At 66.3% G+C, this 56822-nt stretch carries 49 protein-coding genes and 5 pseudogenes (1 of these 54 running past the window's edge); 21 read left to right on the top strand and 33 right to left on the bottom strand.

Annotated features, from left to right (window positions below; translation table 11 throughout):
- The 3 genes from osaR to LE197_RS28790 all read left to right on the top strand — a co-directional run.
- Positions 1-701 carry the 3' portion of an oxidative stress response transcriptional regulator OsaR gene (osaR, locus tag LE197_RS28800; RefSeq protein ID WP_003128174.1) on the top strand. It extends 220 nt beyond the left edge of the window, so only the last 701 of its 921 coding nucleotides appear in the window; its start codon lies beyond the left edge, outside the window; its stop codon occupies positions 699-701.
- 65 nt (positions 702-766) lie between these two features.
- The gene (locus LE197_RS28795) at positions 767-1273 is read left to right on the top strand and encodes a DUF1993 family protein (RefSeq protein ID WP_003083593.1); all 507 of its coding nucleotides are present in this window, start codon (positions 767-769) and stop codon (positions 1271-1273) included.
- A 38-nt stretch (positions 1274-1311) separates the two neighbouring features.
- Positions 1312-1860, top strand: a complete 549-nt coding sequence (locus LE197_RS28790) for an RNA 2'-phosphotransferase (protein WP_003111523.1) — start codon at positions 1312-1314, stop codon at positions 1858-1860.
- A 16-nt stretch (positions 1861-1876) separates the two neighbouring features.
- Here LE197_RS28790 and LE197_RS28785 read toward each other — a convergent pair whose 3' ends face one another.
- Together LE197_RS28785 and LE197_RS28780 are read right to left on the bottom strand one after the other, a co-directional pair.
- Positions 1877-2347, bottom strand: a complete 471-nt coding sequence (locus tag LE197_RS28785) for a type II toxin-antitoxin system death-on-curing family toxin (RefSeq protein ID WP_003111524.1) — start codon at positions 2345-2347, stop codon at positions 1877-1879.
- A gap of 2 nt (positions 2348-2349) precedes the next feature.
- A complete protein-coding gene (locus LE197_RS28780; RefSeq protein ID WP_003111525.1) occupies positions 2350-2520 on the bottom strand; it encodes a hypothetical protein in 171 nt (56 codons plus the stop codon).
- Between the two features lie 266 nt (positions 2521-2786).
- Here LE197_RS28780 and LE197_RS28775 point away from each other — a divergent pair, with 266 nt between their 5' ends.
- Positions 2787-3215: a cupin domain-containing protein gene (locus LE197_RS28775; RefSeq protein WP_226033777.1), complete on the top strand. Its 429-nt coding sequence runs from the start codon at positions 2787-2789 to the stop codon at positions 3213-3215.
- A gap of 52 nt (positions 3216-3267) precedes the next feature.
- On the opposite strand, the gene asnB is transcribed toward LE197_RS28775, so the two are convergent.
- The 3 genes and pseudogenes from asnB to LE197_RS28760 form a co-directional block, all read right to left on the bottom strand.
- Positions 3268-5100, bottom strand: coding sequence for an asparagine synthase (glutamine-hydrolyzing) (asnB, locus tag LE197_RS28770; protein ID WP_057386728.1), 1833 nt, complete (start codon positions 5098-5100; stop codon positions 3268-3270).
- A gap of 625 nt (positions 5101-5725) precedes the next feature.
- Positions 5726-5863: a PA0050 family protein gene (locus LE197_RS28765; RefSeq protein ID WP_003083584.1), complete on the bottom strand. Its 138-nt coding sequence runs from the start codon at positions 5861-5863 to the stop codon at positions 5726-5728.
- A 61-nt stretch (positions 5864-5924) separates the two neighbouring features.
- Positions 5925-6064, bottom strand: a pseudogene (locus LE197_RS28760) (PA0050 family protein).
- A 609-nt stretch (positions 6065-6673) separates the two neighbouring features.
- On the opposite strand from LE197_RS28760, the gene LE197_RS28755 reads away from it, so the two are divergent.
- A complete protein-coding gene (locus LE197_RS28755) occupies positions 6674-8335 on the top strand; it encodes a hypothetical protein (protein ID WP_003118561.1) in 1662 nt (553 codons plus the stop codon).
- A 281-nt stretch (positions 8336-8616) separates the two neighbouring features.
- The gene (locus LE197_RS28750) at positions 8617-9000 is read left to right on the top strand and encodes a helix-turn-helix domain-containing protein (RefSeq protein ID WP_003104304.1); all 384 of its coding nucleotides are present in this window, start codon (positions 8617-8619) and stop codon (positions 8998-9000) included.
- A 14-nt stretch (positions 9001-9014) separates the two neighbouring features.
- On the opposite strand, the gene LE197_RS28745 is transcribed toward LE197_RS28750, so the two are convergent.
- The 4 genes from LE197_RS28745 to exoT form a co-directional block, all read right to left on the bottom strand.
- Positions 9015-9680 carry a DUF799 domain-containing protein gene (locus LE197_RS28745; protein ID WP_003083573.1) on the bottom strand — a complete coding sequence of 222 codons (666 nt, stop codon included), beginning with the start codon at positions 9678-9680 and terminating at the stop codon, positions 9015-9017.
- Positions 9677-10030 (bottom strand): DUF4810 domain-containing protein, encoded by a 354-nt coding sequence (locus tag LE197_RS28740; RefSeq protein WP_003083569.1) that lies wholly within the window; start codon positions 10028-10030, stop codon positions 9677-9679. The genes LE197_RS28745 and LE197_RS28740 overlap by 4 nt, the downstream gene beginning before the upstream one ends.
- A gap of 30 nt (positions 10031-10060) precedes the next feature.
- Positions 10061-10747, bottom strand: a complete 687-nt coding sequence (locus LE197_RS28735; protein ID WP_003111706.1) for a CsgG/HfaB family protein — start codon at positions 10745-10747, stop codon at positions 10061-10063.
- A 495-nt stretch (positions 10748-11242) separates the two neighbouring features.
- A complete protein-coding gene (exoT, locus tag LE197_RS28730) occupies positions 11243-12616 on the bottom strand; it encodes a T3SS effector bifunctional cytotoxin exoenzyme T (protein WP_033937956.1) in 1374 nt (457 codons plus the stop codon).
- Positions 12617-12779: 163 nt separating this feature from the next.
- On the opposite strand from exoT, the gene LE197_RS28725 reads away from it, so the two are divergent.
- Positions 12780-14189 (top strand): MgtC/SapB family protein, encoded by a 1410-nt coding sequence (locus LE197_RS28725; RefSeq protein WP_413247417.1) that lies wholly within the window; start codon positions 12780-12782, stop codon positions 14187-14189.
- A gap of 264 nt (positions 14190-14453) precedes the next feature.
- Here LE197_RS28725 and LE197_RS28720 read toward each other — a convergent pair whose 3' ends face one another.
- The 11 genes and pseudogenes from LE197_RS28720 to trpI form a co-directional block, all read right to left on the bottom strand.
- Positions 14454-14849 (bottom strand): hypothetical protein, encoded by a 396-nt coding sequence (locus LE197_RS28720; RefSeq protein WP_003083536.1) that lies wholly within the window; start codon positions 14847-14849, stop codon positions 14454-14456.
- A gap of 179 nt (positions 14850-15028) precedes the next feature.
- Positions 15029-15226, bottom strand: a pseudogene (locus tag LE197_RS28715) (transposase); the annotation flags it as partial.
- Positions 15227-15337: 111 nt separating this feature from the next.
- Positions 15338-15595: a hypothetical protein gene (locus tag LE197_RS28710; protein ID WP_126624655.1), complete on the bottom strand. Its 258-nt coding sequence runs from the start codon at positions 15593-15595 to the stop codon at positions 15338-15340.
- 210 nt (positions 15596-15805) lie between these two features.
- On the bottom strand, positions 15806-16339 hold the full coding sequence (locus LE197_RS28705) for a hypothetical protein (RefSeq protein ID WP_169311240.1): 534 nt from the start codon (positions 16337-16339) through the stop codon (positions 15806-15808).
- A gap of 171 nt (positions 16340-16510) precedes the next feature.
- Positions 16511-16920 (bottom strand): annotated as a pseudogene (locus tag LE197_RS28700) (transposase); the annotation flags it as partial.
- Between the two features lie 230 nt (positions 16921-17150).
- Entirely contained in the window at positions 17151-17468 is a 318-nt protein-coding gene (locus LE197_RS28695; RefSeq protein WP_019485604.1) for a hypothetical protein, read from the bottom strand.
- A gap of 1238 nt (positions 17469-18706) precedes the next feature.
- A pseudogene (locus LE197_RS28690) lies at positions 18707-28029 on the bottom strand (DUF637 domain-containing protein); the annotation flags it as partial.
- 112 nt (positions 28030-28141) lie between these two features.
- Positions 28142-29784, bottom strand: a pseudogene (locus LE197_RS28685) (ShlB/FhaC/HecB family hemolysin secretion/activation protein).
- 341 nt (positions 29785-30125) lie between these two features.
- Positions 30126-30353, bottom strand: coding sequence for a DUF1161 domain-containing protein (locus tag LE197_RS28680; RefSeq protein WP_003097347.1), 228 nt, complete (start codon positions 30351-30353; stop codon positions 30126-30128).
- Positions 30354-30536: 183 nt separating this feature from the next.
- The gene (locus tag LE197_RS28675) at positions 30537-30752 is read right to left on the bottom strand and encodes a dodecin (RefSeq protein WP_003097345.1); all 216 of its coding nucleotides are present in this window, start codon (positions 30750-30752) and stop codon (positions 30537-30539) included.
- Positions 30753-30852: 100 nt separating this feature from the next.
- Complete coding sequence (gene trpI, locus LE197_RS28670; protein WP_003111191.1) at positions 30853-31740, bottom strand: trpBA operon transcriptional activator TrpI; 888 nt, start codon at positions 31738-31740, stop codon at positions 30853-30855.
- A 103-nt stretch (positions 31741-31843) separates the two neighbouring features.
- On the opposite strand from trpI, the gene trpB reads away from it, so the two are divergent.
- From trpB to LE197_RS28650, 4 genes are all read left to right on the top strand, one after another.
- The gene (trpB, locus tag LE197_RS28665) at positions 31844-33052 is read left to right on the top strand and encodes a tryptophan synthase subunit beta (protein WP_003097340.1); all 1209 of its coding nucleotides are present in this window, start codon (positions 31844-31846) and stop codon (positions 33050-33052) included.
- Entirely contained in the window at positions 33049-33855 is an 807-nt protein-coding gene (trpA, locus tag LE197_RS28660) for a tryptophan synthase subunit alpha (protein WP_009875638.1), read from the top strand. The genes trpB and trpA overlap by 4 nt, the downstream gene beginning before the upstream one ends.
- 185 nt (positions 33856-34040) lie before the next feature.
- Positions 34041-34664, top strand: a complete 624-nt coding sequence (locus tag LE197_RS28655; protein ID WP_226033775.1) for a response regulator transcription factor — start codon at positions 34041-34043, stop codon at positions 34662-34664.
- A gap of 7 nt (positions 34665-34671) precedes the next feature.
- Positions 34672-35037, top strand: a complete 366-nt coding sequence (locus tag LE197_RS28650; RefSeq protein ID WP_003097330.1) for an Hpt domain-containing protein — start codon at positions 34672-34674, stop codon at positions 35035-35037.
- On the opposite strand, the gene LE197_RS28645 is transcribed toward LE197_RS28650, so the two are convergent.
- The gene (locus LE197_RS28645; RefSeq protein ID WP_003114635.1) at positions 35016-35393 is read right to left on the bottom strand and encodes a DOPA 4,5-dioxygenase family protein; all 378 of its coding nucleotides are present in this window, start codon (positions 35391-35393) and stop codon (positions 35016-35018) included. The two genes, LE197_RS28650 and LE197_RS28645, sit on opposite strands and share 22 nt — an antisense overlap.
- A gap of 10 nt (positions 35394-35403) precedes the next feature.
- Entirely contained in the window at positions 35404-36318 is a 915-nt protein-coding gene (locus LE197_RS28640; RefSeq protein WP_004351933.1) for a choline sulfate utilization transcriptional regulator, read from the bottom strand.
- A 112-nt stretch (positions 36319-36430) separates the two neighbouring features.
- Between LE197_RS28640 and betC the strand changes: the two genes are divergently transcribed.
- The 3 genes from betC to LE197_RS28625 are packed head-to-tail and all read left to right on the top strand — an operon-like array spanning position 36431 to position 40440.
- Positions 36431-37942 (top strand): choline-sulfatase, encoded by a 1512-nt coding sequence (gene betC / locus LE197_RS28635; RefSeq protein WP_003161593.1) that lies wholly within the window; start codon positions 36431-36433, stop codon positions 37940-37942.
- Positions 37943-37958: 16 nt separating this feature from the next.
- Positions 37959-38882, top strand: coding sequence for a choline ABC transporter substrate-binding protein (locus LE197_RS28630; RefSeq protein WP_003118485.1), 924 nt, complete (start codon positions 37959-37961; stop codon positions 38880-38882).
- 4 nt (positions 38883-38886) lie between these two features.
- Positions 38887-40440: a SulP family inorganic anion transporter gene (locus LE197_RS28625; RefSeq protein ID WP_033937960.1), complete on the top strand. Its 1554-nt coding sequence runs from the start codon at positions 38887-38889 to the stop codon at positions 40438-40440.
- 3 nt (positions 40441-40443) lie between these two features.
- Here LE197_RS28625 and LE197_RS28620 read toward each other — a convergent pair whose 3' ends face one another.
- The 5 genes from LE197_RS28620 to hemF all read right to left on the bottom strand — a co-directional run bounded on the left by LE197_RS28620 (position 40444) and on the right by hemF (position 45206).
- Positions 40444-41046 carry a hypothetical protein gene (locus LE197_RS28620; RefSeq protein WP_033937962.1) on the bottom strand — a complete coding sequence of 201 codons (603 nt, stop codon included), beginning with the start codon at positions 41044-41046 and terminating at the stop codon, positions 40444-40446.
- Positions 41043-42329 carry a peptidylprolyl isomerase gene (locus LE197_RS28615; RefSeq protein ID WP_003114640.1) on the bottom strand — a complete coding sequence of 429 codons (1287 nt, stop codon included), beginning with the start codon at positions 42327-42329 and terminating at the stop codon, positions 41043-41045. Before LE197_RS28615 ends, LE197_RS28620 begins: the two co-directional genes overlap by 4 nt.
- Positions 42310-43296: a phospholipase C gene (locus LE197_RS28610; protein ID WP_003111200.1), complete on the bottom strand. Its 987-nt coding sequence runs from the start codon at positions 43294-43296 to the stop codon at positions 42310-42312. The genes LE197_RS28615 and LE197_RS28610 overlap by 20 nt, the downstream gene beginning before the upstream one ends.
- 110 nt (positions 43297-43406) lie before the next feature.
- Positions 43407-44231: a shikimate dehydrogenase gene (gene aroE, locus LE197_RS28605; protein ID WP_003111201.1), complete on the bottom strand. Its 825-nt coding sequence runs from the start codon at positions 44229-44231 to the stop codon at positions 43407-43409.
- 57 nt (positions 44232-44288) lie between these two features.
- Complete coding sequence (hemF, locus tag LE197_RS28600) at positions 44289-45206, bottom strand: oxygen-dependent coproporphyrinogen oxidase (protein ID WP_003097311.1); 918 nt, start codon at positions 45204-45206, stop codon at positions 44289-44291.
- A 190-nt stretch (positions 45207-45396) separates the two neighbouring features.
- On the opposite strand from hemF, the gene LE197_RS28595 reads away from it, so the two are divergent.
- Positions 45397-46374 (top strand): NADPH:quinone reductase, encoded by a 978-nt coding sequence (locus tag LE197_RS28595; RefSeq protein WP_003111202.1) that lies wholly within the window; start codon positions 45397-45399, stop codon positions 46372-46374.
- Between the two features lie 9 nt (positions 46375-46383).
- On the opposite strand, the gene LE197_RS28590 is transcribed toward LE197_RS28595, so the two are convergent.
- The 3 genes from LE197_RS28590 to LE197_RS28580 form a co-directional block, all read right to left on the bottom strand.
- Entirely contained in the window at positions 46384-46941 is a 558-nt protein-coding gene (locus tag LE197_RS28590) for an L-threonylcarbamoyladenylate synthase (protein WP_003097300.1), read from the bottom strand.
- Between the two features lie 40 nt (positions 46942-46981).
- Positions 46982-48070 (bottom strand): DNA-processing protein DprA, encoded by a 1089-nt coding sequence (gene dprA / locus LE197_RS28585; protein ID WP_226033774.1) that lies wholly within the window; start codon positions 48068-48070, stop codon positions 46982-46984.
- A gap of 134 nt (positions 48071-48204) precedes the next feature.
- Positions 48205-49230: a LysM peptidoglycan-binding domain-containing protein gene (locus tag LE197_RS28580; protein WP_003097294.1), complete on the bottom strand. Its 1026-nt coding sequence runs from the start codon at positions 49228-49230 to the stop codon at positions 48205-48207.
- A gap of 138 nt (positions 49231-49368) precedes the next feature.
- Here LE197_RS28580 and def point away from each other — a divergent pair, with 138 nt between their 5' ends.
- The 6 genes from def (at position 49369) to LE197_RS28550 (ending at position 54607) form a co-directional block, all read left to right on the top strand.
- Complete coding sequence (gene def, locus LE197_RS28575; RefSeq protein ID WP_003107059.1) at positions 49369-49875, top strand: peptide deformylase; 507 nt, start codon at positions 49369-49371, stop codon at positions 49873-49875.
- A 54-nt stretch (positions 49876-49929) separates the two neighbouring features.
- Positions 49930-50874, top strand: coding sequence for a methionyl-tRNA formyltransferase (gene fmt / locus LE197_RS28570; protein WP_017001989.1), 945 nt, complete (start codon positions 49930-49932; stop codon positions 50872-50874).
- On the top strand, positions 50871-52175 hold the full coding sequence (gene rsmB, locus LE197_RS28565; protein ID WP_003122291.1) for a 16S rRNA (cytosine(967)-C(5))-methyltransferase RsmB: 1305 nt from the start codon (positions 50871-50873) through the stop codon (positions 52173-52175). Before fmt ends, rsmB begins: the two co-directional genes overlap by 4 nt.
- A gap of 27 nt (positions 52176-52202) precedes the next feature.
- Positions 52203-53576, top strand: coding sequence for a Trk system potassium transporter TrkA (trkA, locus tag LE197_RS28560; RefSeq protein ID WP_003107053.1), 1374 nt, complete (start codon positions 52203-52205; stop codon positions 53574-53576).
- Between the two features lie 148 nt (positions 53577-53724).
- Entirely contained in the window at positions 53725-54042 is a 318-nt protein-coding gene (locus LE197_RS28555; RefSeq protein ID WP_003120685.1) for a tetratricopeptide repeat protein, read from the top strand.
- 292 nt (positions 54043-54334) lie between these two features.
- Entirely contained in the window at positions 54335-54607 is a 273-nt protein-coding gene (locus LE197_RS28550) for a hypothetical protein (protein WP_003107049.1), read from the top strand.
- A 61-nt stretch (positions 54608-54668) separates the two neighbouring features.
- Here LE197_RS28550 and LE197_RS28545 read toward each other — a convergent pair whose 3' ends face one another.
- The 3 genes from LE197_RS28545 to LE197_RS28535 form a co-directional block, all read right to left on the bottom strand.
- The gene (locus LE197_RS28545) at positions 54669-55322 is read right to left on the bottom strand and encodes a 7-cyano-7-deazaguanine/7-aminomethyl-7-deazaguanine transporter (RefSeq protein ID WP_057386909.1); all 654 of its coding nucleotides are present in this window, start codon (positions 55320-55322) and stop codon (positions 54669-54671) included.
- Between the two features lie 146 nt (positions 55323-55468).
- Positions 55469-55735 (bottom strand): PilZ domain-containing protein, encoded by a 267-nt coding sequence (locus LE197_RS28540; protein ID WP_003100272.1) that lies wholly within the window; start codon positions 55733-55735, stop codon positions 55469-55471.
- A gap of 84 nt (positions 55736-55819) precedes the next feature.
- On the bottom strand, positions 55820-56707 hold the full coding sequence (locus LE197_RS28535) for a lysophospholipid acyltransferase (protein WP_003097282.1): 888 nt from the start codon (positions 56705-56707) through the stop codon (positions 55820-55822).
- Positions 56708-56822: the final 115 nt, after the last annotated feature.

The following is a 56822-nucleotide window of genomic DNA, read 5'->3' as shown; positions in this document are numbered from 1 at the left end:
CCGTGGCCGACGCCATGCAGGCCACCGGCCAGACCCGCCGCGACAGCCCGCGCGGCACTCTGCGCATCACCAGCAGCCTGTCCTTCGCCCAGGCCTGGCTGACCCGTGCCGCCGCCGCCTTCGTCGAGCGCTACCCGGGCACCGCCATCGACCTGCAGGTCAACAGCCAGGTGGTCAACCTGGTGGAGGAGCGCATCGACCTGGCCCTGCGCATCGCCAACCAGCTCGACCCCAACCTGATCGCCCGCCGCCTCGGCGAATGCCGCTCGGTGATCTGCGCCGCGCCGGACTACCTGCGCGGCCACGGCACCCCGCGGCGCCCGGAGGACCTGGCGCTGCACAACTGCCTGACCTACTCCTACTTCGGCCGCAGTCTCTGGCAGTTCGAGCGCGACGGCGAGCCGACCAGCGTGCCGGTGGGTGGCAGTCTCAGCGCCAACGAATCCACCGTGCTGCTGGAGGCCGCCGCCGCCGGTGCCGGGATCAGCCAGCAGCCGCTGTACTCGGCAGCCCCGCTGATCCGTAGCGGACGCCTGGTGGCGCTGCTGCCGGAGTGGTCGCCGCAGGTGCTCGGCATCCACGCGGTGTACGCCTCGCGCCGGCAGATGCCGCCGGCGCTGCGGGCGCTGCTGGACTTCCTGGTCGAACGGATGGCGGCCGATCCGCACTGGGACGAGGCGGGCCCCCTGGCGCTGGCGTGAAAGCCGGGTAGACTGCTGGACGCGCCGCCTTCGACGCACCTTTATCCCCTGTCTGGAGCACGTCCATGTCCCTGTCGATCTACCAGGCTTCGATCCCGACCTTCCTGCGCACCCTCGGCAACCTCTCGGCGATCCTGAAGAAAGCCGCCGCCCACGCCGAAGCGAAGAACATCGATCCGCGCATCTTCATCGACGCCCGGCTGGCGCCGGACATGTTCCCCCTGGCGCGCCAGGTGCAGATCGCCAGCGACGCCGCCAAGGGCGCCGGCGCGCGGCTGGCCGGGCTGGAAGTGCCGAGCTACGCGGATACGGAAACCACCTTCGACGAACTCCAGGCACGCATCGCCCGCACCGTCGAGTTCCTCGAGGGCATCCGCGAGGAACAACTGGACGGCGCCGAAGAGCGCAACGTGACCCTCAAGGTGCGCGGCCAGGAGATCAGCTTCAACGGCCGCGACTTCCTCTTCGGCTTCGCCCTGCCCAACTTCTTCTTCCACGTCACCACCGCCTACGCCATCCTCCGCCACAACGGCGTCGAACTGGGCAAGATGGACTTCCTCGGCGGCGCCTGAGGTTCCCGCGCCGGGATGGCACGCACAAGGACCATGGAATGGATCGGAAAACCCTCGACGACACCAGCAAGTTCCTCAGCTATGTCCTTCGCCACCAGCCCGAGGCCATCGGCCTGACGCTGGACGGCGAAGGCTGGGCCGACATCGACGCCCTGATCGCCGGCGCGGCGCGGGACGGCCGCGCCCTCGACCGCATGCTGCTCGGCGCGGTGGTCGAGAACAACGACAAGAAGCGCTTCGCCCTCTCCGCCGATGGCCAGCGCATCCGCGCCGTGCAAGGCCACTCGCATGCCGCGGTGGCCATCGCCTACGCCCCCGCGGTCCCGCCCGCAGTGCTCTACCACGGCACCGCCAGCCGCTTCCTCGACTCCATCCGCGAGCGCGGCCTGGTTCCCGGCAGCCGCCACCACGTCCATCTCTCCGCCCGCCGCGCCACCGCCCTGGAAGTCGGCCGCCGCTACGGCAGCCCGGTTCTGCTGGAAATCGACGCGCGCGACATGCACCTGGCCGGGCACCTATTCCACCAGGCGGAGAACGGCGTCTGGCTGACCGAGCGGGTACCCGTGCGGTTCATCCGCGAGGCTTGAGAAGGCGTTCTACGGACTAACCAATGCCCAAGCGGGCGACCATTCGCTCGAAAGCGTCGCTGTCCGGCAGGTTGTAAGCGTCGAATGGTCTGTGCCAGTAGAACATCCAGTCTTCCAGGTCCTGAACGCTCGCTTCACGAGTCACGAGGGCGACCATGATGTCGACGAAGTCCTGAGCGGGCCCCGTCAGCTCTATGCCATTGAGCAGGAGGAAAACCGTAGCGGCCGCCGCCGCCGTGCGTTTGTTGCCATTGGCAAAGCAGTGGTTCATTGCCAAGCTTTCCGCAAAGACCGCAGCCAGCGTGATGATATCGTCGGTTCGAGCATAGTAACGATGGTTGGCTGGCCGTTGCTGTGCGGACTCCAACTCGTTCGGTTTGAGGACGCCTATCGGCTCGTCCGGAGTCTGGGCCAGGATGAGCAACTCATTGAGGCGAACGAGATCTGCAACGGAGAGATAGCGTATCCCTTGCTGGTCTTGCGACATGCTTAAACCTTGGCCAGCTCTTCGAAGGTTTTTTCGTAGCGTTCGAAGGCCAGGGCAAAGGCGTTCTCGACCTGCTTCTGATGTTCTCCCAAGGCCGGGCGCGCGCGCACGACCTCATCGCGAGGACGGGGAGGAATGACGAGTTTCTTCGATTTGCGCAGCGATCGCGACATATGTACCTCCAAGGATCCACTTCCCGGACCTGCCTGCCCCGGGCAGGGGACGAATATTCAGTGTTCAAGCATATACCAGTGCAGGCAGGGAACAGATGTCCTCTCGAAACCGGAAGCACTGGCAAGGCGCACCGCAACATGGCCTAGCAGCCTGCAGACGAGCCTCGAACGTTGATGGCCCGCTGCCGCCTAGCAGAAGCGGCAGTGGAGCAGGCGGTGAAAGCCGGCTTGACTGAGGAAAAATACCGACAAGCGCAGGACGCCCGATGGACCTTCGCCCCAGCCACGTGCATGTGTTCCCACCCAGCCGCGACCTCCCGGCCGCAACCAGTCCGCACCGCGAAACCCTGCTGCGCAGCGGCTGCGCCTGGAACGGCTCGCTCTACCTCGGCTATCCCCTTGGCCAGCCGCAGCTCACCGTGCAGCGCCTGAGCCTGGCCGCCCTCGAACGCCTGGACTGGCAGGTCCATCCGATGCCCAGCGCGCTTTACGTGCTCAAGGGCGAACTGCGCCTGGAGACCCGCGACGGAGCCCAGAGCACGCGGGTGCTGGAAGCCGAGGCGGCGGGTTGCCTGATGAACATCATCCATCGCCTGATAGCCGGGGCCGAACCGGTGGAAGCCCTGCTGTTCCATGCCGGCGTGGAAGGCATGCCGGTGGGGCTCGGCGAACGCGGCGAAATGCCCGACGCCTGAAGACGCCGGCGGGCCGGACAGCAGCCCGAACCCGCCACGCCCCGCGTCACGCTCAGGCGGAGAGCCCGTACAACCTGAGCCAGCCTTCCAGCGCCAGTGCGGTCTCCAGGTTGTGGCGGCTCACCTGGGTGTTGAAGTACCCCTCCGGATGCTCCAGTTCGGCGGCCAGGAACTCTCGCGAAACGATGCCGAACACCGGGTTCACCGCGTCCTCCAGCAGGCGCCGCACGCTCCCGCGCAGGAAACGCTCGTAGCCGAGGTTGGCAGAAGTCGGATAAGGGCTCTTGCGGCGCTTGAGCACGGCTTCCGGGACATAGTCGGCGCAGGCCCGCTTGAGCAGCCACTTCTCCTCGCCGTCCCGGCTCTTGATCGACCAGGGCACGTTGTAGACGTACTCCACCAGCTCATGGTCGGTGTAGGGCACCCGCACCTCCAGGCCGTTGCACATGCTCAGGCGATCCTTGCGTTCGAGCAGCAGCACCATCCAGCGCTTCAGATGCAGGTGGCTGAACTCGCGCATCCGCCGCTCCTCCGGGCTGTCGCCGGCCAGGTGTTCGACCTGGCGCAGCCCATCGTCGTAGCTGGCCTGCTGGTACTGGAGGAGATCGCAGCGGCGGTTGAAACCGGCGTCGATGAAGCCGGCCGGCAGGCGCACCCTGGAGGCCCAGGGGAAGCGCGCCGCAGCCACCGCCTGCGGATCGCGGAACCAGCCGTAGCCACCGAACAGCTCGTCGGCGCCTTCACCGGAGATGGCCACCGTGGAATGCCGGCGGATCTCGCAGAACATCAGGTGCAGCGAGGTATCCATGTCGCCGAAGGTGAAAGGTACGTCCTTGGCCCGGAATACCTCTTCGCGCGCTCGTTCGCAGACCAGTTCGGCATTGTCGATGAGCACGGTGCGATGACGGCTGCCGATGTACTGCGCGGCCAGCAGGGCGAACGGCTGGTCCTGGTCGGGACGCAGGTCGTCGCTGCGGAACTGCTCGGCCTGGCCGACGAAGTCCACCGAGAACGAATTGATGTCGCCGCCGTGCTCCGCCTTCGCGATGCGCTGGGCGATGCCGGTCAGGGCGGTCGAATCGAGCCCACCCGATAGCAGCGAACACACCGGAACGTCGGCGTGCAATTGCGCCCCCAGGGCGCGGGTGACCAGTTCGCGGGTGCGCTGCACGGTGCTCTGCAGGTCGTCGGCATGCTCCTGGCGGCGCACCTCCCAGTAGCGGCGCAACTTCGCCTGGGAATTGGGACGCCAGGACAGCAGGTGGCCGGGCAGCAGTTCCTGGACCTCGCGGAACGGCGTCTGCGAAGTGCCCCGGGACAGCGTCAGGAGGTCGACCAGGCCGACCGCGTCGAGCCTGGCGGCGAATTCCGGATGCGCCAGGATGGACTTGATCTCCGAGCCGAACAGCAGTCCCTCGCGGTGCCGCGCGTAATACAGCGGCTTGATGCCCAGGCGGTCGCGCACCAGCAGCAGGTGGCCGTCGCGGCCATCGAAGACGGCGAAGGCGAACATCCCGGTCAGGTACTCGCAACAACGCTCGCCCCATTGCAGATAGGCGTGCAGGACCACCTCGGTATCGCTGCGGGTGCGGAACTCATGTCCGGCCCGGCGCAACCGCTCGCGCAGGGCATCGTGGTTGTACACCTCGCCGGTGTAGACGAGGGTGACCTCCTGGCCGGTGGGGAAGCGATAGGACATCGGCTGCACGCCGCCGCTGAGGTCGATGACCGCCAGCCGCCGGTGAGCCAGCAGGGCGTTGCGGTGCTTCCAGATGCCCTCGGCATCCGGCCCGCGCAAGGCGAGCGTATCGGTCATGGCGAAGATCGCCGGAAATTCGTCGTCGAGCTTGCGCGTGTAATCCACCCAACCCGCGAGACCGCACATAGGGAAACTCCTCTAATTTATGTTTATCGGGAAACTCATCCAGAGAACATGCTGAAAACACCCGTGCGGCCGGACAGATTTCCGGCGTACGAATGCTTCGCCCAAGGCGGTCGATGTATGAACTTTTCGAGGACCTGAAGATAATCAGTTTCGGCAGGCCTGCGCCCAAGGAAGGCCAATGATAGAACAGGAAAAAACGTGGCCGAGTTAATTAATATCTATCTAAATCTGGTAGCTGTTTTTAAAAAAACAAAGGAAAAACAATAATCTACAAAATTAATGAAATATCCTGAAACATCATTACGCGGCTCTACAACCAGATATTACAGGGTCGTTCACGGCTCTTTCCAAAGACTTAGAAGGCCAATCCAATTAAACTTATAATTGCTTTACGGCAATCATATGAATAGCCAACTAAGCAAATGACTACAACAAACTCAGATCGTACAACTATTGAATATAAGAGTTGTCCATCGACGCTGATTTCGTGGCAACGTTCGACGCGACGATGGACGAGCGGGAAAAGTAGGGCGGCGCGGGGAATGGAGAATTAAAGAAGGCAACTTCGAGCGAGCGATCCATCCGGAAGCGGGCCCGCTGCACCGGGCCCGCCAGACGACCTACCTCAAGGGCATTCGCAGGTCGACGGACCGAACACCGGCCCGCTGCACGGGTCCTCGGACGGGCCGAAAACCGGGCACGCGGCCTGGGCGGTAAGAGAGAAGCCACAGAGCAGGAACACAGCCAACAGTACTTTCTTCATTTGCAACCTCCTGGTTGGTAATCGAACGCTCCCTGTCCCTGGTCGAGGGTACAGTCGGTCATCACGGGCACTCGCAGACGGTCGGTCCCAGCACCGGGCCCGCGCAGGGATCTTCCCCGGCCCGAGCACCGCGCAGTCCGCCTGCGCCGTCAGCGAGAACATCCACAGCAGCAGCGAAGCCGCCAGCATCTTCCTTTTCATCTGACCTCCTTGGTCGAAACAGCGATCAACGATCCGTGTCCTTCTCCGAAAACAAGGGCATTTGCCTGCAGAAGGACCGAACGCCCGTCCGCTCGCGGCGCACCGCAAGACTCGCCGGCGAGCCGCCGGACCCCGGAGAGCAAAGACCAGCCCGAGCGAACGCGCCAGTGCGGTGGATTGCCGCAGCGCCAGCGAAAGTACCGGGACAGGGGGCTTCGGCACCGGTTCGCCATCAACTTTTCCTATCCCCGGCGGCCACATAAATTCGTTGGACGCACCGCGCCGGCGCCTCCAAGAATGCCGCACGGGTGCGAAGTCCGGCCGTGCACCCACCGACGCCCCACAACAGCAAGAACAACGATCGGTGCATCCATGGCAAAGGACCTGACTTTCCCAGACGCCTCCGCGTCGTCCCGCAACCCTCCCTCCGCGCGCCTCCGTCTACCGGCGACACGCGCCCCCTAGCACCGCCCTCGCGTCCGCCACCGCAGCAACCCGCGACGCACCTTGCGTCGGTCCCGGCCCCCGCCGCCGGCGGGCGCCGCTCGCCCGCGCTCCGCCCGCCGCACCGATCGACCCATGAACCGAACAAGAACAGGAGTCCACCCGATGCGCTACGCCCCTCACGCAAGCCGATACTCCCTCTTCGCCCTGGCCGTCTCGGCAGCCCTGCTGCCCGGCGCCGGCTGGGCCGCCAACGGCGACCTCGCCGGCGCCCGCAAACCGCCCAGCGTCGCCTGCTCCTGGAACCGCGAGGCAGCGTTGTCCTACGAGGAGCGCCGGCTCGACACGCCGCTGCCGTTCAGCGGCGCCAACGTCGTCACCCATGACCAGACGCCGCTGGCCGAGCGCATCGTCAAGGGCGCCGGCTTCGACGGCTTCGAACCGGCCTTCGCCAAGCGCCTGTGCGCCGCCGACGGCCGCACCCCGGTCAGCAGCTACGCCAAGGCACTGAAGCTGGTCACCGAAGAGGGCCGCGCGCTGTGGCGCGCCGCCGTCGACCGGGCCCAGGGTCGCCGCGCCATTCCCGCCGGCGCGCTGCCGGCCAGCGATGACCGCATGCTCTACTGGACGCGCCTCTACATGACCCGCACCCTGCGCCAGTGGGCGCCATCCTTCCACCTCGGCAAGGCCCAGGCCCAGGCGCTGCAATGGCGCTTCGAACGCGCCTCGCGCGGACAGCTGGACATCGACCTGCCGCGCCGCTACGCCGCCGACGGCTCGCGCTACCGGCGGATGATCATCAGCGGCTTCGACGTCTTCACCCTGGGCACTCCCGGGACGGCGAACACCGGCCTGCGCAACGGCAACCCCTCGGGCGCCACCGCCCTTGCGCTGGACGGCCGCGAGTTCAGGCTGGCCGACGGCAGCCTGCTGCGTATCGAGGCCTACCTGTTGCCGGTCAGCTACGACCCGTTCAACCGCGGCATGCAGGAAGACACCCTGGGCCCCTGGTTCCGCCCAGGCCCGCGCCGGGTCGACGCCTCCATCACCATCAGCCAGGGCGGCGCCAACCAGTTCTGGCTGGAGGCCTGGAACGGCCGCTTCCACGGCTCCTCCGCCGGCAACGACGGCATCGTCTACTGCCCCGCCGACAGCGCTTTGCCCAACTACGTGCTTCCCCTGGGCAGCGTGACCAATCCCGGCACCGCGCCGATTTCCCTGCGGGGCTCCGGCTGCAATATCAACCCGCCGCGCCGCTGGCTCGGCTACGACAGCGCCAGCCGCTGGCGGCAGAACCTGCCGGCACAGTTCTCCAAGGCCTCGCTGCCGGTCCGCCAGTTGCTCGCCGCCGATACCTGGCGCGGCATCGAGCGGCCGCCGGGCGCTACCAGCCAGGCCGCGGAAGGCTTCGACGTCACCTGGCACACCAACTACGACTTCTTCCCCGATTGCGCCAACCCGCGCACCGAAAACGTGCCGACCAACGGGGTGATGAACGCCATGCCCGATCCCTCCCTGGTGCTCCCGCCGAACCGACGGATCTGCGCGCGCAACGGCGGTGGCGGCGACTACCTGTCCAACGAGAGCGCCTACCGCAACACGGTGCTGCGCGACGCGTTCCGCCTGGAGATTCCCGCCGGGCACATCCATGTCCCGGTGATGAACAACTACTACACCGGCGTACCGGCGAGCGGCGGCGGCGCGCGCAACGACAACGCCATCAGCGACGCCCGCTACGAGGCCTACCGCAGCGCCATCGTGGCGCAGACCCGGGCGCTGCTGGTGGGCGTCGGCAACGCCCTGGCGCAGGGGGCGCAAGCGGACTAGTCCTCGCCAGGCGCAAGGCCCTCGCGTCCTATCGCTTCGCCGCGGAGCCAAACTGCCGCCGACGTAGGCCAACGGGACGGTAGCCCGTCGCTTCAGCCTCTACTGAATCGAAAAAGGCGGCACGCGGGGAAACCTCGGACTCACGACCCGGAGCTTTCCCAGGCCCGCGCCGGAACGGTAGGGCAGAGTCAAAGAGTGCGAACGCCGATGATGGAGACAACCGCCATCGCCCGCATCACCGGGGCGGTGGCAAGGATTTCCCCTGACTTGGAGAGTTTTCCATGAGCTTCGCGCAGAATCTCCTACGCCTACGCCAGCAGAACGCCCTGACCCAACGGCAGATGGCCGAGCGATTGGGCGTCACCGTGAGCCAGTTGCGGCACTTCGAAACCAAGGGCGGGCACCCGTCGCTGGTGGTGCTGCAAACCATCGCCGGACGTTTCGCGGTGCCCCTCGACTGGCTGGTCTGCGAGCGCAGCGAGCGGCAGGCGCTACCGGAAGACCTGCGCCTGCAGTTCGAGGCCATCGGCCGCCTGCGGCTGGACGAGCGGCGCGCCATCCGGGCGTTGCTCGACGACCTGATCCGCCAGTACATGGCCAAGCGCAACGCAGCGGCCAAGCCCCTCCCGGCGGCTTGCGCCGAGGCCACGGAGACGTCCCCGTAGCCCTGGCGCACGGCTCAGTCGCTGCCGTACCTCGGCGAGCGCGGGCCGTACAACAGTCCGCCCGGCTGGCCGGCCGAGAGCAGGCGCGCACTGGTCATCCCGGCGATCGGATAACCGGCGTCCTCCACCGAACTGTTGATGATCTGCTTGACCGCCGCGGTGATCAGCATGCCCACCAGGCCGCCGTTGTTGCCGCCGTTGCCTTCCTCGCTGGAGGCGGTCGCCGAGCCGGTCCACAGGGTGGTGCCGGATCGCAGGTCGACCAGCTTGGCGCTGGCGGTGACGATGGTCGCGCTGCTGATCACCATGTAGCGCGTGCCGTAGTCGCTCACCGTGACGTACAGCGCCGCGTCGGCGCCATAGATCTCGCGCAGCTTGGCCGGGGACACCTGGTGCACGTCGCCGGCGCTGGTCAGGCCGTTCTGGCGGAAGGTCTCGTCGGCCAGCGCCACCGGCACCACGTAGTAGCCGGCCTCGGCCAGCGGGAAGGTGACCTGCGAGAGCATGCTGTAGGTCGCCTTCACGTCGGGCGACTCGTTCAGCGGCGGCAGGACCAGGATCGAGCGCGGCTTGGCCTGCTTGAACGCCGAGTAATCGACGCTCTTGGTCGGCGCGCAGCCGCCGAGCAGGGCCAGCAGGGTGAAACCGGCCACCAGGCCGGACAGTCGGGCGAGTTTCAACGGGCACCTCCACGGGCGTTGTTCAGGAGGAAGTCCATGTAGGTCGCCGACTCGGGAAACAGCGCCTTCTCGGTCTCGAACTCGCGGACCATCTGGTCGTCCTTGCCGATGCTGGAATAGAGCAGCCCCAGCTGGGCGTGGTAGCCCGGCGGCACCGCGCCGTTCTTCGCCCGGATCTTCTCGAGGTCGGCTTCCAGCGCCTGCGCCTGGGCCTCCTTGGATTCACCCTTGAAGTATTCGTGGACCTGGGCCTGGTAGCCCTCCCACTGGTACAGCGTCTTCGGTCCGCTGCACCCGGCCAGCGCCATGCTCCCCAGCAGCGCCGCCGTCCATGTGATCGTCTTGCTCATGTGTGCCGTGATTCCCTGGTTTCTGGTGGATTATTGGTTCTGTGGCTTCCAGGCGCCGCTATCGACCGCGTTGACCAACTTGTTCACCGCCTCGCGCATGGCCAGGTCGAGAACCTTGCCGTTGAGGGTCGAGTCGTAGCTGGCGGTGCCGCCGAAGCCGATCACCTCGCGGTTGGACAGGGCGTACTCGCCAGCGCCCTGGGTCGAATAGACGACCTCCGAGGTAGAGATGTTGACGATGTTCAGCGCCACCTTGGCGTAGGCGATCTGCGACTTGCCGCGGCCGAGGATGCCGAACAGCTGGCGGTCGCCGACTTCCTTGCGGCCGAACTCGGTGACGTCGCCGGTCACCACGTAGTCGGCACCCTTCAGGCGCTGGGCCTGGCCCTTGATCGCCGCTTCCTGCTGGATCTCGCTCATGTTGTCGCGGTCCAGCACGTTGAAGCGATTGGTCTGCTGCAGGTGGGTGATGAGAATGGTCTTGGCCTGGCCGCCGAGGCGGTCGACGCCATCGGAAAAGATCCCGCGCATGTAGCTGGAGCGGTTGTCGAACTTGCCTACCGCAATCGGCGAACGCACGCCGCTGTAGGGTCGGTTGACGCTCTCGACCTGCTGTACCGGCAACGCGGTGGAGGTCTCGGTGGCGCAGCCCGCCAGGCCGGCCAGGGTGGCGACGGCGAGGAGCGGCAGTAGTGCTTTCTTGGCGCTGTGACTCATGGGGTTCTCCTGGAAAAAAACGCTATCGACGCGGAGCGGCTTCTAGCCGACCCGTGTGCGGAAAAGAGGGCGTAGTGAAAATCGAGGAAGGCCAGGCGGCACGGCGGCGCGCCAAGGCGAGGGGCGAAATGGGGTGGCCACGATTTCTTTCCTTGAAATACGAATGCGTCGATCAACCGGCGCTCCCGGCCGGCCTTGGAAATCCGAAACAATCGTGCGGGAAGCGATGCACGAACCGTATGAGCCATCAATAGGCCATCTCGGTGGGCGGCAAAGTTACCACAGTTATTCCGATCGTTTCGTTATGCAGGAAGCATACTCGGAGAATTCTGACTGCGTCTCGTTCGCAGGATCGAGGTGGGACGCCGGGCACCGGTGTCCGCCACCAACCGGTGGCAGCCAGGCAGGCCTCCTTGCCGCCCATTGCGCCCGACGCTGTACGGCGCAAATGAAAACGGACACCCCTTGGGAGTGTCCGTCTCTGCCGTCGACCGGTCAGGCCAGGTCGAGGCCGCGCATTCTCAGGCGCAGGTCCTGTTCCTGGGGCTTGCCTGAACGATCCGTCCCGGTTGCCAGGTCCAGGGCATCGAGCAGTCCCTCGCCGTGGCCGCTCCGTTCCCCCAGCGTGGCCTCTTCGAGCACCCGACGGGTCACACCCTGCCCATCCTTGGCGCTGAGAAGCACGCGCATGTCGGTCCCCTTGTCGTAGAGGATCTCCTGCTCATCGCCCTCGATCGATATCTCGCTGACATCGATCCCGGATCTGCCGAACAGGGTGGTTATCGTGCCCTGGCCCGCGAAGCTCCTGGCAACGCTGGGGTCCCGGGAGGTGGAGAGATAGCCGGCGTCGTGGCCGACCTGGCCCTCTTTCACCGCCTCGAAGGCATCCCTGCCCTGGGTGCCGCGGAAGGTCTTCACGACCTGTTCAGCCGGTCCGCTCTTTTCGAACGCGGCAGACATGCCCCGGTCGATCAACGCCTGGCCCACATCCAGCTCCCGTCCCTGACGCAGGGAACGATTCAGGTGCTGGTACTCGCCGTTGGTATAAAGACCGAGCGCCATCACCTCGGCATCGCTGTACGGCCCGTCCGGGTGTTCGCCGAGGTACTGCTCCGCCTCCAGCCCGAAGTGCTCCACCAGGCCATCCGCCAGCGCCTTGTCGACAGGCTCGCCCTTTACCTCGCTCTCTACCGCGTGGCGCAACAGGGCGACCTTGTCCATTACCGCATGCAGTTGGACGGCGATTTCGCGCAGTTGCTCCGGGCTTGCGCTGAGTACATGCTGGCTGGCGGCACCGCCCGCGGTCCCCCACTGTTGCAGCGCGATCCCCCCAACGCTCTGTTCGAGCAGGCGGGCAGCCTGGGTACGGGAAGCCTCGATCCGGCTGCCATCGCGAATCCCGACCAGGGCGGTGGCCAGCGAGCGCAGGGCGCCGTCGCCGCTGGCCAGGCGCGTGTGATCCTTCGCCAGCCTCTCCGCTGTCAAAGTCGCCAGCTCGCTCGCCTTGCCAAGTCCGCCCAAGGTCAGGGGCAGTGCCTTTTGCAGCATCATCTGCTTGATCTCGGCGGCCGAGAGACTGGCGGCAGGCGGCGCGTCCTGACGGGAGAGCGGCGCCTGGGTGGAGGCGTGGGCACGGCTCCCCAGCAGTTTGCCCAGCCACTCGATGATCGCCACGAAGGGACGCGCGAGGGCGGCCCCCAGGCGGGAGAGCAGGCCCTCGCCCTTCGGTGCTTCCTGGCGCTGGGCCAGTTGTTGCGCCTCCCGGGGAGTGGCCACCTGGCGGGCCTCGACCTGTCCCAGGCGCCCGGCCACGGCCTGGCTCAACTCAGCCACGAAAGACGGGTTCTGCTGAGATGATTGAATATGCATGATGATTGACGTCTCCTGATGTTTCCCCGCCAGTCTAGGAACGAGGCGCCCCTCCGCCTATCAGGATTGGCCGTGGTTTTTTTACTGTTGGCGGCCGTCGGAGCACGCGGAAAGAGAACCGTCAGCGGCCGAAAAACAGCGGACTTTCCCTACGCCAGCTCCCGTGCGCCTACACCGGGGCGGAGAACCCGATGGATATCGGCGGCAGCGACGGGCTCTTGGTGGACGGCGCACCGCCGTGCGGGCGCCTCGGGGTCGTCTGCTGCTATGGTGCGCACAGGCACGTCGCCATCCTCTCTCCCGGCGAATGGAATCGAGCATGACGCTTTCCCTGGATCTGTTGTTGAGCCTGTGCACGGCCCTGGCCATCGGCCTCCTGATCGGCGCCGAGCGCGGCTGGCAGGAGCGCGACCACGAAGATGCGCGGCAGATCGCCGGAATCCGCACCTTCAGCCTGGCCGGCCTGCTCGGCGGCTTCGCCACCCTGCTCGCGGGCGAACTGGGCAGCGCAGTCTGGGTAGCCTTGCTGCTGGCCCTCGCGGCGCTGGCCGTGGCCGGCTACGTGAGCGATGTCAGGCGTGGCGGCGACCAGGGCATGACCACCGAGATCGCCCTGCTGATGACCTTCCTCCTCGGCAGCCTCGCCCTCACCGAACAGCGCCTGCTGGCTGCCGCCGGCGGCATCGTGCTGACCCTGCTGCTGAGCCTCAAGGACAAGCTCCACGCCCTGCTGAAGCGCCTGACCGCCGAGGAGCTATCGGGCACCCTCAAGCTGCTGTTCATTTCCGTGGTCCTGCTGCCGGTGCTGCCCAACCAGGGCTATGGTCCCTGGGCGTTCTTCAATCCCTACCTGACCTGGTGGATGGTGGTGCTGATCGCCGCCCTCGGTTTCTCCGCCTACCTGGCCATCCGCCTGATCGGCTCGCGCAAGGGCCTGTTGCTGACCGCGGTGCTCGGCGGCCTGGTGTCCTCCACGGTGATGACCCTGACCCTGGCGCGCCTGCGCGAGCGCATGCCCGACGCCCTGTTGGCGTGCGCCCTGCTGGCGACCTCGGCGCTGATGTTCCCGCGCATCCTTGTCGAGATCGGCGCGATCCACCCGGCCTTGCTGAAGGAGCTGGCCCTGCCATTCGCCGCCACCACCCTCGTCTACCTTGGCGGCACGCTGTTCCACGCCCTGCGCGGCGGCCGCGCCAGCCAGGAGGCGCCCGACGAGCCAGGCCTGCGCAACCCCTTCGAACTGCTCCCGGCCATGCGTTTCGCCGCCTTGCTGAGCGCGATCCTGCTGTTGGTGGAGGTCGGCCGGCGGCTGTTCGGCGACGCCGGCATCTATGCGGTCGCGTTGCTCTCCGGCCTCGCCGACGTCGACGCGATCACCCTGTCCCTGGCCCGCGCGGCGCAGGGCGAACTCGATCCAGGCGTGGCCAGCCGCGGCATCGCCCTTGCCGCCCTGAGCAACAGCCTGGTCAAGGCCGGCCTGGTCGTGCTGGTGGGCGGCAAGCGGCTGGCCCTGCAAACGCTACCCTTCAGCCTGGCGGGGCTGCTGATAGGAGCGCTGCTGATCCTGTTGTGAGGCGCCGGGGAAACCCCGGAGCGCCGCTGGACGAACGCGACGGCAACCGCCTGGCGCCCCGCATCAACCTGCGCGGCTACTGGCTGCAACGGCCGGGTTTCGAGGACCGGACCAGGACCCGGGTGAGGCAGGGCGGCCTGGCGATCACGGCGGAGCGAGGGGAGGGGACGCCTCCGCGCTGGACTGAGGCGTCTCTGCGAGGTCGGAGACAAGGCGGTGGCTGGCTGAGCCAATCGCCCTTTGCGGCGTGAAGAGCGCCTGGAACTAGCGGCACTCACCCCGCGCGGTCGCATCGACCACCCGGCCCGAGGCGTCGGCAAAGAATTCGTAGATGCAGGTGTAATAGCCGCTCTGGTTGGCCGTGCCGGTCTTCTGGTTCAGGACCGAGCTGTTGGGCGTATTGCCATGGCCCTGCTCGTAGTAGGTGTAGTCGTAGTCGTGGCTATAGTTCTCGTACTCCTTCCACACGTACTTCTGCCTGGCGGCATCCCCCGTCACGCGTTCCGGCTCGCCGAAGCGCTTGATCACGTCCTGGATTGGCAAGCCGATCCAGGATTGCGCATCGCTACGCGCGCGACTGCCATAGGCCTCCATGACGCACCCCGACACGCTGATCGCAAGGGCCGCCAGGGCGGTGAGTCTCAGAGCCAGTACCGGCATATGTGCTTCTCCTTCCATGGCGGCCTGCCTACGCGGCATCCCGCTCCCTTTGCGCGGGTCGGTGTGCTGCGAATGGTAGGGGGCCGGGGCCCGCCCGTTCAACGGGAGACGGCGGTTTCCGGTGTACTAGTACATTGGGGCGCTGTGCGACGGAGCAGTAGAAAGGAGGGCCGGCAAGCCGCCAGGAGCAGATGGATATGGGTGGCCATCAGGCAAAATGCGTAGACCTTGATACCGAAGGCATCCTCGAGGTCTTGAGGGTCGGAGAGGTAGCGTTGGTAGTCCTCGTCCTCGGCGAATACCACTTGCCGATTGTGTCCCCGCTGGACCACGTGAAGCGGATAATTCGGTAAAACCACTCGCCCTTGCCTAGGCATCGCGGAGCCTCCTTACGGCGTCTGCGCTGGAGCCTCCTTGCTTAGAAAATTAGAGCAGGGAAAATAGATCTGTCCCCTTTGTTCTCTATCCCGGGCGAGAACCGGGGGGCTTCAAACGTCTGGAATCTCAATGTGAAATGACTTCGCATAAATATACCAAAGCATCCAGCCCGGCCCCGGCTGAACTTCGAGAACCCCCTCTAACAAATACTCTCTGGAAAGAGCATCAATACAAGAACGGGAACCAAACTCTTGAATCACTTTATTTCCAGCAGACTCTTCTCGACCATCTGTATATTCATTAGTTATCCTTTTTGAAAAGTGAGCGCCTTCAAAAACAAACCAGCAACCACCAACAAACTCATGCATAGCGTATTGACTGTCGGCTTTGCTTGAGAAAAAGGGACAGATTTATTTTTACTACTCTAGTTTCGGCGACTGCGCCCACGCCGAACCCAAAGCGAATAACTCGCTAAACCATGCGCCCTTACCTAGGCATGTCGCCCCCTTGACGGAGCCTGCGCTGGAGCCTCCGTGTTCAGAAGTTAGGATAGGGAAAATAAAAACTCTTCCTTTATGTTAATAATTAGAAATAAGTTTATCTACGTACTCTTTACGGTATAAACCCAAATCAGCCTGCTCCATCATAAACTCTCTACTAACGAACTCGCCAAAATCAAAATTCGAATATACAGATCTCGTTTCATCCAACATAACCAAAACCCCTATCTCTTCTAAAACCTCTTCATACAGAACCCATGAGACCATATCTGAAAAAGCTACTATTCTACCTACCTCTCCAACTAAAACATGCTCTTCATATAAAGAAAACAGCCTATTCTCTATCTCAGTAAAATTAACTTCAAGCAGATCAACCTCATAAACCGAGGAGATCTCAAATTTATTTTTTTGGGCTACCAAAAAGCAGAAAAATATTTTTTTCGCACCACAATTAACGCTAACAAAAAATAACAATTTTAAAATACTCAAACTATATAGAGCCGATCTCTCAACAAAAAATGCCATCCCTTTCTTTACCTTAACAACATTATCTGGAAGCTTCTTTGAAAAGTCCATCAAACCACATAAAACATGCTGACAGGAACTATTCATATTACACCCCTAAGGATTTTCAAAACGAATCTTTACAGCAATATTGTTCTTATTATTTCCACCTATCTTTAGTTCCGCAGAAGGTAGCCCCGTAGTTTTTGATCTTGAGTAGAACGTGTATGTTTTATCTCCTTTAAATTAGAGTAGGGAAAATAAATCTGTCCCCTTTATGCTCTGCAGCCCATAACTTGACCAGGGATAGGCCGCCACATCGTCCACCATCCGCGCCCGAATAGGGTTCAGTTCGATGTACCGGCAACACGCCAGTTATAGCGACTTTCCCACAACGTTCCGGAACGGCCCTCCAAGCGATTCCGATATCGTGTCGTGCGCGCCGCCAGCGTTTTCATCAGTTGCGCCAAGCCAGACAGCGAATCACCAGGCGCCAAGAGCAGATGGACATGGTTGGTCATCAGGCAAAATGCGTAGACCTTGATACCAAAGGCATCCTTGAGGTCCCGTAGATCGGAGAGGTAACGCTGGTAGTCCTCGTCCTCGGCGAATACCACTTGCCGATTGTGTCCCCGCTGGACCACGTGAAGCGGATAATTCGGTAAAACCACTCGCCCTTGCCTAGGCATCGCGGAGCCTCCTTACGGCGTCTGCACTGGAGCCTCCCTGCTTAGAAAATTAGAGTAGGGAAAATAAATCTGTCCCCTTTATGCTGTTGGCGCAAGATCAACAAACTCTTGCCGTTCGACTAAATGTTTCTGGAACGCGTGGCCATTCGCAACCTCCTCAGACAGGAGCTGAGAATTAAGCCTGCCTTGATTGATAGCACTTTCTGCGCCGGAGCTACCTTTTGCCCCAACTAAATATCAAAAGACTCTCTGCGACGGTATACAACCCTACCCACCTCCGAAAGCCCCGGAAGGCGTTCACGCCCCACGATCAACTCAGACCTGCATCTCAAACTAGAGCCCTGATATGCCGTATATTGGCAAACAACATCCTCAATCTCCTCAACGTCCTCTTCGTTGCTCTCTTCAAGATAAAATCTCAATACCCACTCATCGCCATCCCATAACAATGCAATCATTCTAAAATTGGCAGATATCGCACCTACCAACGCTTGAATTAGCATTAACACTTGAAAATTCCATTCTTCCAACGTTGGCTGGCTACTCATTTGGGACTCCAGTTTGGATTTGTAGGGACAATACTTGGACTCTTTGTGCCCTTGATAATAAATACATTGGTTGCCTGATCAGTTATACCAACACCGAGATTAACGTTAGTTCCAGTAACGCCCTCAAACTTGACTACTGGGAATCCCTGAGCATTTCTCCCTAGGATTTTCACTTGGCCGGTATGGTAGGCATCAAGCACTTTTTGAGCATCAGAGACACTGTTTAAGAAACCACCGCCTCCCCGTGCCTCAAGCTGCTGTGTTCCAGCAATATGGCGAAGCTGCTTCTGGCTTATCTTGGTAGAGACATCAGGAAAATCTTTCAGTGTAAGTATTCCTTTCGGACCATCCGTAACGACGCCCTTGCCTGCCCCTGCCAACCCTCCATCAATGGCCAGCCCAACCTCAACTCCCAATGCAGTCGAACTCGCGGCGTTGTCCCGCACCACGCTGGCACCCTGGCCTTGCATGGTGTGCAAGGCATCCAGATAGCCTTTCATACGGATGTCTTCAGGTAACGAGGCAACCGAGTTCCAAGCGTTCTGGATATCCCGCTCCGCACAGCTTGAACAGGTTAGCGCACCCATCAACCACAAGGCAGTTTTTGAAGGCGCGCTGACGATCCCTTCCAGTGCCAGCCCAAAGCCCGCTTGGCTACCTTCACCTTTGGCATTCAGCACTTCCGCACGGTTCGCGGGGTCCCTCGTATAGCTCGCGGGATTCGCTAGGGCTATGTTTTCCAGAACGCTGGTCAGGGCCTCCTTGTTCTTGAATAGCGCCGTCAGCCCCACCCGCTCGTTGTAGTAGTCAGCCTGGGTCACCTGGAAGAGATTGCTGTCCGGGCCTGTGCCCAGCTCCGTACGCAGATACTGAGCAGCCCGGGCAGCGTTGATGTCTGTGCCGGCCAAGGCCTGGTTCCAGCCATTGTCCACCATCATGGCGGCCGTGCTGAGAAGCTCTTTGCGGGCGGTGTCCTCGCTCAGCCCATTTTCCTGGGCATAACGTTTGACGCGCTCCACATCCGATGCGAATTTGATTTCATCTGGGTGTAGCTGCCGGTTGTACGCCGTCCCGCTTTTGGCGATCTCGGCGCCCAGACTCACATCGCCATTGACCGCACTTGCCGCGGCTACGCCAACGAGTTGCGAGGCCATCAGTTCGAGGTTTTGATCGCCACCTACCATTTTCCCAAGGAGGTTGATCATGGCCTCGTTGGCACCAGCGGCCGCCGCTCCAGTCTTGAAGTCACTGCCGGAGGCTTCGGCCAGCAGACCTCCCATCAGGGCGTGAGCCATGATTTTCGGCGGGCTGCCATCAGGGTATTTGACCGAGTCGCCAATGAAATTGAAACCTACCGCCATTCCCAGGTTGCGCGCCTGACCTGCCATGGCATTACCGAGGTTGTCGATGTAGCTGCCGCCATAGGCGGCCTGCTGCATGACCGATTGAGCAAAGCCTTGGGCAATGCTGTAGGCAGCAAATCCACCGATTCCCTCAACTGTGCTGAGCTTGAATCCTTTGGTGACTTTGTTGATGTTGTCACTGGATACGCCGAATGCCTTGTCCAACTGCGGGCTGACGAGATAAGCCGTGGCCGCTGCGATGGCGTACCCTTTCAGACTGTCAGCGCTGGTGGCCTGTTGCAGCCCCTTGCCAAGGTCACCGCCATTGTTGATGGTGCCAATGGCGAGGTTGCTGGCCATTGCGCCATACACCGGGCCGAGGTAAGCAGCTGCAACGATGGCAATGGCCAGTGACGGCGCAGCCCCCAACCCCGAGTTGCTGTACTTCCAGCTATCGTGCACCTCCTGCACCATGCGCCAGTCCACATCCCCGCGCTGCTCGGCCTCCTTCAGCCACGCCAGTTGCGGATCCGCCTGCACCATCGCGTCGATGGTCTGGCTCACGGTCTTCTGGTCGATATGCTTGAGGTCGATCTTCAGCCCTTCCACGGCCTTGATCGCCAGATTCCCCTGGGCCACGATCTGGCTCTGGCGCACGGTTTCGTCGGTCTGGCCCTTGCCCTTCGACGACTGCCACGCCAGGTCGCCCTTGCTCTTCTCGTGGCTTTCCTGGTGCAGGTCCTTTACCGCCTCGAAGGTCACCGCGCCGCCGCTGACGATGGCCAGGTCGTTGCCCGATTCCAGCTTCGCGCCCTGGTAGGTCTGGTCACCACCGCTGAGCAGGGTGAGGTCGCCGCCGCTGCTGATCTGGCTGCCCACCGCCTTGACGTCGGTGACTTCGTCGCGCCGGGTTTCCTTGCGGCCGAAGTCGCCTTTCTTCTTCTTGTCGTACAGGTAGTAGTTGCTGTCGTTGGCGGCCAGCAGTTCCAGCTTGTCGCCGGCCACCAGGTAGGCCTCGTCGCCGGCGCTGGCCTGGCTCGCGATCAGGCGCAGGTCCTGTCCGGCATTGATCGCCAGGTCGCCGCCGGCATCCACGCGGGTGCCTTGCTGGGCGACCTTGTCTTCCTGGTAGGTGACCTTCCTGGTCTTGCTGTAGGCATGCTCCTCGTTCGCCGCCGCCGCCAGGGTCACGTCGCGCCCGGCGGAGAGGGCGATGTCGCGGCGCGCTTCGAGGGCGCTGGCCACTGCGCTGAGGTCGCGCCCGGCGCTGACGTTCAGGTCCCGCCCGGCACTGACTTCGGCGCCGAGCTGGGTCACGCTCTGTAGCCGCGACGTGTTCCAGCGGGTCTGGCCCTGGCGGTCCTCGACGGCGGCGACGGTGACGTCGCGTCCGGCGTCGAGGCTGAGGTCGCCGCGGCTCTGCAGCACCCCGCCGAGGTTGGCGATGTCGCGTCCGGCCTGGACGTTCAGGCTGTTCGCCGCCTCCACCCGCGCGGCGCTGTCGGCGAAGCTGCGTTCCCAGGTGCGGCCGTCGAGCGCGCTGTCGTAGCGGGTCACGCTGCGTTCGTTGATCACGTCGCCGGTCAGCGCGGTGAGGCTCACGTCGCGCCCGGCGATGACCCCGCCCTGGCGGTTGCGGATCGAGTCGCCGGCGAGCAGGTCGAGGCGCTTGCCGGCCTCGATCAGGCCGCTGTTGTCGAGGTTGTCGGCTGTCGCGCTGAGGTCGTTCCGCGCGCGCAGGGTGCCGACGTTATGCAGGTCGCCGCCGCTCACCAGCTTCACGTCGCGGCCCTGGATCAGCGCACCGTTGGGTGCCAGCCGACCCTCCGCCTGGGCCAGGTAGACCACCGGCGCGAGGACCTTCTCGCCGTTCACCTCGACCTCTTCCAACCACACGATGTCGTGGGTCAGCGCCGCCATCTGCTCCGCGCTCAAACCCACGCCCAGTTGCAGCTGGAGCTTGTCCTTGTAAGCGATGGCGTTGTCCATCAGGTAGCGGAACAGTGCCTCGTCGCTGCTCAGCCCGTCGATGTAGCGCTGGCCGGTGCGCGCCACCACCGCGTCGCGGATCAGCCGCTGCTCGTAGAGACCGTCGCCGAGGCGCTTCTTGCTATCGTCCGGGTTCATGCCCAGGCCGCTGAGCAGGTAGTCCGAGTTGAGGAACTGCTTCAGCTCGGTGAGCGCCGGGTTGGTCTCGATCAGGTACTTGTGGCTAGCGCTCGGCGTGGCGTTGCCGGGCACGCCCTGGACCCGGGCGACGCCCGGCAGGCTACCGCCGAGCGTGCTGCCGCCCTGACCCTGGACGTTGGCCGCGCCAGCCAGGCCGTCGACTCGCACGCCCTGGCCCTGCCAGGTACCGGCGACGTTGCCGGCGCCCTGCTGGCCGACCGAGACGCCGCTGCCGCCCTGGGTGAGGTCGGCGCCGGCACCGAGCGCGGCGCTGCCGTTGCCGTCCTCGGCGAAGCGCGAGCTGAGGCGAAACAGGCCGTTGTCGCCCTGGGGCAGGCTGAAGCCGGGCAGGGTAACCGGGTTGACCTGGCGCCGCGCCAGGTCGGGCGGCAGTTGCGAGGTCAGCGGCACGACCACCGAAACCCCGCTGCCGCCCACCGCGCTGTCGCCCACCTGGCGGCCGCTGCCGACGAAGGTGTAGCCGGGGCGGGTGACGCCGTTGTCGATGCGCGTGCTGGCATTGACCGTGACGTCGCCGGCGGCCTGGATCACCGCTGCGTAGGACTGGTCGCCACTGCTGATCGGGGTCGGTCCCTTGCTCGGGAATTCGTACTCGAAGGACCAGTCGCTGAGGATCGCGTTGAGCGCGGCGGGAATCTCGCCCGCGCGCGCCGGGTCGAAATTGGCGCTCTGGTACCAGTAGAGGTTGGTGAAGTTGCGCGACTTCTGGTCGATGCCGCCGATATCGCCGCCGCGAGCGGTACGCAGCACGCGGATGGTTTCCAGCTCGCCGGTTTCCAGGCCCTGGTTGTCGAGGACTTCGAGGTTGGCGGTGAGGTTGCCGCCGCTGCCGATCAGGCTGGAAAGGTTGTTCAGGGTGCCGCCGTCGATGGCGAAGTCGCCTCCGGCCAGCAGTTGCCCCATGGCGCTGCTGGCGGTGACCTCGGTCTTGTCGCGCTGGGTGATGGTCCAGATGGCGTTGCGCTTGCCGCTGCAGTCGCCCGCGTTGACGCCTTCGATGCAGGCGGTCTGCTCCATCTTCGCGGTGTACAGGCCCGACTTGCTTTCCAGCACGGCGCGACGGTTCTCGATCAGGCTGGCACGCAGGCTGAAGTCCTTGCCGCTCTCGATCACCCCGGAAAGGTTGCGCAGGCTGGCGGCACGGTTGCCGGCATCGTCGCGGGCGATATCCAGCCTGCCGAGGCTGTACACATCCCCGTAGAGGTTGGTGATGTCGCCGGCGCGCAGGGTCATGTCGGCGCCACTGAACAGCAACCCGCGCTCGTTGAGCAGGGCGGGCGCGTTCAATCGCAGGTTGCCGCCGCCGCCCAGGGTGCCGTAGTTGTTCAGGCTCGCGGCGCTGGCCACGAGGTCGCCGGCGGCGGTGATCCGCCCACGGTTGACCAGCAGGTTGCCGGCGCCGAGCGTGACATTGGCGCCGCCGGCGAGGCTGGCGGCATTGCCGAGGTCGAGGCTGGCGGCGTTCAGGGCGAAGTCGCCGAGGCTGGTGGCGCGGCCGTTGCCACGGTAGCCGCCGCTCAGCTCGAGGCGCAAGCTGCCGTCGCTGGCCAGCAGGCCGTCGTTGCTCCAGTCGCCGCCGCGGCCAGTGAAGGACTGCACCGCCAGCAGCTTGCCCTCGGCCGTCTGGCGGAAGGTGCCGATGTCCAGGTTCAGGCGTCCGGCTTGCAGCACGCTGCTGTTGGTCCATTCGCTGGCGCGGATGTCCAGCAGGCCATTGGTGGTCAGTTCGCCGCCGGCGCGGATCACCTGCCCGGAATCCAGGCCGAAGGTGCCGTTGCCGGTGTGGAGGATGCGCCCGCCGGCGTTGGCCAGGCTGCCCAGTTGCAGGTCGAGGTCCTGGTTGGCGCTTTCCAGCACGCCGTAGGCGTTGTTCAGGTCGCCAGCGACCAGCCGCGTGCTGCCGCTGCGGCCAAGGGCGCGCAGGCTGCCGCCGCTGTTGTCGATCGCGGCGGCGCGCAGGTGCAGCTCGCTTTCGCTTTCCAACTGGCCGAAGCGGTTGGCCAGCGCGCCGGCCAGGCTGAAGTCGATGCGCCCGGCGCCGACCTTGCCGCCCTGGCCCGCCGCCGCGCCCTGGTTGAGGAAGCGCTGGCCGTCGAGGCTGAGCAGGCCGCTGGCGTAGAGGCCGCCGCCCTGGTTGTCGAAGTCGGCGGTGACGATGCGGTTGTCGCCGCCCAGCGCCGAGAGATGGCCCTGCTGGTTGCGTACGCCTTGCCCGGCGCGAATCTCCAGCGACTGCGCCTGGGTAACGCCGGCGCTGTTGTCGAACAGCCCGGTGACCAGCTTCAGCCAACCCTTGGCGCTGTTGAGCACGCCGCCGGCGCCGTTGTCGAGGCTGCCGCTCTGCAGGTCGAGGTTGCCGGCCCGGCTGTCCAGGCGGCCGCCCTGGTTGTCCAGCGCGCCGCCGATACGCAGCCGGTTGTCGCCCTGGGCCTGGAGCGTGCCCTGGCGGTTGTCCAGGCTGCCAGCCTGCACGTCGAGGGCGCCGGCCTGGCTGAAGATCAGGCCGTCCTGCTGGTTGCGCAGGGCACCGCCGCCCAGGCGCAGGCTCATGCCGGCCTGGCTGGCGAGGGTGCCGGAGGCGCTGTTGTCGAGGCTGCCGGCGCTGATCTCCAGCAGCCCCTGGCTGACCAGCTTGCCGCCGCGGTTGTCGACGCTGGCGCTGCGCAGCAGCAGGTCGCCGCCGCTGGCCAGGCGCGCCGCGCCGGTGTTGACCAGGGCGCCGCCGAGGATGGCGTCGAGCCGGCCCTGGCTGATCAACTGGCCGTCGCTGTTATCCAGGCTGGCGCCCTTGAGCAGCAGGCTGCCGCCGTTGATCCGGCCGCCGGCGTTGTTCAGCAGCGTATCGTCGCGCTCGAAGCTCAGCGCGCGCTGCGCCGAGACCAGGCCGCCCTGGCCGTTGTCCAGCTTCCCGGCGATGCTCAGGGTCACGTCGCTTTCGCCGGAGACGATGCCCTGGGCGTTATCCAGGCTGGCGGCGTCGATCTGTTGCGCGCCCTTGCTGACCAGCGCGCCCTGGCCGTGGTTGTCCAGCGCGCCGCCGAGGCTGATGGCCAGCTCGCCGTCCTTGCTCGAAAGGGTGCCGCCGGCGCTGTTGTCCAGGCTCCCGCCTGTCACCGTCAGGCCCTGCCATCCGGAGAGCAGGCCGGCGCCGGCGTTGCCCAGCGCGTCGGCGTCCAGGCGCAGTTTCCCGGCGCTGATGATGCGCCCCTGCTGGCCGTTGTCGATGCGCCTGGCCAGCAGCTCGAAGCCCTGCTGGCTGGAAATCTCGCCGCCCTGGCGGTTGTCGAGGACGTTCAGCCGCTCGATGCTCAGCGGGCCGCGGGCACTGATCAGGCCGCCCTGGTTGTCCAGGTCGCCGCCCCGCAGGTCGAGACTGACGCCGCGCTCGCCGACCAGCCGGCCCTGGCGTTGCACCAGGCGCTCGACCGTCAGGCGCAGGTCGCCCCGGGCGGAGATTTCGCCGCCGTCGGCGGAATCGACGCGCCCTGCCGTCAGTTCCAGTTCGCCGTCGCTGGTGAGCAGGCCGCCACGGTTGTCCAGGTTGGCGGCGCTCAGGCGCAGCGACTGCTTGCCACTGAGGGCGCCGCCACGGTTGTCGAGGTCGGCGCTGCTGACGTCCAGCACGCCCTGGCTGATCAACTGGCCACCCTCGGCGTTGTCCAGCGCGCCAGTGACGACGCTCAGGCCGGCGTTGCCGGAGAGCAGGCCCTTGCCGCTGTTGTCCAGCGAGGCGCTGGCGAGCGTCAGGCGGGCGCCGGAGACGGTGCCTTCGGCGTGGTTGTCCAGCGCGCCGTCGACGCGCAGGTCGATGCCGGCGCGGCTGGCCAGGGTGCCCTTGGCGCTGTTGTCCAGGCGAGCGGCCGCGATGTCCAGGCCGGCGGCGCCGGAGATCACCCCGCCCAGGCTGTTGTCCAGGGCCTGGGCGATGCGCAGGGTCAGGCTGTCGGCGCCGATCAGGCGCCCGCCGCGGTTGTCCAGGCTGGCGGCGGCGAGGGTGAAAGCGCGGTCGCTGGAGATTTCCCCGCCGGCGCCGTTGTCCACCGCGCCGAGCTGGCGCAGCAGCAGCGCGCCGGGCGTGGCGATCAGGCCGCCGTCGCGGTTGACCAGCGTGCCGCCATTGAGGTCGAGGGTGACGCCGGTTTCGCTGACCAGGACGCCGCCTCCGCGCTGGTCGAGGCCTTTCAGGTTGGCGTCGAGCAGGCCCTTGGCGCTGACCCGGCCCTGCTGGCCGTTGTCCAGCCGGGCGGCCACCAGGGTGATGCCGGCGTTGCTGCCGATGCCGCCGTTGCGGCTGTTGTCCAGTACGCCGGTGCGGATATCCACCGCTCCCTTGGCGCTGATCACGCCGGAACGGCTGTTGTCGAGGCTGGCGCCCTGCAGCGTCACGCCGGCATCGCTGAGCAGCCTGCCGCCCTGGTTGTCCAGCGCGGCCTGGCTGGTCAGCGCCAGCGCACCGGCGCTGGAGAAGGTCCCGCCACGGTTGTCCAGGCGCGCGGCGCGCGCCGTCAGGCTGCCTTCGCTGACCAGCGCGCCGCCCTGGTTGTCCAGCACGCCGCCGAGGCTCACGCTCAGGCTGTTCTGGCTGTCGAGCCGCCCGCCGTCGCCGTTGAACAGTTCGCCGCCGTCCAGGCTCAGGCCGTCGCGCCCGGCCAGCACCCCTTGGCCTGGTTCAGCAGGCGCTGCACGGTGAGGCGCAGGCCGCTGTCGCCGATGACCTTGCCGCCGCGGTTGTCCAGTTGCTCGCGGGCGTTCACGGCGACCTTCGAGGTGCTGGAAATCTCGCCGGCGCGGTTGTCGACCTGCCGCGCCTCGATAGCGATGCCGCCATTCGCGGCGATCAGCCCGGACTGGCTGTTGTCGAGCGTGTCGGCCGCGACCTTCAGGGTCTTTTCGCTGACCAGTTCGCCACCTTGCTGGGCCAGGCTGCCAAGCGTCGCCTGCAGGTCGCCCTTGGCGGCGATACGCCCTCCGGCGTTGCCGACGGCGTTCGCTGCGAGGTCCAGGCGGCCATCGCTGAGCAGCTTGCCACCCTGGTCGTTGCGCAGGCTGGCGACCTCCACGCGCACGCCAGCCTTGCCGCTGGCGCTGCCGCCGTCGCGGTTGTCGAAGGCGCCTCCCGTGGCGCTCAGGCCAGCGTCGGCCACCAGCACGCCGCCACGGTTGTCCAGGCTGGCGCCGTGGACGTTCAACTCGCTGCGGCTCGACAGCAGGCCGCCGGCGCGGTTGTCCAGTTGCCCCACCGTCACGCGCTGCGCGCCCTGGCTGAGCAGGTTGCCTTCATCGCGGTTGTCCAGCAGGCCGCCGAGGCTGACCTCCAGGCCGCCCCGGCTGCTCAGCGTGCCCTTGCCGCTGTTGTCCAGGCTGCGCGCCCGCAGGTCGAGGCGGTTGGCCGCGGAGAACAAGCCGAGGCGGTTGTCGATGGCACCGCTGGCGACCACCAGCAGGTCGTCGCCGATCAGCTTGCCGCCGCGATTGTCGAGGCTGCCGACGCGGGCCTCGACGCGCTTGCCGGAGACTTCGCCGTCCCCCCGGTTGACCAGCGCCTGGGCGCTGACGCGGGTGGACTGCTGGCTGCCGAGCAGGCCTTGCTGGCCGTTGTCGAGCGTCGCCGCGCCGACCTCCAGGTCGTTCAGGCCGATCACCTGGCCGCCACGGTTGTCGAGATCGCCACGGGTCTTGACCACGGCGCGGTCACGGCTCTGCAACAGGCCGTCCTGGCGGTTGTCCAGGCTGCTCGCCTCGACCCGCAGTTCGCCCTCGGCGAGCAGCTTGCCGCCACGGTTGTCCAGGTGCCCGGCGTCGACCCGGACGGTCGCCCCCTTCAGGCTGCCGCCCTGGTTGTCCAGCGCCTGGCTCGCCTTCGCTTCCAGCGCGCGGCTGGCCACCAGGCTGCCGGCGTTGCGCAGGGTGCCGCTGCGCAGCTCGAGGTCGCCGCGCGCGTTGCGCCGCTCGTCTGGCTCGACGCCGGCTTCGATCACCCCGGCGTTGTCGATATGCGCCGCCTCCAGCGCGATGCGTTCGCGCGCCGCCAGGCTCTGCCGGTTGAGCAGTTCCTCCGCGCTGCGAATCTCGGCGCTGCCGCCGGCGTAGGTCTTGCCGTTCAGCTCCACGGCCTGGGCCGCGATCTTCAGGTCGCCCTGGCTGGAGGCCTGGGCCAGGCTCAGCTTGCCGCTGGCGTCGATGCGGATGTCGCCGCCGCTGGCGGCCATGTCGCCGGCCAGCCTCACCCCCACGCCCTGCTCGGTGCCGACCAGGCGGATCGCCCCGGCGTACATCCCGCCCAGCGCCGAGCTGTCGATCGCCAGCTGTGGCTTCTCGCTGCCATCGGCGGCGCGCGGCGTGGCCTGCAGGCTGTCGGCCTGGACGTCGTTGCGGCCGGTGACAATGTTGAGGTTCTTCGCGTAGAGCTTGGCGTTGAGCTTGGCGCTGCGGGTGATCAGGTCGAACTGTTCGAGGTTGCCGACGTTCAGTTCGGCGCCTTCGACGACGATGTCGCCGCCGTCCACCTGGAAGCGCTCCAGGCGCTGGCCGTCCATGATCGGCTTGCCGGTGGTGAGGGTCGCGCGCGGCGTGTTGATGAAGCCGCAGCCCTGGCAGGTGATGCCGTGCGGGTTGGCGACGATCACCCGCGCCGACTGCCCGGCCACCTCGGTGTAGCCGGCCAGGGTGCTGCGGTTGCCGCCGGTGACCTGGTTGAGGATCACCTGCGCCGCCTGGCCCTTGAGGTTGGGGTTGCCGAGGATGATCCCGCCGAGCTGGGTACCCTGGGTCTTGCCGGTGGCGTTGTTGAGGATCAGCCCGTTGGCGCCGACGTTGTAGTCGCGGAAATGGTTGTTCGACAGCCCGGCGCCGTTGGGCGTGGCGATATTGACGACGGGCACGCCGTTGCCCGCCTGGCCCAGGCCGGTGTTGCCGCCGGCGGCCTTGTCCAGCGCCAGCCCCGCCGCCGCGGCGACGATCGGGTTGAGGAACAGGATGCCGGCCAGGGACAGGGCGATGCACTGGTTCAGCGGGCTGCGGATGTCCATATCGTTACTCCTTGGCGGGTAGGGGCCCGGCGAGGTTAAGCAAGGTTTTCCAAGGAAAGGGCCTCGATGCAGGTAGGCGCTTTCCTAAAGCGTTCAGGAGGTCGCCGCGTCTTCAGAAGAACGCGTCGACCCGGAAATAGATCGGGTGCTCGCGCCGCTCAATGGCGCTGGGCCGCTCCAGCGAGCGGGCGAAGCCGACGCTGGCGGCGAAATAGCGGCCCCGGGCATCCAGTTCGATGGCGTTGCCGCTCATGCGCCCGCTGGCGCCGTCGTTGTAGCGGTCGTGGCGGATCACGCCGACGTCGTAGGCGAAGGCCACGCCGTATTCCTGCAGCCAGGGCCGCAGCGGCGCCCATTCCACCGCACGCCGCCAGCGCAACTGGTTGCGCCAGTAGCCGCCGCTGTCGCCGGTCAGGGTCTGGTCCTTGAAGCCGCGCACCGAGCTGTTGCCGCCGAGGCTGATGCGCTGCGGGCTGAACAGCACGTCCTCGCTCCTCTGCCCGGTGGCCAGGCTGTCGAAGCTGAAGCGCTCGCCCCATAGCTGGAACGGCTGCAGGTAGCTGAGGGTCAGGCTGTACTTGTCGTAGCGCGCATTCGGATCGCCCGCCTGCGGGTGGCCGCGACCCTGCGCGCCAAGGGCGCCGATGCCCTGCTGCCAGCCGAGGTCGAGGTTGACGAAACCGCTGCCGATCCGCCGACCGTGGTTGAAGCCGAGCTGGGTCTCGGTGATCCGCGTGCTCTGGTCTTCCAGGCGGGTGTCTTCGACATAGTTGTTGGTGCGCTGGTGGCTGAGCCCCAGGCTCATGGCGGTCTTGCTCACACCGTCGCGGTGCAGCACGCGTTCGGCGCGGAACTGATGGCTGCGGCTGTCGCCATCGAGCTTGAAGGGAAGCCGCTGGCCTCGTTGCGCGTGCGGTAGTCGCTCTGGCTGTAGCCGTAGGTGAAGGTCCACCAGCCCCAGGGCAGGCTGTAGAACAGGCTCTGGCTGTCGGAATGGCGCCAGCGGTCGGTCACCGCGTCGCGGTTGGCGCGCAGGTTGAGCTGGTCGGCCAGGCCCAGCGGGCTGTCCCAGTCCAGACCCAGGCCCATCTGCTGCTCGCCGGTGCTGACGTCGCCGTCGTTGTTGCGCGTGGCGGAGACCCGCCAGGGCTTGTCGCGCTCGCCCTTGAGACGCACTCGGCTGCCGCCGACCTCGCTGCCGGGCACCAGCTCCAGTTGCGCCTGGCGCGACGGCAGGCGACTCAACTGGTCGACCAGTTGCTCCAGTTCGCGCAGGTCTAGCAACTCGCCGGTCCTGCCCGGAAAGCTCATCGTCAGTTCGCGCGGGCTGGCCAGCGCGGAGCTGTCCAGGCCCTCCAGGCGGCCTTCGACGACGATGATGCGCAGGGTCCCGGAGGCCAGGTCCTGCTGTGGCAGGTAGGCGCGGGTGGTGACGTAGCCGCGATCCAGGTAATGGTCGGTGACGGCCTTGAGCAGCGCATTGAGCTGGCCGACGCCCAGGCAGCGCCCCTGGTAGGGCGCCAGTAACTGGCGACGCGCGCTTTCGCCGAGGTGCCCGGCGCCTTCCAGCTCGATGCGGCGAATCTCGAAGCAGCGCTCGTCGTCGCCGGAGGCATCCGCAGCGGCGGGCGCTCCCTTGCCGGGCAGTTGCTGGAGTTCCTCCAGGCGCTTGCGCTGTTCGTCCAGCAGGCGCTGCTGGCGGTCGCGGATCAGGTCGCGGTCGCCGGGGGAGGTGAAGGGGGCGGCGCTGGCCATGAGCGGCAGGCACAGGAAGATAAAGGCCAGGCGATGGAGAGCCACGATTTCATTCCTTGAAATACAGAAAGGCGCGATGTTGGCCCAGCGGCTACAGCGGGTAAGCAGGAATATTCCGAAATCCGTCTTCCATGAGTCGGACAATCCGGAAGTAAGGCACAAGGCCATCTGGGCGTGCCGAAAAACCTAACACAGACTTTGGGATTAATCCGTTAGATGGCACGCTTTCTCGACGAGCTGCAACAAGACCCATCGTTGGCAGGGTACTCATCGCGGCAAAAAGAAAGGGCCGGCTCCCATGGGAAAGCCGGCCCCGGATACTGCTCGTCGCAGGCGCTGCATCAGCCGCGCTGGTAGACGATTTCCTTGGTGCCGCCGTCGCAGGTGCCGACTACCTTCTTGTCGGTGACGCTGCCCTTGTCGACGATTTCCAGGGTGTAGGCAGGAACGCCGTTGGCCTTGATCTTCGCATCGATCTCGGCTTTCAGTTCCTCACAGGGCTTGGCGGCGAATGCGCTGCCCGCCACGGCAAACAGGCCGACTGCCAACATCAACTTCTTCATGAACACATTCCCTCGTTGCATGGATGAAGACCCGAACGGGTCAGGCTTGCCAAATGCGGCAAGGTTGAGACGAGCGCGCCGCCCATGGAGGCACGCCGCCCTCATAGCCTGTGCATGATCCGGCGAAGCGGAAAGACACGGCGGCCTTTCCAGGGCGCAGGCGATCGTGGACAGGTTTCCAGGGTGCCATCAGCTATTGGCGATACGGAACCCTACTTTCAGGGTCACCTGGTAATGGCCGACGGCGCCGTTCTCGATGTGCCCGCGGGTATCCACCACCTCGAACCATTCCAGATGCTGAATGCTCTTCGCCGCTTCGGCGAGGGCGTTGTTGATGGCGTCCTCGATGCTGGTCTTGGACGAGCCGACCAGTTCGATCTTCTTGTAGGTGTGGTGATTGGACATGAACTCTCTCCCCGGACGATGCCTGGTTCTTCGCGCCCGACGGGCGCCTCTGTTCAATGGACACTAGCCGAGCCGGAAAAGTGCAGCAAATCGCCAGCGCTCAGCCTGCCAACTGCTCCCGCAACCATTGCGCCAGGCGCCCGGCACGCGGATCGTGCAGGCGCGCCGGTACCCACAGGGCCAGGCGCGCATCGGTCTCGATGAAGCCCCAGGGCGCCGCCAGGCGGCCCGCGGCGAGATCGTCGCGGACCAGCGCCTCCGGGGCGATGGCCACGCCGAGGCCCGCCACCGCCGCTTCCAGCAGGTAGTAGAGATGCTCGAACCCCTGGCCATAGCGCAGCGCCTCCGCCGCCAGCCCCTGGCTCGCGGCCCAGGCCGGCCAGGCCTGGGGTCGCGAGGCGGTATGCAGCAGCGGCTCCTGCAACAGCCGCGCGGCGGGCGCCTGGGCCAGGCCGGTTTCCTGCGCCAGGCGCGGGCTGACCACCGGGCCCATGCGCTCGGGCGCCAGTTCGAAGACCTGCATGTCCGCCGGCCAGGGCGGCTCGGCGAACCAGAGCATGGCGTCCAGGCCGGGACGACGCGGATCGAACTCGCCCTCGCTGGTGGACAGTTGCAGGCGCAGGTCGGGGAGGGCACGGTTGAGCCGGTCCAGCCGCGGGATGAACCAGCGCGCCAGCAGGCTGCCGGGTACGCCGAGGACGAACGGGGCCTCGGCGGTCTGCCGGCGCAGCTCGGCACAGACGCCACGCAGTCGCTCGAACGCATCGCCGCAGGCGTCACGCAGGCGAACGCCGGAATCGGTGAGTTTTACGCCGCGCCCATCCTTGCCGAACAGGGCCACCCCTAGATCGTCCTCGAGCAACCGCACCTGCCGGCTCACGGCGCCATGGGTAACGTGCAGTTCCTCGGCCGCCAGGCTGATGCTGTGCAACCGGGCAGCGGCTTCGAAAGCGCGCAGGGCATTCAGGGAGGGCAGGTCGCGGCTCATGGCTATTCGTGAGTTTTTCTGACAGGTTTGCGCAATCTTATCGGTTTCTTTTACCCGGCGGGGGGATTAGATTCTGCCCATACGTCATTTCCTGGAGCCCTCCATGACTTCCTATCGCAACGGCCCCGACGCCAAGGGCCTGTTCGGCCGCTTCGGCGGCCAGTACGTCGCCGAGACCCTGATGCCGCTGATCCTCGACCTCGCCCGCGAGTACGAGAAGGCCAAGGACGACCCGGCGTTCCAGGAGGAACTGGCCTACTTCCAGCGCGACTACGTCGGCCGGCCGAGCCCGCTGTACTTCGCCGAGCGCCTGACCGAGCACTGCGGCGGGGCGAAGATCTACCTCAAGCGCGAGGAGCTGAACCATACCGGCGCGCACAAGATCAACAACTGCATCGGCCAGATCCTCCTGGCCCGGCGCATGGGCAAGAAACGCATCATCGCCGAGACCGGCGCCGGCATGCACGGCGTGGCCACCGCCACCGTCGCCGCGCGCTTCGGCCTGCAGTGCGTGATCTACATGGGCACCACCGACATCGACCGGCAGCAGGCCAACGTCTTCCGCATGAAGCTGCTGGGCGCCGAGGTGATCCCGGTGACCGCCGGCACCGGTACCCTGAAGGACGCCATGAACGAGGCGCTGCGCGATTGGGTGACCAACGTCGACAGTACCTTCTACCTGATCGGCACGGTCGCCGGCCCGCATCCGTACCCGGCGATGGTCCGTGACTTCCAGGCGGTGATCGGCAAGGAAACCCGCGAGCAACTGGCCGAGAAGGAAGGGCGCCTGCCCGATTCGCTGGTCGCCTGCATCGGCGGCGGCTCCAACGCCATGGGCCTGTTCCACCCGTTCCTCGACGACGCCGGGGTGCAGATCGTCGGCGTGGAAGCCGCCGGCCACGGCATCGACACCGGCAAGCACGCGGCCAGCCTGAACGGCGGGGTTCCCGGCGTGCTGCACGGCAACCGCACCTTCCTGCTGCAGGACGCGGATGGCCAGATCATCGACGCACACTCCATCTCCGCCGGCCTCGACTATCCCGGCATCGGCCCGGAACACGCCTGGCTGCACGACACCGGCCGCGTCGAGTACACCTCGATCACCGACGACGAAGCCCTGGAGGCCTTCCACACCTGCTGCCGCCTCGAAGGCATCATCCCGGCGCTGGAAAGCTCCCATGCCCTGGCCGAGGTCTTCAAGCGTGCGCCCAGCCTGCCCAAGGAGCACATCATGGTGGTGAACCTGTCCGGTCGCGGCGACAAGGACATGCAGACCGTCATGCACCACATGCAACAGGAGTCGAAAGCATGAGCCGCCTGCAGACCCGCTTCGCCCAGCTCAAGCAGGAAAACCGCGCCGCCCTGGTGACCTTCGTCACCGCCGGCGACCCGGACTACGCGTCTTCCCTGGAAATCCTCAAAGGCCTGCCGGCGGCCGGAGCCGACGTGATCGAACTGGGCATGCCGTTCACCGATCCGATGGCGGACGGCCCGGCCATCCAGTTGGCCAACATCCGCGCCCTCGAAGGCGGCCAGACCCTGGCCAGGACGTTGCAGATGGTCCGCGAATTCCGCAGCGGCGACAGTGAGACGCCCCTGGTGCTGATGGGCTACTTCAACCCGATCCACCACTACGGCGTCGAACGCTTCATTGCCGAGGCGAAGGAGGTGGGGGTGGACGGCCTGATCGTGGTCGACCTGCCGCCGGAGCACAACGAAGACCTCTGCGACCCGGCCCAGGCCGCCGGCCTCGACTTCATCCGCCTGACCACCCCGACCACCGGCGACCAGCGCCTGCCGACGGTGCTCGAAGGCAGTTCCGGGTTCGTCTACTACGTGTCGGTGGCCGGCGTCACCGGCGCCAACGCGGCGACCCTGGAGCACGTCGAGGAAGCAGTGGCGCGCCTGCGCCGGCATACCGACCTGCCGATCGGTATCGGCTTCGGCATCCGCAGCGCCGAACACGCCGCCGCGGTCGCGCGGTTGGCCGACGGCGTGGTGGTCGGCTCGGCGCTGATCGACCGGATCGCCAAGGCCCGCGACAATGCCCAGGCGGTCAAGGATGTCCTCGCCCTGTGCGGCGAGCTGGCCGAAGGCGTGCGCAACGCACGCTGACAGACCCTGACAGCGGCATTCGCCAGGCGCAGGCAACCCGCTGCGCCTGGCCTTGCGTTGCACGCTGCCAGAACCGTGAGGAAAAATTCACGGTCACTTTCAGAAACGTCTTATTGTCCGCCGACTCTGCCGAAGCCTTGAATAGCGCCTCACCCAAATAGCCAACGCATTCAAAGAAGGTTCGCATGAGTAAGGTGCTGATCGTCGATGATCATCCCGCTATCCGCCTGGCCGTGCGCTTGCTGTTCGAGCGCGACGGTTTCACCATCGTCGGCGAGGCCGACAACGGTGCCGAAGCCCTGCAGGTAGCCCGCAAGAAGTCTCCCGACCTGGCCATCCTGGACATCGGCATCCCCAAGATCGACGGTCTCGAAGTGATAGCCCGCCTGAAGTCCCTGAAGCTGGACACCAAGGTCCTGGTCCTGACCCGGCAGAATCCGGCGCAGTTCGCCCCGCGCTGCCTGCAGGCCGGCGCCATGGGCTTCGTCAGCAAAAGGGAAAACCTCTCCGAGCTGCTGCTCGCCGCCAAGGCCGTGCTGGCCGGCTACATCCACTTCCCCACCGGGGCGTTGCGCAGCATCAACCAGCAGAGCCGCGACAACGAGACCCGCATGCTGGAAAGCCTTTCCGACCGCGAGATGACCGTGCTGCAGTACCTGGCCAACGGCAACACCAACAAGGCCATCGCCCAGCAGCTGTTCCTCAGCGAGAAAACCGTGAGCACCTACAAGTCACGCATCATGCTGAAACTCAACGCCCATTCCCTGGCCGGCCTGATCGATTTCGCCCGCCGCCACGAGCTGATCTGAGGATCCCATGCGAACGTTCGACCTGACCGCCGCCCTGGGCGACCGCGCCAACCAACCGGAGATCAGCCGCCTGCTCGTCGCGCAGCTGATGACCAGCAACAACGAAGACACCCGCAAGCTGCGGCGCGCCCAGGAGCGCGAGCAGACCCAGGAACTCAACGAGCTGGCGCACCGCCTGGCGGGCATGGCCTCGCTGATCCACGCCCACGCCGTGGAACGCGCCTGCCACCAACTGGAGATCGCCTGCGGCGAAAGCTCCGTGCGCAAGCTCGCCGATGCCGTCGACGACCTGGTGACGGCACTGGGCGAGCTGCAATGCGAACTGCACGACTGGATGACGATGACCGCGCCTCAAGGCACGGCGAAGTCATAGCGTTGCGGGCCTTCGTCCAGGATCGACAGGTCCAGCGGGCGAATGGCTCCCATCCAGATGGCTCGGTCGCGATGGTCGAGCAGATCGTTGCCGGTGACCGGGTGGATGAACACCACCAGGTCCTGCCGATGGATGGCCAGCCAGGGCACCAGCTCGCCGAACACCTCGGGAGCGAACGCCAGCTGGCAGCTCCAGTCCGGATGCGGCCCTACCGGCCGCTCATGGACCCGCCCCATCTTCAGCGGAAAGCGCCGCGCCGCCTCTTCGCAAAGGGCGCGGGCTCGCTCGATGCTCTGCGCATCGAAATAGACGTGAGCATGGAAGCCCTGGATGCGGGGGGTGGAATACTCGTTCATCGTCACCTCTTCAAGCGCCGCCGGCCTGCAACTCGGCCTGTAGCCAGTCGACGAAACCGTCGACCAGCCGCTGGCGCCGCTTGCGCTCCGGCAATACCGCATAGTACCCGTATCGCGACAGGCAGCTCTCGCCAATGGGCCGGCAAAGCAGCCCCTGTTCGAGCAGGCCGTCGACCAGGTGGCGCCAGCCGATGGCCACGCCCTGGCCGGCGATGGCCGCCTGGATCAGCAAGGTGTAGTTGTCGAAGCTGAGCACCGCCGGAATCGGCTGCCGATCGATGGCCAACGCTTCGAACAACGCCGGCCAGTCGAACCAGCGGGCGTGCTGCGCCGGCTTCAGATGCAGCATCGGCAGGCGCGCCAGGTGCGCCTTGGCCAGCGGCAACTGCAATCCCTCGACCAGCCGCGGGCTACAGACCGGGAACACCTCCTCGCGAAACAGCCGGTGCGCTTCGCCGTGCTTGGAACGACCGTCGCCGAACAGGATCGCCACGTCGATATCGCCGCGCTGGCCGGCCAGGCCGCGCTCGCTGGTCACCAGGCTCACGTCCAGGTGCGGATGGGCCTGGTGGAAGCGCGGAAGGCGCGGCATCAGCCAGTAGGCAGCGAAGGCGTAGTCGGTGGCCACCTGGAGCACCTCGTGGCGCTGGCGCGCGCCCAGCGCGGCGATGCCGGCATCGATCGTCTCGAGGCCGGCGGCCACGTGGCGGAGCAGGAGCTGGCCGGCGTCGGTGAGCACGATGCCTCGATGAAGGCGCTGGAACAGAGGGGTCGCCAGCTCTTTCTCCAGGCGTTTGATCTGCTGGCTGACCGCAGGCTGGGTGGTCCCCAGTTCCTCGGCGGCAGCGGTGAAGCTGAGCTGGCGGGCGGCGGACTCGAATACCCGGAGCAGGTCGAGGGACAGCGGCATGAGGCGTTCTCCCATAAGCCAGGCTTATCCAACGCATCCAGCCCCATGCGGTTTACCAGGGATTTCGATGCACTGATGATCGACGCAGCACTATCGCATAACCCAATCGCATGGGATAAGCCGCCCGATGAAGACCTCGCCGAACATCCTGTTCATCATGGCCGACCAGATGGCCGCGCCGCTGCTGCCGCTTCACGATCCGCGCTCGGTGCTGCGCATGCCTCACCTCTCGAGCCTCGCCGAACGGGCCGTGGTGTTCGACTCGGCGTACTGCAACAGCCCGCTCTGCGCGCCGTCGCGCTTCACCCTGGTCAGCGGTCGCTTGCCTACCCGCATCGGCGCCTGGGACAACGCCGCCGACTTCGCCGCCGATACCCCCACCTACGCCCACTACCTGCGCAACCTCGGCTATCGCACGGCGCTGTCGGGCAAGATGCACTTCTGCGGTCCCGACCAGTTGCACGGCTACGAGGAACGCCTGACCAGCGACATCTATCCGGCGGACTATGGCTGGGCGGTGAACTGGGACGAGCCGGAGGTGCGCCCGAGCTGGTACCACAACATGTCCTCGGTTTTGCAGGCCGGTCCCTGCGTGCGCACCAACCAGCTGGACTTCGACGAGGAGGTGGTGTTCAAGGCCCGCCAGTACCTCTACGACCATGTTCGCCAGCACGCCGGCCAGCCATTCTGCCTGACCGTGTCGATGACCCATCCGCACGACCCCTACAGCATCCCGGCGAGCTACTGGAATCTCTACCGCGACGAGGACATCCCGCTGCCGCGCCAGCGCTTCGCCCAGGAGGAGCAGGACCCTCATTCGCAACGCCTGCTGAAGGTCATCGACCTGTGGGACAAGCCGTTGCCCGAGGAGCGCATCCGCGCCGCCCGGCGTGCCTACTTCGGCGCCTGCAGCTACGTCGACGCGCAGATCGGTGCGCTGCTGGCGACCCTGGAGGAATGCGGGCTGGCCGACGACACCATCGTGGTGTTCTCCGGCGACCATGGCGACATGCTCGGCGAGCGCGGCCTCTGGTACAAGATGCACTGGTTCGAGATGGCCGCGCGCGTGCCGCTGCTGGTCCATGCGCCGGCGCGCTTCGCGCCGCGCCGCATCGGCGCTTCGGTATCCACCGTGGACCTGCTGCCGACCCTGGTGGAACTGGCCGGCGGCCAGGTCGATCCACGCCTGCCGCTGGAAGGCCGCTCGCTGCTGCCGCACCTGCGCGACGGCAGCGGGCATGACGAGGTGATCGGCGAATACACCGCCGAGGGCACCCTCAGCCCGCTGATGATGATCCGCCGCGGCGACTACAAATTCATCTACTCCGAGCAGGACCCCTGCCTGCTCTACGACCTGCGCAACGATCCGCAGGAACGCGAGAACCTCGCCGCCAGTCCGGCCCATCGCGGAACGTTCGAGGCGTTCCTCGACGAGGCCCGGCGACGCTGGGACATCCCCGCGATCACCCGCGCCGTACTCGACAGCCAGCGCCGCCGACGCCTGGTGGCCGCCGCGCTGGCGCGAGGACGGCTGGCCAGCTGGGACCACCAGCCGTGGGTCGATGCAAGCCAGCAGTACATGCGCAACCATATCGACCTGGACGATCTCGAGCGCCGCGCGCGCTTCCCGCAACCCTGAGCACGAGGGCACTTCCATGAACCGGCTTCCCACCTGCCTGCTGGCCGCCACCCTGTTCCTGGGCAGCGCCTCGCTATACGCCGAAGACCCCGCCTGTGCCCGCGTCAGGCTGGCCGATCCAGGCTGGAGCGATATCGCGGTGACCAACGCCACCGCCGCGTTTCTCCTGGAAAGCCTCGGCTACCAGGTGAAGATCGATACCCTGTCGGTGCCGATCATCTATGGCGGCCTGCGCGACGGCCAGGTGGACGCCTTCCTCGGCGGCTGGATGCCCGCGCACCAGGACTATCACGACAAGTTCGTCGCCAGCGGCCAGGTCGAACGCCTCGGTCGCAACCTCGACGGCACCCGCTTCACCCTGGCGGTGCCGCGCTACGTCTGGGACGCCGGCGTACACCGCTTCGAGGACCTCGCCGCGCAAGGGCAACGCTTCAACCGCAAGCTGTACGGGATCGGCTCCGGCGCGCCGGCCAATCAGTCGATCCAGAAGATGATCGACGCCAACCAGTTCGGCCTCGGCGACTGGAAGCTGGTGGAGTCCAGCGAGCAGGCGATGCTCGCCGAACTCGGCCGGGCCGAGAAGCGCCAGCGCTGGCTGGTGTTCCTCGGCTGGACGCCGCACCCGATGAACATCCGCCATGACCTGCGCTACCTGGAAGGCGGCGAGCAGTACTTCGGCGACCGCGGCCAGGTCTACACCCTGGCACGCAAGGGCTACGCCGCGCAGTGCCCGAACCCGGCGCGGCTGCTGGCCAACCTGCGCTTCGACCTGGATATGGAGAACCGCCTGATGAGCGACGCGCTGGAAGGCACGGCGACTCCGGCCTCGGCGACCCGCGCCTGGCTCAAGGCCAACCCGCAGGTGCTCGAGGCCTGGCTGCAAGGGGTGACCAGCCGCGACGGCGGCGACGCCCTGGCCGCGGTTCGCGGCCAGCCATAGCGCCATGTGGACGCGCCTGCTGCCGTTCCTCGCCTGGCTACCGGGGCTGCACCGGGGCATGCTCGGGCGCGAGGCCTGGGTCGGCCTGAATGGCGCAATCCTGGCACTGCCGCAATCGATGGCCTATGCGCTGATCGCCGGCCTGCCAGCGGAGTACGGCCTGTACGCGGCGATGCTGCCAGTGGCGATCGCCTGCCTGTGGGGCTCGTCGCGCTACCTGGTGAGCGGTCCCACCGCGGCGATCTCGGTGCTGCTGTTCAGTTCGGTGGCCCCGCTGGCGCCGCTGGGCAGCCCGCAATACGTCCAGGCCGTGCTGCTGCTGACCTTTCTCGCCGGCGCCTTCCAGTGGCTGCTCGGCGTCCTGCGCGTCGGGTCGCTGGTCAATTTCGTCTCGCATTCGGTGATGCTCGGCTTCACCCTTGGCGCGGCGCTGCTGATCGTCCTCGGCCAACTGCCCTATCTTCTCGGCCTGGCCGCGAGCGGGGAGGGCGCAGCGCCGGGAAACGGCTGGCGGCTGCTGGCGCGGTTCGCCGAGTTCGATGGCCCATCGCTGCTGGTGGGCGGCTTCAGCTTCGCGCTCAGCCTGCTGGTCAGGCGCCTGCGACCGCGCTGGCCGGCCCTGCTGCTTGGCTTGCTGGGCGGTGCCACGCTGGTCTGGGCGCTACCCGGGACCTTCGCCTCGGTAGCCCATGTGCAGGCCTTATCGAGCGCACTGCCGGGCTGGAATCCGCTGGTCTTCGATTCCCGATCGATCCTCGACCTGCTACCTGCGGCGGTGGCCTGCGGCATGCTCGGGCTGGTCACCAGCCTGTCGATCGCCCGCGCCCTGGCCGCGCGCCAGGGAGACGCGTTCGATGCCAACCAGGAGGTCCGCGCCCAGGGCCTGTCGAACCTGCTCGGGCCTTGGCTGTCGGCGAGCCTGTCGGCGGGCTCCTTCACCCGCTCTGGGCTGAATCTGGAAGCCGGTGCGCGCTCCCCGCTGGCGGGTGCGTTTTCGGCGCTCTGGGTGGCACTGCTGGCCGTGCTCGGTGCGCGCCTGATCGAGCATGTGCCGTCGCCGGCGATGGCCGCAGGCATCCTGCTGATCGCCTGGGGCCTGATCGACCGCCCAGCGCTCCGCGCGCTCTACCGCAGCGGCCGCGCCGAATGCCTGGTGGCCGGCCTAACCGCCCTGGCCACGCTGCTGTTGCCGCTGCAGAACGCCATCTACGCGGGAGTGCTGGCGTCGCTGGTCTTCTACCTGCGGCGCACCTCGACACCACGCGTACTGCGCCAGCACAACGACGAGGAAGAAGTGCTACGCATCGAAGGCTCGATCTTCTTCGGCGCCTGCGACTACCTGCAACGCCTCATGCGCCAATGCGACAGGCCACGGCTGGTGCTGGACGCCCGCCAGGTGAACTTCATCGACTTCGCCGGCGCAGTGCTGTTGCAGCAGGAAGCCCGCCGCCTGCACGCTGAGGGCCGCCGCCTGGTATTGCGCCACGCCCGCCCGCAGGTCCGCGAAGCGCTGGGCCGGCAGGCCGACGAAGGCTGCCGCCTGCACTACGAAGGTTGACGCTCAGGGCGCCGCCGGCGATGTCGGTGCGCTGTCGCCGGGCAGCAGTTGCGGCGATTCCCGCTGCAGCTTGTCGCGCATCATCTCCAACTGTCCAAGGGCGGCGCGAGCCTCGTCGATTTCCTCGGCGCTGCGCTCGCCACCCTGTTCGGCCGCCTCGATCCGCGCGCGGATTTCCGGTATCTGCTGTACGCCGCTGGTGTAGGCCTGTACCAGTTCGCGGGTCTGTCGTTCCTCGAAGGCCTGGTACTGCTTCGGATCGGCCAGCTCCTGCGCCGTCGCGCCCTGGCGTGGTTGCAGGCCGCCGAGCGGCGGGCTGCGCGGGTCGCCCTCGTCGCGCAGCATCTGCATGAACTGGATCGCCTGCTCGCGATCCAGTTCCGCCACCGGCGGCTCCGCCTCGTACCCCGGTGCTGCCGCTTGCGATCGCACCGGCGCCAGCGGCGGCGGACGGCCGTCGACCGCGGGCAGTGCCGCAACCGTCCTGGCTGGCGACGGAGAAGACGAGGAAGCGGCCATATCGGCAGGCGCCAGCAACACGCCGGCGCAGGCCAGGGCGATCGCCAGCCCGCTGCAGCCGAGGGCAACGCCGAGCCAGCGCTTCACAGGCCTTCCACCCTGGCGCCGGCCAGCAGGTTGCGCAGGCGCGTCTCGAACTGCGCTGCCAGTTGCTCGCGCGCCACCGCCTGGTTCACCTCGAAGCGCACGCTGCGGTCGTCGAGGGGCAACTGGCGATCCTCGCGGCTACGCACCCGGACGATCTCGAACGCGCCGTCGATGCGCATCGGCTGGGAAACCGTATCGGCCTTCTGGATCAGCGCAGTCTTGCGCAGCAGGTCGAGCCGGCCGTCCTGGGGCCGTATCAGGCCTAGGTCGCCGGGCGGGTCGCGGTCCCTGTCGTCGGCCAGGGAATAGCGGCGTACCGCCTCGTCGAAGGCCAGGCCGCCGCGCAACTCGGCGTAGACCTTGTCCGCGCTCGCCTGGTCGGCCAGGCGGATATGCGCCGCCTGCACCTGCGCGACGTTGCGGTAACGCTCCAGGTTGCGCCGATAGTAGGCCTCGGCGTCCTTGTCGCTGACCTTGCCGGCGAGTTCCCGCAGCGCATCGGACTCATGGTGGAAATCACTGTAGAGGCCGATCTGGTGCAGATAGCGATGGCGCACCAGCTTGTCCCGCACCAGGGTCCTCACGCCCTGCCGCTCTGCCGGGCCGAAGCCGTCCCGGGCCAGGCGGTACCAGAGGTAGTCGCGGCGGATGCGGGTCTGGACCTGGCGCGCCAGGTAAGCGAGGTTGCCCTGTTGCAATTCCACCTGGCCCTGGACGTTGTCGCCTTCGTACAGCGATAGCAGGTCGAGGACCTGTGCCGGCTGGCCGGGAAACTGCCAGCCGATCAGCTCGACCCCGGCCGCCTCGCGGCGCTGCGTCTCGTCCAGCAGCAGGCTGTTTTCCACCAGGCCGCGGCTCCTCGGCGCCAGCACCTCGCGCAAACGCTCCGCGCTCAGGGCCCGGGGCTGGCGCAGGTATGGCCCGAGGTCCTCGCGGTAGCGCCTGCCGTATACCTGTTCGAGCAGGTTGCCGGCCTCGATCTCCACGCTGGCGTCGAGATCGGCGCGGCTCTGCGCGGTGAGCTGGTCTTCCACCGCGCGCGCCAGCAGGCGGTTTTCCACCAGGCCACGGCGCAACTGCTGCGGGTCGGTGTTGAACTTGACCCGCGACAGGGCCTGCTCGAGCAAGTCGATGCTTCTCCCCGGCAGCACCTCGCCGTCGATCCGCAGATCCTGCGGCGCCTTGGCGGGGACGCCATGGGCGCTCCACGCCAGCAGCCCGAGGACGATCCCGCACAGTGCGCGACGCCAGCCCCGGGCGCGATCAGAGAGCAGTCGGTGCATCGAAGCTGTTGGCGCCCTTGGTCAGTACGGTGACGGTCAGGGCGATGGACTCGGGAATCAGCTCCTTCGCCACCCGCAGGCGCGTCTCGTAGCTGGTGTCGTAGAGCGGCTCGGGGCGCGCGTAGGCGACCTGGCCGGTCTGGGTGAGCAGGTCGCGGATGCTCTTGCTCGGGTCGTAGCGCCCCACCAGGTTGGCCACCGCCGCCGGGTCGTTGAGCTTCTCGCTGGCGTAGTGGTCGTCGACCCAGCCTTCCCAGCTGGAATGGCCGTTGGCCGAGGTGATCCACACATGGTGCGGCTGGGCCACGTCGCCGGTGGCATGCAGGGCATAGCCGATGGTCTGCAGCGAAGGCGCGGCGCGGAACTGCTCGAACCAGTAGGTGGCGAGGTTATCGATCGGCTGGAAGGCGGCGGTCTGGAAGTCGCCGTAGTGCTCCTGCCAGTCCGAGCGGGTGCCCTGGCGGTAGTGCGCCTCGGTGGTGTCGAAGTCCTCGCGCTTCAGCTCGCGGTTGTAGAGATAGACCATGGCGTACCAGTCGACGTCGGCGATGCCGCCGTCGACCTTGTGGTAGCGGTAGTCGTAGCCGCCGTGGGGGTTGCCATGGGAGTCGCCGTCCCGGGCCAGGTTGAGGAAGTGCCAGTACGAGGTGTAGTTGACGATGCCCGAAGCCGCGCCCCACAGCGGCGCGTGTTCGTAGCCGACCCACCAGCCACCGAGACGGGTGTCCTTGAAGTCGTCCACGTCGAAGGCCGCCTGGCCGAGGATCTCCCCGGCCTGCGCCTCGCTGCCGGCGGCGCTCACGTAGAACCGGTAGGCCTGGCGCATCTCCTCGGTGGCGTAGGAGGAGTTCATGAAGGCCAGGGCATCCTTGACGATGTTCTTGTGGGTCGGTTGCGACCAGGCGTTGGCCTGGCTGGCGATGGCGCAGATGCAGAGACCGGCGGCCAGGCGGGCGAAGGTTTTCATCGGCAGCGCTCGAGAGTGAGTGAAGCCTGAAGTCTTAACCCGGTTTTGTGATTCCTACATGTCAGATGGAAGCCAATTTGAGACGTACGTCTCAAATGCCGCCTGACAACTCAGACAGTTGCCAACTGTCGGCGCAGCGTCTCCAACACTGGCGCCGAGGCAGGACGCACGCCGCGCCAGAGGAAGAATGCCTCGGCGGCCTGCTCCACCAGCATGCCCAGGCCATCCAGGGTACGCGCCGCACCGCGTTCGGCGGCCCAGCGGTTGAAGGCAGTCGGTTCCTTGGCATACATCATGTCGTAGCAGACGGTACGGCCGGGCTCGATCACGCTCTGCGCCAGCGGCGGCACGTCGCCGGCAAGACTGGCCGAGGTGCCGTTGACGATCAGGTCGAAAGGCCCTTCGACCTCGGCGAAACCGCAGCCGTGCACCGCGCCGAGGTCGGCGAACCGCTCGGCCAGGTCCACGGCCTTCCGCGCCGTGCGGTTGGCGATCAGCAACTCCGCCGGGCACTCGCCGAGGAAGGGTTCGAGCACCCCACGCACCGCACCGCCGGCGCCGAGCAGGAGAACCCGCTTGCCGCGCAGCTCGACCCCGGCGTTCGCCGTCAGGTCCCGCAGCAGGCCGGCGCCGTCGGTGTTGTCGCCGCGCAGGCGACCGTCGGCGAGGCGGATCAGGGTGTTCACCGCCCCGGCCCGGGTGGCCCGCTCGCTCAACTCGTCCACCAGACGATAGGCCTCTTCCTTGAACGGCACGGTGACATTGGCGCCCTTGCCCTGCTCGAAGAAGCGCCGGGCGAACCCGGGGAAATCGTCCAGCGGCGCCAGTTGCGCGTCATAGACCAGCGCCTCGCCGGTCTGCTCGGCGAACAGGCGGTGGATCAGCGGCGACTTGCTGTGGCCGATGGGGTTGCCGAATACGCAATAGCGGTCCATGGGTCGTTCCTTTGCCGGAGTGGGACGGGACGAGCGGACTCGTCCCCTGCGGGCGGGTCAGGGCTGGCCGGCGAGCCAATCGCGGTCGGCGAGGAAATACTCGGTCAGGCGCGCTTCCTCGCTGCCCGGCTCGGGTTTCCAGTCATAGCCCCAGCGCACCTGCGGCGGCAACGACATCAGGATCGATTCGGTACGGCCGCCGGACTGCAGGCCGAACAGGGTGCCACGATCGAAGACCAGGTTGAACTCCACATAGCGACCGCGACGATAGGCCTGGAACTCTCGCTGCCGTTCATCGAACGGCGTGTGCTTGCGGCGCTGGACGATCGGCAGGTAGGCATCGATATAGGCGTCGCCGATAGCGCGGATGAAGGCGAAGCAGGTGTCGAAGTCCCACTGGTTGAGGTCGTCGAAGAACAGGCCGCCGATGCCGCGCGGCTCGTTGCGGTGCTTGAGGTGGAAGTAGCGGTCGCACCATTCCTTGTAGCGCGGGTAGACGTCCGCGCCGAACGGCGCGCAGGCGTCGCGAGCGACCCGGTGCCAATGCACGCAGTCTTCCTCGTGGGCGTAGTAGGGGGTCAGATCGAAGCCGCCGCCGAACCACCAGACCGGCTCCTCGCCTTCCTTCTCGGCGCAGAAGAAACGCACGTTGGCATGGGACGTCGGCACGTGGGGGTTTTCCGGATGGATCACCAGCGACACGCCGAGCGCCTGGAAACCGCGCCCGGCCAGTTCCGGCCGATGGGCGCTGGCCGAGGGCGGCAGGCTATCGCCGAAGACGTGGGAAAAATTCACCCCGCCCTTCTCGATCAATGCGCCGTCGCCGATTACCCGCGTCCGTCCGCCGCCACCGGCCGGACGCTCCCAGGCGTCCTCGGCGAAGCGGGCCTTGCCGTCCTCCGCCTCGAGGGCGGCGCAGATGCGGTCTTGCAGGTCGAGCAGGTAGGTTTTGACAGCGGCGATACGGTCGGTCACGGAGTTCACCTTGGAGCGGGGAGGCCGCGCGGGGCGCGGGCTGGCGACGAAACGAGGGCGCAAGCATACCACCCTGGATGGGTAGCCGGCGCTTGACGGCCGTCAAGGGGAAGGCTTGGATGAAGGCCTTTACCCAGGGTCGCCCACCCGGCGCGACCGTCCGAAACCCTGACGAAGCAGGAGTTCCAGCATGGCCAAGCGCATCCAGTTCGCTGCCTACGGCGGCCCCGAAGTCCTCGAATACCGCGACTACCAACCCGCCGAGCCGGGCCCCCGGGAAGTCCGCGTGCGCAATCGCGCCATTGGCCTGAACTTCATCGACACCTACTACCGCAGCGGCCTCTATCCGGCCCCCGGCTTACCCTCGGGACTGGGTAGCGAAGGTGCCGGCGAGGTCGAGGCGGTGGGCAGCGAAGTGACCCGTTTCAAGGTCGGCGACCGCGTCGCCTACGCCACCGGCCCGCTGGGCGCCTACAGCGAACTGCATGTGCTGGCGGAGGAGAAGCTGGTCCACCTGCCCGACGGCATCGACTTCGAACAGGCCGCCGCGGTGATGCTCAAGGGGCTCACCACCCAATACCTGCTGCGCCAGACCTACGAACTGCGGGGCGGCGAAACCATTCTCTTCCATGCCGCCGCGGGCGGCGTGGGCCTGTTCGCCTGCCAATGGGCCAAGGCCCTTGGAGTGCAGCTGATCGGCACCGTCAGCTCGCCGGAAAAGGCGCGCCTGGCCAGGCAGCACGGTGCCTGGGAGACCATCGACTATAGCCATGAGAACGTGGCGCGGCGGGTGCTCGAACTGACCGACGGGAAGAAGTGCCCGGTGGTCTACGACTCGGTGGGCAAGGATACCTGGGAAACCTCGCTGGACTGCGTGGCGCCGCGCGGCTTGCTGGTCAGCTTCGGCAACGCCTCGGGGCCGGTGACCGGGGTCAACCTGGGCATCCTCTCGCAGAAGGGTTCGCTGTACGTGACCCGGCCGACCCTGGGCAGCTACGCCGATACCCCGGAAAAACTCCAGGCGATGGCCGACGAGCTGTTCGGCCTGATCGAGCGCGGCGACATCCGCATCGAGATCAACCAGCGCTTCGCCCTGGCCGAAGCAGCCAGGGCGCATACCGAACTGGCCGCACGGCGAACCACCGGCTCGACCGTACTGTTGCCCTGAAGCGCGTACTCAGGCCGGGCGGATGACCTGTCCGGTCACCAGGTCGCGGATCAGGCTGGGGTTGCGGCGCCCGCCAAGGGCGCCGCCGAGGATAGCGTCCAGCTCGTCGTGGAAGTATTGCTCCACCCGCAGCCGCGTGCGCGCCGCCGGGCGCCCGGCCGGATTGGCCGAGGTGGAGATCAGCGGACCGGTGAGATGGCACAGTTCCTGTACCAGGGGATGGTCGGTGACCCGCACGGCGACGCTGTCGTGGACGCCGGTGACCCACTCCGGCAGGCGCTCCTGGTGCGGCACCAGCCAGGTGTTCGGCCCCGGCCAGGTACCGGCCAGGCGGTCCAGCCAGACGTCCGGCAGGTCTTCGAGAAGGAAGTCGAGCTGGTGGATATTCGCCGCCACCACGATCAGGCCCTTTTCCACCGGCCGCGCCTTCAGCGCCAGCAGGCGATACACCGCATCCTCGTTCCACGGGTCGCAGCCGAGCCCCCATACCGCCTCGGTGGGATAGGCGATCACGCCGCCCTCGCGGACGACCCGGGCGGCGCATTGCGCACGAAAGCTGCTGATCATCGACTCACTCCAGCGGACAGGGTGCGCGAAGTGTACGGTTTCAGCCGGAGCGATGCACCCAGGTGCCGGCCTCGCAGGCGACCCGGCCGTCGAGTTCCAGTTCGCAGAGCGTCGCCAGCACATCGGGCAGCGTCATGCCGCTGGCGGCGGCCAGGCCTTCGCTGGTGTAGGGCGCGGCGCGCAGCAGCGCCAGCAAAGGGTGGGGCAGGGGCTGCGCCGGCGCTTCCGCTGGCTCCGCCTGCGCCCAGCCGCGCAGTGCTTCGAGCACGTGCCCGACGCTTTCCACCAGCAGCGCGCCATCGCGAATCAGTTGGTGGCAGCCACGTGCGCCGGGATGGTGGATGGAACCCGGAATGGCGTACACCTCGCGCCCCTGTTCCGCCGCCAGCCGCGCGGTGATCAGCGAGCCGCTGGCGGGTCTTGCCTCGACCACCAGCACACCCAGCGAGAGTCCGCTGATGATGCGGTTGCGCCGGGGAAAGTTTGCCGGCAGCGGCGGGCTGTCCAGCGGCAGCTCCGAAACCAGCGCGCCGCCACCCTCGACGATGCGCCGCGCCAGCGCCTCGTGGCGCCGCGGATAGAGCCTGCGCAGGCCGGTGCCGAGGACTGCCACGGTCGCGCCGCCAGCCTCCAGCGCGCCCTCGTGGGCGGCGCCATCGATGCCCAGGGCCAGCCCGCTGGTGATGGCGAAGCCGCCCTGCGCCAGGCTGCGCGCAAAGCTCCGGGCGGTGCCCAGCCCGGCGGGGCTGGCGCGGCGGCTGCCGACCATCGCCAGTTGCGGCCGTTCCAGAGTCTCCGGAGCGCCTTCGACGTACAGCAGCGGCGGGGCATCGGCGACTTCGGCGAGCAGTGCCGGGTATCCCGGGTCGTCCCACATCAGCAGGTGCCTGCGCGGACCTTCCAGCCAGCGCAGGGCTTCACCCGCCGCTTCCCGCACCGCCGGGCTGCGCCGCGCGGCGGCGGCCTCGGCAGGCACTCCCAGGGTGCGCCAGGCGCCGGCTGGCGCGGCAAGCGCGGAAGAGGCCGAACCGAAGGCCTCGATCAAGCGCAGGAAGCGCATGGGTCCCAGTTCGGGCAGGCCATGCAGGCGCAGCCGTGCTTCCAGTTCGGCTGGAGAATGGTTCTTCATCGCGACTCATCCATAGCAGGCAGGTCCATCGCTGACAGGAAGAGGGGAAGGGTCCGGCTTCCATCCTGGAAACCGTCGTATGAAATTTCCTTCCCCCAGAAACGCGAAACCCCCGCCGAGGCGGGGGTTTCGAGTCAGGGATTCTGCACCCTGTCGGTTACCGAGAGCGGCCTGCTGGCCATCAGAACCAGGGCGTAGCTCAGCTTCTTGTAGGTACGGAACACCATCAGCAGGCCGGCGCGTTCGTCGGGAATCTTCACCGACTCACCGGTAACGCGGTCGCGCACCGTCTCGCCGACCTTGTAGATCGCCAGCACGTTGCCCTCGGCCAGCCCGTCGCGCTGGCCACGGTTCAGGGTGACCACGTCGAACTGGCCGATCTGGGTCACGCCGCGCGGTACGTCGATGATTTCGCCCTTCACCTCGCGGCTCGGCTCGCCGGGCATGAAGGTGGAATTCACCGCACGCTCCTCGGTGGGGAACAGGCGGTCGCCCAGGCGCACTTCCTGGGTGGTGCGGGTCAGCGCCAGGGTCGCGACGTCGCCTTCGGTGGCCACCACCTCGCCGCCGCCGATGTCGTCGGCGTTGATGCCGAGGACTTCCTTGGTCTTCGGATCGATGTAGACCTTGCCCTGGCGGAAGATGCCATAGGCCGGCTGGCCGTCGGCGAACTTGCCGCGGGCATAGATGCGGTCGCCGGTGCCGCTGACGATCCGCTCGGCGTTGCCGGCGACGATGTACGGCGCACTGGTGAAGGTCTTCTCGTCATCGACGATGCGGTTGGCCAGCAGGAAGCTGTTGATCTTGTCCAGCGGGATGGTCGGGATGGCCTCGGCGATCGGCGTGCTGCGGATCTTCGGCGACAGCTTGATGGTCCCGCGCGATTCGCCACGGTTCAGCACCAGGCGCGGCTGGCCATCGACGTAGACCAGGCTGAGTGTGTCGCCGGGGTAGATCAGGTGGGGATTCTGGATCTGCGGGTTGGCGTGCCAGAGTTCCGGCCACTTCCATGGCTGGCGGAGGAATTTCCCCGAGATGTCCCACAGGGTATCGCCCCTGACCACCGTGTAGCGGTCCGGATGCCCTTCCCTGAGGTCGACCTGGGCCTGCGCCAGACCGCTCGCGGCAAGGAGCAGAAGGGCGACTAGTGATTTCCTCATGCAGTGAATCCCTTTATCATGTCGACATACGCGAAACGCCCGAAGCCCGCGAGAATCGCGGTCTGAAGCCGTTTTCAAGCTGCGCGCCATCTTAGCAGCGGATTTTCAATCGATTCCACAAGTGCATCACAAACGCATATGGCCATCCTGAACATTCTCGAATTCCCCGATCCGCGCCTGCGGACCATCGCCAAACCGGTGGAGGTGGTCGACGACGCGGTGCGCCAGCTGATCGACGACATGTTCGAAACCATGTACGAAGCCCCGGGCATCGGCCTCGCCGCGACCCAGGTGAACGTGCACAAGCGCATCGTGGTCATGGACCTCAGCGAAGACAAGTCCGAGCCGAGGGTATTCATCAACCCCGAGTTCGAACCGCTGACCGAGGATATGGACCAGTACCAGGAAGGCTGCCTGTCGGTACCCGGCTTCTACGAGAACGTGGACCGACCGCAGAAGGTCCGGATCAAGGCCCTCGACCGCGATGGCAACCCCTTCGAGGAAGTCGCCGAAGGCCTGCTGGCGGTATGCATCCAGCACGAATGCGACCACCTCAACGGCAAGCTGTTCGTCGACTACCTGTCCACCCTCAAGCGCGACCGCATCCGCAAGAAGCTGGAAAAGCAGCATCGACAGCAGGCGTGACCCCATCCCCCAAAGGCTTGCCCCGGCAAGCCTTTTTCTTTTAGCGAGCCCCGCATGAGCCAAGCATTGCGCATCGTCTTCGCCGGAACCCCGGAATTCGCCGCCGAGCATCTCAAGGCCCTGCTCGACACCCCACATCGGATCGTCGCCGTCTACACCCAGCCTGACCGGCCGGCCGGCCGCGGGCAGAAACTGATGCCCAGCGCGGTGAAGAACCTGGCCCTGGAGCATGGCCTGCCGGTCATGCAGCCGCAGAGCCTGCGTAATGCCGAGGCCCAGGCGGAGCTGGCGGCCCTGCGCGCGGACCTGATGGTGGTGGTCGCCTATGGCCTGATCCTGCCCCAGGCGGTACTCGATATCCCGCGCCTGGGCTGCATCAACAGCCACGCCTCGCTGCTGCCGCGCTGGCGCGGCGCCGCGCCGATCCAGCGCGCGGTGGAAGCCGGCGACGCGGAGAGCGGCGTCACCGTGATGCAGATGGAAGCAGGGCTCGACACCGGCCCGATGCTGCTCAAGGTGAGCACGCCGATTTCCGCCGCGGACACCGGCGGCAGCCTGCACGACCGGCTCGCCGCGCTCGGCCCGAAAGCGGTGGTCGAAGCCATCGCCGGCCTGGCCGCCGGCACCCTGCATGGCGAGATCCAGGACGACGCCCTGGCCACCTACGCGCACAAGCTGAACAAGGACGAGGCACGCCTCGACTGGAGCCGTCCGGCCGTCGAACTGGAGCGCCAGGTCCGCGCCTTCACCCCCTGGCCGGTCTGCCACACCAGCCTCGCCGATGCTCCGCTGAAAGTCCTCGGCGCCAGCCTGGGGCAGGGCAGCGGGGCGCCCGGAACCATCCTCGAGGCCAGTCGCGACGGCCTGCTGGTCGCCTGCGGCGAAGGCGCCCTGCGCCTGACCCGCCTGCAAGTGCCGGGCGGCAAGCCACTGGCCTTCGCCGACCTCTACAACAGCCGCCGCGAGCAATTCGCCGCCGGCCAGGTGCTCGGCCAATGAACCCGCGTCTCGCCGCCTGCCAGGCGCTGGCCGCGGTGCTCGCCGGACGCGCCTCGCTGTCTGGCGCGTTGCCGCCGCAACTGGACAAGGTCGCCCCGCGCGATCGCGGCCTGACCCAGGAGCTGGCCTTCGGCGCGGCGCGCTGGCAACCGCGCCTGCAGGCCCTGGCCGCGCGCCTGTTGCAGAAGCCGTTCAAGGCCGCCGACACCGATATCCACGCCCTGCTGCTGATCGGCCTCTACCAGTTGCTCTACACGCGGATTCCGCCGCACGCCGCGATCGGCGAGACCGTCGGCTGCGCCGACAAGCTGAAGAAGGGCTGGGCCAAGGGCGTGCTCAACGCCGTGCTGCGCCGCGCGCAGCGCGAAGGCGAGACGCTGCTGGCCGAGGTCGACCGCGATCCCTCAGCGCGCCTGGGACATCCGCGCTGGCTGCTGAAAGCGCTCAAGCAGGCCTGGCCGGAGCAGCTCGACGCGCTCTGCGCAGCGAACAACGCACACCCGCCGATGACCTTGCGGGTCAATCGGCGCCACGGCGAGCGCGATGCCTACCTGGCCGAACTCGCCGAAGCCGGAATCGAGGCCCGCGCCTGCGACTACAGCCGCGACGGCATCCAGCTCGCCGCGCCGCGCGACGTGCGCGAACTACCGGGCTTCGCGGAGGGCCGCGTCAGCGTCCAGGACGAAGCCGCGCAACTGGCCGCCGAGCTGCTCGAAAGCGCGCCCGGCCAGCGTGTCCTCGACGCCTGCTGTGCGCCTGGCGGCAAGACCTGCCACCTGCTGGAAACCCAGCCGGAACTGGCCGAAGTGGTCGCCGTCGACCTCGAGGAGAGCCGCCTGGTAAGGGTCCGGGAAAACCTCCAGCGGCTCGGCCTGCAAGCCAGCCTGGTCGCCGCCGACGCCAGGGCCACCGGGGAGTGGTGGGACGGCAAGCCGTTCCAGCGCATCCTCCTCGACGCGCCGTGCTCGGCCACCGGGGTGATCCGCCGCCACCCGGACATCAAGCTGGCGCGCAAGCCGGAAGACATCGCCGCCCTGGCGCACCTGCAGGGTGAATTGCTCGACGCGCTGTGGCCTACCCTGGAAGTCGGTGGCGTACTGCTCTACGCCACCTGTTCGGTGATGCCGGCGGAAAACAGCGACAGCATCGCCGCCTTCCTCGCCCGCACGCCCGGCGCCCGCGAACTGGACCTTCCCGGCCCCTGGGGCATGAAACAGCCCCACGGCCGCCAGTTGCTGCCGCAGGTGGAGGGCCACGATGGCTTCTACTATGCCAAGCTGATCAAGATATCCGCCCGTTGATCGAAACCTGACGAGCCGTTTCCTGCCATGAAAATCATCATCCTCGGTGCCGGCCAGGTCGGCGGCACACTGGCCGAGCACCTGGCCAGCGAAGCCAACGACATCACCGTGGTCGACACCGACGGCGACCGCCTGCGCGACCTCGGCGACCGCCTCGACATCCGCACCGTGCAAGGCAAGGCCTCGTTCCCCACGGTGCTGCGCCAGGCCGGCGCCGACGACGCCGACATGCTGGTGGCGGTGACCAATAGCGACGAGACCAACATGGTCGCCTGCCAGGTCGCCTACACCCTGTTCAACACCCCGACCAAGATCGCCCGCGTCCGCGAGCCGGCCTACCTGACCCGTACCGGGCTGTTCGACAACGAGGCGATCCCGGTGGACGTGCTGATCAGCCCGGAGCAGGTGGTCACCAACTACATCAAGCGCCTGATCGAACACCCCGGCGCGCTGCAAGTCATCGACTTCGCCGAGGGCAAGGCGCAGTTGGTCGGGATCAAGGCCTACTACGGCGGCCCTCTGGTAGGGCAGGAGCTGCGCCAGCTGCGCGAGCACATGCCGAACGTGGATACCCGCGTCGCCGCGATCTACCGCCGCAACCGGCCGATCATTCCCCAGGGCGACACGGTGATCGAGGCCGACGACGAAGTCTTCTTCATCGCCGCCAAGGCCCATATCCGCGCGGTAATGGGCGAGATGCGCAGGCTCGACGACAGCTACAAGCGGATCATCATCGCCGGCGGCGGCAATGTCGGCGAGCGCCTGGCCGAGGCCATCGAGAGCCGCTACCAGGTAAAGATCATCGAGCGCAGCCCGCTGCGCTGCCGGCACCTCTCGGATACCCTGGACAGCACCATCGTGCTCAACGGCAGCGCTTCCGACCGCGACCTGCTGCTGGAGGAAAACATCGGCGAGACCGACGTGTTCCTCGCCCTGACCAACGACGACGAGGCCAACATCATGTCCTCGCTGCTGGCCAAGCGGCTCGGCGCGAGCAAGGTGATGACCCTGATCAACAACCCGGCCTATGTCGACCTGGTGCAAGGCGGCGAGATCGACATCGCCATCAGCCCGCAACTGGCGACCATCGGCACCCTGCTGGCCCACGTTCGCCGCGGCGACATCGAGAGCGTACACTCGCTGCGCCGCGGCGCAGCCGAAGCGATCGAAGTGGTAGCCCATGGCGACGCCAAGTCGAGCAAGGTGATCGGTCGCTCGATCAACGAGATCAAGCTGCCGCCGGGCACCACTATCGGCGCGCTGGTGCGCGACGAGGAAGTGCTGATCGCCCATGGCGACACCCGCATCGAGAGCGGCGACCACGTGCTGCTGTTCCTGGTCGACAAGAAATACATCCGAGACGTCGAGCGACTGTTCCAGGCCGGCCTGACGTTCTTCTGAGGCACGCCCTATCGCGAACGGCGATAGGGCTTCGGCCTACGAACACCAAGGGGCCGCGTGCCTCCTTCGCAAGGGCCGAATCCCCCTGTTCCGTGCAAAGCCTGGCCGGAGCCGGGCACAATGGCCGACATCGTTGGAAGAGGGCAGGATGATGATCGAAGGTCTGGAAAAGATGCTGGCCAAAGGCGTGGACAATGCGCTGCTGCGCTTCGGCCTGGGCAAGGGCTACCTGGACGCGGGCGACGCCGAACGCGCGGCGGAACACCTCCAGCGCTGCGTAGAGCAGGACCCGAAGTATTCCGCCGGCTGGAAGCTGCTGGGCAAGGCGCGCCAGGCTGCCGGCGATCTCGCGGGCGCCCGGCAGGCCTGGGAGCAGGGCCTGGCAACTGCCGCGACGCATGGCGACAAGCAGGCCGAAAAGGAAATGACGGTGTTCCTGCGCAAGCTCGACAGGGCGAGAACCTGAGCGTCCGGCCAAGGCTTGCGCAGCGCGTTCTCGCCATCCGCCGGCCGGAGTTCCGGCAGACGGGTCGGGCGTGCTCATCGAGCGCTGGCAGAACGGTTCGAGCACGCCCCGACGACACTTTTACAAAGACCTGTTCCACACATTCGTAGGCAACTTCTGTCAACGATGTAGCCTGCATCCCGAACGCCCAAAACCCCATTGAGCGACCGCTGCCGGCCCTCTAGCTTCGACTCATCGCTTCGGTCAAAGCCCGAACGCGACACCTGACTTCAACTACTTTTCCGGAGCCAACATGTCGAAGCAAGAGCGTTCAGTCCCGTCCTATGTCGAATACCCATACGAGCAAGCGATTCTCTACGTTCACCGGAACGCCTCCGCCAATGAGATGCTCGAATCCGTACAGGAGCGCCTCAGGGCTCTCCTCGGCCTCCTCCATGCCTTGGAAAGGATCGAAGTGCGGACAGGGCAGGGCGTTCCCATTCAGCGCGTGGCGCACATCCTGGTCACGCTCGGCGGCGATGCCCTGACGCTGCTCACGGCAGCGCACCGGGCTACCACCTCCTGAATGAAGAAGGGCGCAACGGTCACGGCCGTTGCGCCCTTCCTCCAGATTGCCTCGATAAGCCTCAAGCGTTGCTCTGCGGCCGCCCCGGCAGCATCTTCAGGATGCCGTTGAGTAGCATGCCGTAGAGCGGCACGAACAGCAGAAGGCTGATGCTCAGCTTCACTCCGTAGTCCACCGTGGCGATTTCCACCCAGTGCTGCGCCATGAACGGATTGTCGCTGCGCCAGAACGCCACGAAGAAAAAGGTGAAGGTGTCCAGCAGGTTGCCGAGGATGGTCGAGGCGACTGGCGCGTTCCACCAGTGCCGGGAACGACGGAGGCGGTCGAATACCTGGATATCGAGGATCTGTCCGAGCACATAGGCGAGGAAGCTTGCCAGGGAGATCCGGGCGACGAAGGTGTTGAACTCGAGCAGCGCGGAGAAACCACGGAACGCCGCTTCCTGGAATAACACCGAGACTACGTAGGAGGCGATCAACGCCGGGATCATGACCCGGGCGATGACCAGCCGGGCAGGGCCCTTGCCCAGCAGGCGCACGGTGAGGTCGGTAGCCAGGAAGATGAACGGAAAGCTGAAGGCGCCCCAGGTGGTGTGCCAGCCAAACAGGGTGATCGGCAACTGCACCAGGTAGTTGCTGGCGATGATGATGAAGATGTGGAAGGCGATCAGGCCGGCCAGGGTGCCGCGCCAGGCCGCCGGAGAAGAGGCTGACATGTGCTGTCCTTTTTGCGCGATGGGGTGAGGGAACCCATGCCCGGCACCATGCCGAGCGGCGCGCATTCTAGCCGATAACCGGCAGCGGTTTCGCCCACTCTGTGATCAGTGGCTCATGCCTGGGGTTCCACGTGGAACACCACCGTTCAGGCTTCGCTGAGAAAGCGCAGGCCGACGCCTTCCGCATCGACTCGCACGACTTCCATCTGCAGGATCGGCGCGTCGATCGGCAAGTCCTGTACCTGGCCAGTAACGACACTGCCTGTTGGGAGCTGGGTCAGCTCCGGGTGTTTGACATAGACCCCGGTGTCGGACAGGTCGCGTGTCTGCGCCATCAGCTCGCCAAATAGCGGGTGACTGATACGGATTCGGCACTTGAGCGGGGTTCGTGGGTATTGTCGTTGATTATCCATCGAGTCCCTCGGGACCTGCGGAGGAGGCGGCAGAGCTGAGCATAGTACCCGGATATGAAAAAGGCGTCTTCCGACGCCCTTTCCTCAGTACCATTTTTTCTCGCCATCCGGGCGGTTCTTGAAGCGTTTCATGCTCCACATGTACTGGCTGGGATAGGCTCGTACATACTTCGCCAACTCGCGGCTCATGGCTGCTACAGACACTTCCAGGTCCTTGTCGTACATGTCCGCCGGAGCCGCTTCGAGGATCACCTTGTAACCGCTACCATCGGGCAGGCGCACCGCATGGAAGAACACTCCACGCGCCTTGCCGCGTGAAAGCAACTGCGGGACGAACTTGCTGATCAATGCAGTGGTGCCCAGGTAGGGCACGAAGAGCCCAGCGGTACGCGCGGGCTCGGGGTCGGCGGGAATTCCTACGCAACCGCCTTTCTTCACTTCCTTGATGACGCTGAGGATACCCTCCGGAGTGGAAGGTGCGACGCGGTTGCCCAATTGCACGCGTTGCTTCTTCAGCAATTCGTCGACTGCCTTCAGCTTGGGCGGACGATAGAAGATGATCGGCTTGGCGTAGGAGCAATAGAAGTGGTTGAGTACTTCCCAGTTTCCCAGGTGACTGGTAATGCCGACCAGGCCATCGCCGGAAGCCAGCGCTTCCTCCAGCACCTCCATGCCTTCGACCTCGCGGATGTATCTCAGCGACTTTTCAGGCGGCCAGATCCAGGCGCAGGCACTTTCGGTGAGGGTCCGGCCAATATCCATTAGGCTTTGTCCGACCAGCTTTTCCAGTTCGGTTTCAGACAACTCGGGGAAGCACTTGGACAGGTTGATCCGCACTACCTCGCGGGATCGATTCGGCAATTTCCACATCAGCCAGCCTATGCCGGCCCCGACGCCTTGCACGGCACGCCAGGGCAATAACGCGAACAGGCGTAGGGCCCCCACCACCAGGGCACCTTTGAATTTCTCCACGAAACACTCCTCGCTCGACTCGAACGCGCATTGTACGCCAGGAAGAAGGCGAGGGCGGCAGCCAAGGAAGCGGGGCGACCAGCTATGCTGCGCGCCGATGTTCCACGTGGAACAT

Source organism: Pseudomonas sp. PS1(2021), assembly GCF_020405165.1.
In the GTDB taxonomy this organism is placed as follows: Bacteria; Pseudomonadota; Gammaproteobacteria; order Pseudomonadales; family Pseudomonadaceae; genus Pseudomonas; species Pseudomonas aeruginosa.
The sequence above is the reverse complement of the archived record's forward strand: the minus strand, read 5'-3'. Positions and strand labels throughout refer to the sequence as shown.

Coding starts and splice junctions, on each gene's coding strand:
- LE197_RS28795 (WP_003083593.1), top strand. CDS start 767: ATGTCCCTGTCGATCTACCAGGCTTCGATCCCGACCTTCCTGCGCACC.
- LE197_RS28790 (WP_003111523.1), top strand. CDS start 1,312: ATGGATCGGAAAACCCTCGACGACACCAGCAAGTTCCTCAGCTATGTC.
- LE197_RS28785 (WP_003111524.1), bottom strand. CDS start 2,347: ATGTCGCAAGACCAGCAAGGGATACGCTATCTCTCCGTTGCAGATCTC.
- LE197_RS28780 (WP_003111525.1), bottom strand. CDS start 2,520: ATGTCGCGATCGCTGCGCAAATCGAAGAAACTCGTCATTCCTCCCCGT.
- LE197_RS28775 (WP_226033777.1), top strand. CDS start 2,787: ATGGACCTTCGCCCCAGCCACGTGCATGTGTTCCCACCCAGCCGCGAC.
- asnB (WP_057386728.1), bottom strand. CDS start 5,100: ATGTGCGGTCTCGCGGGTTGGGTGGATTACACGCGCAAGCTCGACGAC.
- LE197_RS28765 (WP_003083584.1), bottom strand. CDS start 5,863: ATGAAGAAAGTACTGTTGGCTGTGTTCCTGCTCTGTGGCTTCTCTCTT.
- LE197_RS28755 (WP_003118561.1), top strand. CDS start 6,674: ATGCGCTACGCCCCTCACGCAAGCCGATACTCCCTCTTCGCCCTGGCC.
- LE197_RS28750 (WP_003104304.1), top strand. CDS start 8,617: ATGAGCTTCGCGCAGAATCTCCTACGCCTACGCCAGCAGAACGCCCTG.
- LE197_RS28740 (WP_003083569.1), bottom strand. CDS start 10,030: ATGAGCAAGACGATCACATGGACGGCGGCGCTGCTGGGGAGCATGGCG.
- LE197_RS28735 (WP_003111706.1), bottom strand. CDS start 10,747: ATGAGTCACAGCGCCAAGAAAGCACTACTGCCGCTCCTCGCCGTCGCC.
- exoT (WP_033937956.1), bottom strand. CDS start 12,616: ATGCATATTCAATCATCTCAGCAGAACCCGTCTTTCGTGGCTGAGTTG.
- LE197_RS28720 (WP_003083536.1), bottom strand. CDS start 14,849: ATGCCGGTACTGGCTCTGAGACTCACCGCCCTGGCGGCCCTTGCGATC.
- LE197_RS28710 (WP_126624655.1), bottom strand. CDS start 15,595: ATGCATGAGTTTGTTGGTGGTTGCTGGTTTGTTTTTGAAGGCGCTCAC.
- LE197_RS28705 (WP_169311240.1), bottom strand. CDS start 16,339: ATGAATAGTTCCTGTCAGCATGTTTTATGTGGTTTGATGGACTTTTCA.
- LE197_RS28695 (WP_019485604.1), bottom strand. CDS start 17,468: ATGAGTAGCCAGCCAACGTTGGAAGAATGGAATTTTCAAGTGTTAATG.
- LE197_RS28675 (WP_003097345.1), bottom strand. CDS start 30,752: ATGTCCAATCACCACACCTACAAGAAGATCGAACTGGTCGGCTCGTCC.
- trpI (WP_003111191.1), bottom strand. CDS start 31,740: ATGAGCCGCGACCTGCCCTCCCTGAATGCCCTGCGCGCTTTCGAAGCC.
- trpB (WP_003097340.1), top strand. CDS start 31,844: ATGACTTCCTATCGCAACGGCCCCGACGCCAAGGGCCTGTTCGGCCGC.
- trpA (WP_009875638.1), top strand. CDS start 33,049: ATGAGCCGCCTGCAGACCCGCTTCGCCCAGCTCAAGCAGGAAAACCGC.
- LE197_RS28655 (WP_226033775.1), top strand. CDS start 34,041: ATGAGTAAGGTGCTGATCGTCGATGATCATCCCGCTATCCGCCTGGCC.
- LE197_RS28650 (WP_003097330.1), top strand. CDS start 34,672: ATGCGAACGTTCGACCTGACCGCCGCCCTGGGCGACCGCGCCAACCAA.
- LE197_RS28645 (WP_003114635.1), bottom strand. CDS start 35,393: ATGAACGAGTATTCCACCCCCCGCATCCAGGGCTTCCATGCTCACGTC.
- LE197_RS28640 (WP_004351933.1), bottom strand. CDS start 36,318: ATGGGAGAACGCCTCATGCCGCTGTCCCTCGACCTGCTCCGGGTATTC.
- betC (WP_003161593.1), top strand. CDS start 36,431: ATGAAGACCTCGCCGAACATCCTGTTCATCATGGCCGACCAGATGGCC.
- LE197_RS28630 (WP_003118485.1), top strand. CDS start 37,959: ATGAACCGGCTTCCCACCTGCCTGCTGGCCGCCACCCTGTTCCTGGGC.
- LE197_RS28625 (WP_033937960.1), top strand. CDS start 38,887: ATGTGGACGCGCCTGCTGCCGTTCCTCGCCTGGCTACCGGGGCTGCAC.
- LE197_RS28615 (WP_003114640.1), bottom strand. CDS start 42,329: ATGCACCGACTGCTCTCTGATCGCGCCCGGGGCTGGCGTCGCGCACTG.
- LE197_RS28610 (WP_003111200.1), bottom strand. CDS start 43,296: ATGAAAACCTTCGCCCGCCTGGCCGCCGGTCTCTGCATCTGCGCCATC.
- aroE (WP_003111201.1), bottom strand. CDS start 44,231: ATGGACCGCTATTGCGTATTCGGCAACCCCATCGGCCACAGCAAGTCG.
- LE197_RS28595 (WP_003111202.1), top strand. CDS start 45,397: ATGGCCAAGCGCATCCAGTTCGCTGCCTACGGCGGCCCCGAAGTCCTC.
- LE197_RS28590 (WP_003097300.1), bottom strand. CDS start 46,941: ATGATCAGCAGCTTTCGTGCGCAATGCGCCGCCCGGGTCGTCCGCGAG.
- dprA (WP_226033774.1), bottom strand. CDS start 48,070: ATGAAGAACCATTCTCCAGCCGAACTGGAAGCACGGCTGCGCCTGCAT.
- LE197_RS28580 (WP_003097294.1), bottom strand. CDS start 49,230: ATGAGGAAATCACTAGTCGCCCTTCTGCTCCTTGCCGCGAGCGGTCTG.
- def (WP_003107059.1), top strand. CDS start 49,369: ATGGCCATCCTGAACATTCTCGAATTCCCCGATCCGCGCCTGCGGACC.
- fmt (WP_017001989.1), top strand. CDS start 49,930: ATGAGCCAAGCATTGCGCATCGTCTTCGCCGGAACCCCGGAATTCGCC.
- rsmB (WP_003122291.1), top strand. CDS start 50,871: ATGAACCCGCGTCTCGCCGCCTGCCAGGCGCTGGCCGCGGTGCTCGCC.
- trkA (WP_003107053.1), top strand. CDS start 52,203: ATGAAAATCATCATCCTCGGTGCCGGCCAGGTCGGCGGCACACTGGCC.
- LE197_RS28555 (WP_003120685.1), top strand. CDS start 53,725: ATGATGATCGAAGGTCTGGAAAAGATGCTGGCCAAAGGCGTGGACAAT.
- LE197_RS28550 (WP_003107049.1), top strand. CDS start 54,335: ATGTCGAAGCAAGAGCGTTCAGTCCCGTCCTATGTCGAATACCCATAC.
- LE197_RS28545 (WP_057386909.1), bottom strand. CDS start 55,322: ATGTCAGCCTCTTCTCCGGCGGCCTGGCGCGGCACCCTGGCCGGCCTG.
- LE197_RS28540 (WP_003100272.1), bottom strand. CDS start 55,735: ATGGATAATCAACGACAATACCCACGAACCCCGCTCAAGTGCCGAATC.